Below are 57,671 nucleotides of genomic sequence, written 5' to 3' on the forward strand. Positions count from 1 at the left end.
TATCTTGCTGCTTTAGACGCAGGTACCGGGGTTGCCACTTCCTGGGCGCCTAATCCCAATAGCATTGTCAACAGCATTTCCAGACATAATAATACCGTATACGTTGGTGGACAATTCAGCATCATCAGTGGGCTCCAGCAATCAAACTTTGCCATGCTTGATGCAGGTACTGCCGAACTGGTTTCTCTGATCGGTGTGAATTCTACGGTTACAATCGTAGAGCAGGACAATGACAATATATACATTGGAGGTTCTTTCTCTGGTGCACAGGGTTTACAGGCGAGGTATGGCGCTCTCTTGGGAACCGTAAGCGATGTTCCTGAGTTGAACTTTCCGGTTTTTAACTCTACTGTACATGCCAGCATACCCGATGGTGCAGGAGGTTGGTATGTTGGTGGGTCTTTCACAGGTGTAGGTGGTAAGAATTACCTTATTCGCGTGCTTGCAAATAACACAGTTGATCCAACCTTCAGCCCTGCGCCAAATAGCACAGTTGTATCGCTCTTTCTGCATGGCTCAACTTTATACGTGGGTGGGTGGTTTACACAGATTGGTGGGCAGCCCAGAACCTATCTTGCTGCTTTAGACGCTGGTACCGGGGTTGCCACTTCCTGGGCGCCCAATCCTAATAGCATTGTCAACAGCATTACCATGCATAATAATACCGTTTATGTTGGTGGACAATACAGCATCATCAGCGGGAGCCAGCAATCAAACTTTGCCATGCTTGATGCAAGCACAGCACAACTCGTTTCGCTGATCGTTGTGAATTCTACGGTTACAACCGTAGAGCAGGACAATGACAATGTATATATTGGAGGTTCTTTCGCTGGCGCACAGGGCTTGCAGGCAAGGTATGGCGCATTGCTGGGAACCGTAAGCGATGTTCCTGAGTTGAGCTTTCCGGTTTTTAACTCTAATGTGAATGCCAGTATTCCCGATGGTTCCGGTGGCTGGTATATAGGTGGTTCTTTCTCAGGTGTAGGTGGTAAAAATTACCTGATTCGTGTGCTCGCCGATAACACCATTGACCCCACTTTCAGCCCGGCGCCAAATAGCATAATTCTTTCTCTTTACCTGCACGGTTCCACACTTTATGTAGGCGGTTACTTCACGCTAATTGGAGGTCAATCAAGAACTTATCTTGCTGCTTTAGACGCAGGTACCGGAGTTGCAACTTCCTGGGCGCCCAATCCCAATAGCCTTGTCAACAGCATAACCAGGCATAATAATACCGTTTATGTTGGAGGACAATTCAGCATTATCAGCGGGCGCCAGAAATCAAACTTTGCCATGCTTGATGAGAATACTGCTCAACTTGTTTCTCTGATGGGAGTAAATTCTACAATTCAGACAATTGAGCAGGACAACGATAATATTTACCTTGGCGGTTCATTTGCCGGCGCGCAAGGATTAGATGTTAGGTATGGCGCATTATTGGGTACCGGCGATGACAACCCGGCCCTCAACTTCCCCTCATTCAACAGCACAGTAAATGCGAGTATCCCTGACGGCGCGGGAGGCTGGTATGTGGCAGGTAGCTTTAGCGGTGTTGGCGGTAAAAATTACCTGGTACGTATTCTTGCCGACAATAGTATTGACCCAGCCTTTTCTCCTGCGCCCAATTCATATGTTTATGCGCTGCACCTCGATGGAGGAGTTTTATACGTAAGTGGAATTTTTAGTCAGATAGGCGGACAACCACGTCAAAACTTTGCAGCATTGAATTCCACAACCGGTGCTGCCTTAGCCTGGAATCCCGGCGGAAACAGCTATGCAAATACCATCATTACTGATAATGATTTCATTTATGTAGGCGGGAACTTTACAACCATCGCAAACCAAGCGCGCAATTACATTGCCTCTTTTGATAAGGCTACCGGCAGTATTACCACCTGGAACCCAAATTCAAACAGTTTGGTGTTTCGGCTTGCGCAAAGCGGCAGCATCGTATATGTTGTTGGTTCATTTTCAAACATAGGCGGCCAAAGCAGAAACCATATCGCTGCCCTGGATAAATCAAGCGGACTGGCAACTTCCTGGAACCCAAACGCTAACTCATGGGTGTATGATATTCTACTGGATGGGGCAAATGCCTGGATTGTTGGTAGTTTTGGCTCAGTTAATGGCCAGGCTAGAAACAGGATAGCAGAAATCAGCCTTAGCACCGGGGTTCCCACCTCATTTAACCCCGATGCGAATAACACTGTTTATAATATTCGTAAATCCGGTACTACTCTCTTTGTAGCCGGAGAGTTTACCATCGTTGGCGGTCAGAACCGCAGCTACCTTGCTACCATTGATGCTACAAGCGGAGCAGTCCAGAGTTGGAGTCCCATGGCCAATTCATCTGTTTACTCCATCTCATTGAGTGGTACCAAAATTTTTGCTGGTGGTAATTTTACTTATATGAAATTTGTGAACCGAAATTTTTTACTTGCCATTTCCAAGGCAACCGGACTCATCACATCCTGGAACCCGGCTCCCAACAGCATAGTTTATGGTATTTTACCTGATGGCAGCAATGCCTTTGTGGGAGGGAGTTTTGGGGTAATTGGCGGTCAGACACGCAACCGGATTGCACAGGTGAGCCTGACAACGGGTAATGCAACCTCATGGAATCCGGATGCCAACAGTACCGTTTACCGACTTGCAAAGTCTGGCTCAACCATCTATGCTGGGGGCGAGTTCACCAACATTGGCGGACAGCCACGAAACTACATGGCAGCCCTGGATGCAACCGGCGGTACTGCACTTTCCTGGAACCCTATGGCCAACTCATCGGTTTATGCCCTTTCGGTTCAAAGCAACAAGTTATTTGCCGGTGGTGCTTTTACTTTCCTGAAATTTGCAAACCGAAACTATGTATTAGCGATCTCCAAAACTACCGGGCTCATCACGTCCTGGAACCCTTCGCCCAACAGCACGGTTCACGGTATCTTTCCCGATGGCAGCAATGCCTATATTGGAGGAAGCTTTACAATGGTTGGCAGTGATTCGCGCAGCCGGATTGCACAGGTAAGTCTCAGTACTGGTGCAGCTACAGGCTGGAATCCGGGCGCCAATAGCACGGTTTACAAATTTGCTAAATCAGGCTCAACAGTGTTTGCTGTGGGCGATTTTACAACCATTGCCGGAGAACCCCGCAATTACATCGCAGCCCTGGATGCTACTGTCGGTAATGCGCTATCATGGAACCCTATGGCCAACTCATCGGTTTATGCCCTTTCGGTTCAAAGCAACAAGTTATTTGCCGGTGGGGCTTTTACTTTTCTGAAATTTGCAAACCGAAACTATATCTTAGTGATCTCCAAAACTACCGGGCTCATCACATCCTGGAACCCTTCACCCAACAGCACAGTTCACGGCATTTTTCCCGATGGCAGCAATGCCTATATTGGAGGAAGCTTTACAACGGTTGGCAGTGATTCGCGCAGCCGGATTGCACAGGTAAGTCTGAGTACCGGTGCAGCTACAACATGGAATCCGGGCGCCAATAGCACGGTCTATAAATTCGATAAATCAGGTTCAACAGTTTTTGCCGTGGGTGAATTTACCGCCATTGCCGGAGAACCCCGTAATTACATCGCAGCGCTGGATGTAGTCAGTGGCACTGCGCTTTCATGGAATCCACAACCCAATAGCTCTGTTTATACCGTTGTTGTTCAAGGCACAAAGGTGTTTGCGGGAGGAACATTTACATACTTGAAATTTGCGAACCGGAACTTTTTGTTGGCTCTATCAAAGACTACAGGATTGATTACTTCATGGAACCCCTCAGCCAACAGTACAGTACATTCTCTCTTAACGGATGGTAGTAATATGTACGTCGGTGGAAGTTTTTCTGTTATCGGAGGCCAATCCCGAAACCGCATTGCTGAACTCAGCCTTAGTACCGGTAATGCAAGTGCGTGGAACCCGGATGCAAACAGCACAGTATATTCTATAGCTAAAAATGGCAGTACCATCTATGCCGGCGGTGCCTTTACAACCATTGGTGGGCAGCCCCGCAACTATGTAGCTGCTATTGACAACAGCGGATCAATCCTGCCGTGGAATCCAAGACCAAACAGCGTTGTTTATCAGGTTAAAATGTCGGGTAGTGATGTTATTATTGGTGGTAATTTTAGTTTCCTCAATGCAGGTTCAAGGTCTAACCTGCTGGCTTTATCAAAGACCACAGGTGAAATCACTTCCTGGAATCCTGCTCCCAATTCAACGGTTCAAACCATTGAGCTCAATGGTGGAAATGTTTACGTTGGTGGCTGGTTTACCCAGATAGGAGGGCAACCACGTAACTACATTTCAGAAGTTAGCCTAAGTACCGGAAGCGTAACTTCATGGAATCCCAACTCAAATTCTGTGGTTCTCAGCATAGCTAAAAACGGTGGAAACGTTTATGCAAGTGGTTATTTCACCAGCATTGGCGGCCAGCCAAGGAACTACCTGGCATCACTGGATGCTGTTACCGGCCTGGCAACACTGTGGAGTCCAAATCCGAATAATTACCCCTGGAAGTTGCATATTTCTGATGGGGTTTTATACGCTGGAGGGGATTTCACTATTATTGGAGCAGAACCCAGAAACCGGCTCGCCTCGTTCACTCTTCCCGCTGAAACGCTTACCGCCTGGGATCCTAATGCTAACAGTACCGTTAGGGATATTCACAGCACACAAACCACTTTATACATTGCTGGTAGTTTTACCCAGGTTTCAGGCGAAGACCGCGGACGCGGGGCCAGGTTCGATAAAGCCAGCGGTGTACTTCAGGAATGGAATCCGCTCTCAAACAACACCATAAACTCCATAACCAGCAAAGGTAAACTGTTTTTCATGGGTGGAAACTTCAGCAATATTGGAGGTAACCCAGCTGGAGGCTTTGCTTCAGTCAATCTGAATACCATGGAATTTATTCCCTTTTTTCCGGTAGCCAATTCAGCTATTAATACGATTCTTCCCTCTGGCAAACAGGTTTACATTGGTGGCAGTTTCTCAATAATAGGTGGAATTCCACTGACCGGACTTGCCACTGTTTCCTATACCAACGATCTGCTCATGCCCGATGTGGAGGATTACAATCCTAAACTTGCTGCCAATAACGGTACAGTGGCAGTTACAATTTTAGGCAATGCATTCCTTGGTGCTGTTACCGTGAAACTCACCAAAACCGGCGAAGCCGACATCCCTATGCAAAGTATGGTGATTACCGACGGTATTAAGATTGAAGGAACTTTTAATATAAATGCTGCAGCGTTGGGATTGTGGGATATTGTAATAGAAGTGCCTGGTTTTGGTGTTGTTTCATCGTGTGCACATGGCTGTACTTTCAGGGTAATTGAAACCGGATTTCCTGTGAACTTATCCTTGCAAAACATTACTGTAAACAGTCCAAACAGCGAATGTTACGCTGCACTGGAAACCATTACCATTGCCGGTGATGGAACCACCTTCACTGTCAATTCTGGAGCCAGCGCTGAGTTTGCCGCTTATACCAGCGTTACTGCAAAACCCGGCGCTCATTTTAAGGCAGGGTCAAACGTTATCATGAGGATAGAAACAGTGCATTATTTCTGCTTTAACGATGAATCAATGCTTAAAACTGATCACCTGCTTATTGACGATTTTGCTTTAAGATCTGATATTGATGGTGATAAGAATAATTTATTCCAGGTTTATCCTAATCCAACAAGCGGAAGGTTTACGCTTGAATTATCGGAAATTGCTACTAACGTTACAGTTGAGATCTATGGCTTACTGGGCGAACAACTCCTGAGAAAGGATGTATCGGGCTTTATAACGTATGAGTTCGACCTTTCGAGCCAGCCGCGGGGTATTTACATCATCCGTGTGCTGAATGGCAATGAAATGGGGATTCAGCGGGTGATAAGGCAATAAACCCTCATAATTACAAACCAAAAACCTTACCTGCGACTTTTGTTTCGGGTAAGGTTTTTTTATTTTTTAAAATGCAAATACTATCTTTGCGTGAAGCAAGAAAGTAAGCCATGAACGAACACAAGAAAAAGAACTTTCTCGAACTTCCCCGCTACGGCGGAGGCAATGAAGAATTCAAGAAATTTATTGCTGCGAACCTTCGGTATCCAAAAGCTGCTCTTGAGGCACGGATTGAAGGCAAAGTACTGGTTGAATACGAAATTGACGATAATGGTATTGTGCACAATCCACGTGTGCTGAGAAGTCTTGGTTATGGCTGCGATGAAGAGGCGATGAGGGTTGTGAGCTTGCTCAGGTTCAAGAAAGTTAAAAACCGTGGTGTGAGGGTGAGGGTAAACACTAAGACCAACATCAATTTCAGCCTTCCGAAGACGAGCATTAGTTATACTGTAACTTCAAAGCCTGAGAATAAAAAACCAGACGAGGCTGATATTCAGAAAAAGAACAAACCAACTACCTACGAATATACCATCAGTTTTTGATTACCACGCATAGAACAATTCTCATGCATTATCCTTTACTTGAAACAAACCGGCTTATGCTGCGGCCATTTAGTGTAAGTGATGGCCCGCGTGTACAATTGCTCGCCAGCGATGAAAAAGTTGCAGCAACTACATTGAATATTCCTCATCCTTACCCTGATGGCCTCGCGGAAGAATGGATTTCAACGCATGAGAAGGAATTTGCTCAGCGTAAATCTGTGATCCTTGCAATTTGCCTAATAGAAGATGAAAAGCTCATCGGCGCTATTGGGTTGATGCTAAAATCTGAACACGACCTTGGCGAGCTGGGTTATTGGATCGGAGTACCCTATTGGAACAATGGTTATTGCACCGAAGCCTGCCAGGCGCTTATAAGTTATGGGTTCAGCACTTTGAAGCTGAATAAAATATTTGCCAACTATTTTGAAGGCAATGACGCTTCAGGAAAGGTGTTGCAAAAACTTGGCATGCAGCATGAAGCCCTTTTGCGTTCTCACGTCAAGCACTGGGGAAAATACAAAACCCTGATCAGCAATGGTTTGCTGAAGGATGAATACAGGCAGTTAATGCCGGTTTAGAATGGCCAGAACTGATTGTCGTACCAGATTTTTTCCTTCAGTTCTTCGTTGAGTTCGTGCAAGATTTTGTGATGGCCTTTTTCCCAATTAGCCAGAAAATTATAAAGATCTTTTTCAACCTGATCAGATGAGTCTTTTGCCCGCTTTGAATAAACCTCGATAGCCTTGGTTTCCATATCAATGGCTGCTGAAATTGCGGCTGCCTCAAATCCTGATGCCGAAAGGCGATTGGTGATTTCAGTGCTTAGCACCATATCAGCAATTGATTCATCAGCTTTTGGAGCAATGCTTACTACTTCGAATTTACCGGTTTTCTCGTAATTCTTATAATGTTGTGCAAGGAACTCAATATGAAGTTGCTCTTCCTTGGCCATGATAGAAAATATTTTTCTTACATCCTCATCACCAGTTTTTTCGGCAACGGTTTCATAGAATGCCTTTCCGCGTTTTTCGAGCAGGATGGCGGTTTTTAAAATGTCAAGTGCAGTGTTTGTTTCCATGTGACAGGTTTTATGGTTATTTGGTGTTTAACTGTTTTCAGTGGGTTTTTGTTCAACGGGTGTAAAGTTATAAAAAAAGCCGGCTGTTAAGCCGGCTAGGTTTCTTAAGGATCGGTTGGGAAAAAAAATTCCGTGTGGTACGGGATATTAGTATCTCCTGTTGTATCCTCCGCCTCGGTTGTCGTCTCTTCCTCTGTTGAAACTCTTGTTTTCTTCGCGAGGTCTGGCAACTGAAACTGACATTTCACGGTCATTAAGTGCATAACCATTAAGCGCTGCAACTGCAGCTTTGCCTTCAGCTTCGTTGGCCATTTCTACAAAAGCAAAACCTTTGCTTCTTCCGGAAAGTTTGTCTGTGATGATTTTCACTGAGGTGACTTCGCCATACTCAGCAAACAAATCTGAAAGTTGATCTTCGGTAGCTTTGAAGTCAACGTTTCCTACGTAAATGTTCATAACTGTAAATAAATTAAATTAAAATCCCTGCAAAGATAATCTTTTTCTTATCTTCCAAACAAAATCACGTTTTTTTTGAAAATGAGCAGATTATTTTAATCAATTGAAGTTTTTTTGATGATTGGCAATAGGAATTGAAAAATAAACGTAGGTTTGAATTGTTATTTGATCAGCTATGAATATTGATTTACAATCAAGTGTTATCGCATCGTTACAAAAGCTCTTCACGACTTACTTTGGAAAGCCTGCGGCTAATGTTGTGGCTTTGCCTGATTCTGGTTCCGACCGTAAGTACTTCCGGTTAAGCTCAGATGAAGTTTCGGTTATTGGTTCCTACAATCCAAATCAGACTGAGCACGCCACGTTCCTTTACCTTAGCGATCATTTCAAATCAAAAAAACTCCCGGTTCCTGAAGTTTTAGTTTCGGATCAGATAGAAGGATTTTATCTTTTGCAAGACCTCGGCGATGAAAGCCTGCTTGCATGGATTGAAAGGAACCGGTCAAAAACGGACTTTAATGCGAACCTGATCCGCAAGTACGAAAGAGTTTTGCGTGATCTATTCAACTTCCAGATCAGGGGCGATGCAGACCTGGATTACAGTCAGCTGCCTGTTCCGGTGTTTGATTCACGATCAATGCGTTGGGATCTGAACTATTTTAAATACTATTTCTTAAAACCTGCCGGGATTTTATTTGATGAGAAAGCCCTGGATGATGATTTTGAAGCCCTGGTAAATTTTCTGTCTGGCGAACCAATGCAGGGTTTTATGTACCGCGATTTCCAGGCAAGAAACATCATGCTGAAAGATGAAAAGTTCTGGTATATAGATTTTCAGGGAGGAAGGAAAGGGCCGCTGCAGTACGACCTTGTGTCTTTGCTGTTCCAGGTTAAAGCTGCGATTCCTGATGATATCAAAGAGCAACTCACAGATTATTACATGCTGGAACTGAGCGAAATTTCAGACTTTGATAGTGCTGGCTTCAGAAAAAGATACAATGGATTTGTGCTTTTACGTTTGCTACAGGTAATGGGAGCTTACGGCTTCAGGGGTTGGTTCGAACGAAAGCAACATTTTATTGACAGCATTTTTATGCTACGACCCAACCTAGATTGGGCGCTTGGCCATGATGCGTTGCCAGGGAAACTGCCTGAACTCAAAAGAATACTGAATGCAATTATTGAGAAAATGGATAATGATACACTGACACCACAAAACATTTTAACTGTGAGCATCAACAGCTTTTCGTACCGGCGGGGAATTCCTTACGATCCCAGCGGGCATGGGGGAGGTTTCGTGTTTGATTGCCGCATTTTGCCAAATCCCGGAAGACTTGATGAATACAAGCTGCTTAGCGGAAAAGATGAGGAGGTAATTTCTTATCTCGGCAATGAACCTGTAGTGCTTGCGTTTGTTGACAATGTACTGCAGTTGGTAAAGCAGGCAGTTTCAAGCTTTCAGAAAAATAACTACACGAATCTGCAAATCAATTTTGGTTGTACTGGTGGCAGGCACCGCTCAGTGTATTGTGCTGAAAAGCTGGCAGCGGCTTTAGGTTCCCAAAGTAATATTGCTGTCACCTTGCAGCACCGCGAATTACATTAATCAAACCAATAATGAGTAAAACAAGTTGCGAAAAGAAAATCGCAAAATCAGATAAAGAAGCGAGATACGAATGTAAAAATTGTGGCCTGGCTGCCGCAAAGGAGAAACTGCTTTGCAAACCCAGGAAAATAAAAAAGAAATAATGCCCGAACCTACCCGCCACGACCTCGAAAAATACCATGATAACCTCGAAATTGTTCATCTTACAGCCAAACAGATAAGCAAGGATTTTGCCATGTTTGGAATGGAAATTACATTTTCGGGTAATGTAGTATTCGCCTATCCGGAACTCATGATGCAACTTACCCAACATCTGCAGTTACTTCTGCAAACCGATCAGGAACGGCTCTTTGCTTTGATGTATCAGATTGATGTTGATCAGAAATCGGTTGGTAATTGCCTGCGTTCGCATAAAAATCCTGCCAGTGGTTTGGCCGATCTGATCATCCGCCGCGAAATGTTGAAGGTGCTTACAGTGCAATATTTCAAAAATTTAAAGAAAAATCCTGACCCGAATGTTTAAGGCCATGATCCTTGCTGCCGGACTTGGAACCCGGCTCCTGCCATTAACTTTAAATCAACCTAAAGCCCTGGTTGAAGTGGCTGGCAAACCATTGATCGAGCATGTATTGGATCGTTTCCGGCTTTTAGGCATCAGAGATATTGTTGTGAACCTTCATCATCATTCCGGGCAACTTCAGGCTTTCTTGGGTTCTGAAAAGTTTAAGGAATTTAATATAACTTTCTCTGACGAGAGCGGGCAATTGCTTGATACCGGTGGTGCAATCCGCAAAGCAAGCTGGTTTTTTGATAATGGGCAACCGTTCCTGGTTCATAATTGCGATGTAATTTCATTGGTACCGCTTAACGAACTGATGCAGGCACATAAACGCAACAGGGCAATAGCCACCCTTGCAGTGAGCGATCGCAAAACCTCCCGTCCATTGGCTTTTACACCGAATGGGAAGTTGATAGATCGCTGGAACGAAAAAACATCACATGCATCACGTCCATTGGCTTTCAGTGGAATTTATGTGCTTGATCCTGCAATTTTCTCCTTCATGCCAAATGTGGATGCTTTCTCCATTATTGATGTGTTAGTAACGGCTGCTGCAACAAGGCCGGTTTTTGCCTTTGAACACAGTCCGGAAATCTGGGTTGATGCCGGTAATGTCAATAACCTTGAAAAAGCTGAACAATTGCTTGAAAATTTCCATCTTTGAACATGGAAAATATTTCTAAATCCTTTCTTGAAAAAGTTGCCAGGAGATTGCTGCAGGATTATCCTGAAAACATGCAACAGGCCTGCGTAATTATGCCTAACCGCCGTGCGACTGTTTTCTTAAAAAGGCACCTCAGTGCGATCCTTACGAAACCGGCCTTTGGTCCGTCAATATTCTCAATTGAAGACTTTGTTTTTGATTCGGTTGGCTTCCATGAAGCCGATCAACTTGAGCTTTTATGGGAATTGTACGAGTGTTATTCCAAATCTGGAAACACCCACTTGTTTGAAGAATTTCTGAAATGGGGCAAAGTGCTGCTACAGGATTTTGAAGATGTGGATATGCACCTCGTTGATGCCAATTATCTATTCAATTATTTATCAGAAGCCAAAGCCATCGAGCTCTGGAACCCAGGGAAATCCACCCTGACTGAAGGCCAGCAGAGATACCTTTCCTTTTACCGCTCACTGGGAGAACTTTATACGCAATTCACTCAACGACTGCTTGAAAAGAGGATTGCATACAAAGGCCTGGCTTTCCGGTATTTTGTGGAGTTAGTAAACAAATCTGCGGACGAATGGAAATGGAAGCATTTTTATTTTGCTGGTTTCAATGCACTTACACCCGCAGAAAAAGGGATTATTGATTCCATTGAAGCCACAAATACCTTAACCCGCCTTTTCGATGCTGATACTTATTACGTTGACGATTCCAGACAGGAAGCAGGAAAGTACCTTAGAGAAATAGCCCGGGATATTAAACCAGGCAAATTTGAATGGGTTGGTAATAATCTGCTAGAAGGTTCTAAAAATATTAATGTTATCGGTGTGCCGCACAATACCGGGCAAGTGATTGTGGCTGCTTCACTGCTCGCTGAAATTAAGGATGCTGAAGCCGGAAACACTGCGGTGGTGCTGAATGATGAAAGTTTGCTCATTCCTTTGCTGAATGCGATGCCGGATAATATCAGCCATTTTAATGTGACTATGGGATATCCGTTTTCGCTAACTCCGGTTTATGGATTGATGGATATTCTGCTCAATCTGCACCTTCATGCGTTTGAAAGAAAAAGGAAAAATAGCACAGCTGTAGAAGGTAGTGGAAAATTACGATACTATTTCCGCAATGTAGCCAGCCTGTTAAAGCATCCTTACATTATTGGATTCCTTGCTGTAGATGGAGATGATAAGCATGAACCTGTAATTTCATTGTTGGGTTCGGGCAAAGTGTTTTTTGAGAAGGATGAGATATTGAATCATTTCAATAATCATCTGCGGGGAATGGAATTGTTGAAAATGGTATTTGGTGACTGGAGCAATGCGGCAAACGCCATTGAAAATCTGTTGTCAATTAACCGTTTGCTTGCCGAAGCCAAATCAGCGGATAAGGTAAAGGAAACCTCCAATATGGACGTTGAGTATCTGTATCAGTTTAATCTGATCCTGAACCGCTTAAAACTTTTAACTGACAGGGCAGGGGAGGAGCTTAGCCTGCGGGGTTTACACCAGCTTTTAAAAAATATTGCTGCTGGAACCCAGCTTCCTTTTGTAGGCGAACCCTTGAGAGGGGTTCAGATCATGGGTATGCTGGAAACACGAACCCTGGATTTTAAGAATATTATCATGCTCAGCGTGAATGAAGGTGTGTTGCCGGCAGGAAAACATGGGAATTCATTTGTGCCTTTCGATATCCGTAAAGAAACAGGGTTACCCGTTCACAGCGACCGTGATGCTGTATTTGCCTATCATTTTTATCGTTTGTTGCAGCGTTGCGATAATATGCACCTGATTTATAATTCAACGCCCGGCGAACTGGGTGGCGGTGAAAAGAGCCGCTTTATCCTGCAAATTGAACATGAATTATTGAAGCTGAACAGCAGAATTAACTACTTCGACCAGGCTTATTCTCCAACTGTCAGATTTGATCAGGCTGTAAAAGAAATTTCAATCGCCAAAACAAATGATGTGCAACTCCGCCTGGCTGAAATGGCTCAATACGGTTTATCGCCAACAGCGCTCAGCACTTTCGTAAGCTGTCCGTTGAAGTTCTACTTTTCTTATGTACTCAGGATCAGTGAGGAGGATACTACGGATGATACCATGGATGCATCCACCTTTGGTTCAGGAATTCATGATGCACTCAAAGATCTTTATGAACCTTACATGAAACAACCGCTAACGGTTGCTATTATTGATGCTATTGCTAAAGAAGCAAATAAGGCCCTTCACCAGAATTTCTTAAAGGCTTATAAAAATAATGATCTTAATTATGGCAAGAACCTGTTGATGGTTAAAGTAGCCGAATCATTTTTGCGCCGCTTTCTTCAAATGGAAAAGGAACAAATCCATGACCTAGAGAGAACCATGAATTTGTTAACGATAACGGCGATTGAACATGAGTTTTTTAAAGAACAGCCCTGGGTTCTCAGGATTGAAATTAACGGGAACCAGAATTTTCAGGTGCGGTTGCGTGGCAAGGCCGACCGTATTGATATAGCCGGGAATGTAGTCCGGGTCATAGATTATAAGACCGGATCAGTATTACCTAAGGAACTCAAATTTGATGATTGGGATCAGCTCAGCATTGACCCTGAAAAAGGAAAATCACTGCAACTGCTGATTTACTCATATTTAAATGCCAGAGAAAATAATACAGCATTTCCTGAAGCCGGTATAATTTCGTTCAGGCATTTGAATGAAGGATTTATGGGCGTAACAATGCCTGTAGGGCCCACGCCAGTGATAGAGGAAATTGAGAACCAAATACGCAAACTGCTTCAACGTATTTTTGACCCTGCATTGCCTTTTAATCAAACTACCGATTTAAAAAATTGCGAGTACTGTCCCTTTAAAGGGATTTGCAACCGGTAGCTGGGAATAGGAAAAGATACTCGGCAGTTGGCAGTCTGCAGTTGGCAAATCCCCATCCTGCATCACTGTATTACTCCATCACCGTATTACTGCATCACAATAAAGGCGACAACGATGTTGGTTAGTTTTGCAAATTAATCGCCAGGAGCACTATGAAATACTAAGTGTGTCTTAGTGAACATCGTGCCTCAGTGGTAAACAAACTAATCCGTTGCTTTGGTCCAATCCAAATGAAACCTGCCGTTGCTGAGAATAATTGTGTCAGTCTTCTTTTCCTGCTTTGTGTTGGGATGATAATGCGGATCGCCATGCACCGCCATGCCTGCTCCGGCCTGGGTCAGGATTTTGCGTTCAATATTGCTTTGAATACCTGATCCGCTCATCGCTGCCAGCGCCTTCTTCTTATAATAAACACCTTTCAATATTACATCAAATGTACCTGAAACAGAAGTTGGGCTTACCGATTCAATGGTAATTGTGCCCGACATAGACTCCCCGTCATGAAACCCATGGCCAAGTTTGGTTGTTTCTTCAGTGTAATCAATGAGTACCATGACCGGATCTACATCTTTCTTTTTCTTCGCCGATTTATTAAAATACTCTTCTGACACAACCTGGTAGGTTCCTGGCTGGAGCTGATCTTTAAAAGAAAATATCCTGATCCAAACTTGAACGTCAGGATTTACTTTAAAGGCGGCAATAGCAAGGTAATCCACATTTTTAAACGGAAGTTTCAATCGTTGTGCTTTTGCATGGTATTCCTTTCCGTCCACCTGGCATGAGATATAATTTTCATAATCCTGTGCTTGTAATTGTAAAGCAAAAACAGGAATTAAGGCTAAAAGGATAAATCGGGATTTTAAGAATTTCATGTTATTGGAGTTTATTGATAATTTAAATAATGTAATAGCCAAACACCCGGAGTGCAGGAATGTTGAATTTTTGACACTAATTTAATAAGCCAGCAGCAATATCACTTCAATCAAAATGCCTCTAATTTCTAATAATCCGCTTAACGTCTATTAGATTTCCTTTCAGCACTTTTACAAGATAAATACCTTGTGGGCTGGAAGTCAGATCAAAGTTGTATTGGCTCTGACCTGCCAGTTCTGCCTGCAGTAGCCTTTCGCCAATCATACTGTAAACTTCTACTACAACGGAAGCTAACTCTTCGGTTTCTGCAAGTTTCAAAGTGAATTTACCTTTCGTTGGGTTCGGATACAGACTGAAGAAACTGTCGGCATTGTCATGTTTGTCATTCAATAAATCAGAAGAACTCTCTTCTTCATCATCGGCTGCAATAAAAGCCTCGGGCTGCTGGCAATAGTACCCGGATTCGTCAATGAATGCGTGAAGATAAGCTCCGTTCTCTACAGCACTTGCAGGGTTGATAGTTATTCTTTTTCCGGCAATCAGTAAAACCTTACTTGATTCATTATTAAGAAACAAATTATCAACAATGATATCCTGAACTGCATCAAAACAAGTATCTGCAATCAAATTGTATCCATGAACAAATCTTCGTATGGGTACGCGGCTGGCTAGTTGCAAGTTAAAGGAGTAGCTGTATTTCGTCACGGTTACTGTGTCATAAAGAATAAAGAACCCATCTTTTAATGCCGTAACTGCATATTGTCCATAAAATACACCGGGTAGCAGTAAAAGACCAGTTGTATTTGTGGTTCGATTGAACTGCTGGCTGTAAACAGTGTCAAGTCCAATCATTTCAAAAGCAATACCATTGTAATTTGTTCTTCCTTCCAGACTAAGAAGCATGTTAACATTTACGAACCTCTCAAGAACTACTGGTGAGGCAAAAATGAGATCGCTGCTACCGTTTTCATAAACAGCCTGGATCGCATATTGATATGTGCCGTCAGGGAAATCTTTCAGGTCATCAACAAATTCAGTTTGGGTCACACCTGATTGAAGCAGCGATAATGCCCCCTGGTTTATTTTTCTAAAAATTTTATAGCTCTTGAATGCAGAGTTTTGTCCGCCGGGCAAAGGGCCACCCCAATTCAAGGCTATTTTGTAAACATCTTCAACACCTGCACTCAGATTTACAGGATTTAGCATGCAAGGCAATGCCGGGCTGTTACTTAATGCTCCCCGGTTTTGTGCTTCATCCTCTGCTTTGATTGAGAAGTATATATTTCCAAAGTATGCAATGCTGTCGAGGTTCATCAGGTTTATGATTAACGAATCCTGCAGTCCCGCCAATGATGGATAAGGATAGCTGAATATCCTGTGCGCTATTAAATAGGCGTCTTCCGAGTTTATTGGTGTGTAAGCATAGCGGATATCATACCGGTACGCTTTGCCAATTTCGACATCGTTTCCGGTAGCTGTCCATTTAAGTTTAACCATGTTCTCCGGCATTCGCTCTGTTGTCAGGTCAGCAATTGTTCCGGGTGCAATCTTATCAGTAGCCTGTGCTGTACTGTCGTAATAGGCATATGCATAAAACTCATCACCCAGGTAAATGTACTTTGCTTCAATGGTATCGCCATTTGCCACGGCTATTTCACTTTTTTTAATAAACGAAAGGCCAAACTGACCGATGTAATCAAAATCATTTACCCTGCGCGTTTCTATGTTTACCAGTTCCTGGGTGCGGGTATTTCGTAAAGTCACCTGCTGATAAAAATCCTCACAGAGGAAATTCCTGATTTTTACGAACATGTTATCATCTTCGTAAAGATTTACTGAGCTGAAAGAAAGGTCTACGTCCACCTGATGCTTCGGATGAACTGCAAGTTGTTGCCAGGTCGTATCAATATCGGAACCGTCTGTTACTGTAATCATCAGTTCGTAAATATCCCTGAGACCAAACCCTGGTGTCCAGATGAGCGTGTCATTTGAAAGAGTAATACCCAGGGTGTCGTTTGGAATATTAAATAATAAAGCATCTCCATCAGCATCTTTAGCGCTCAGTTTATATCTCCATTCCTGTTCTTCCACGAACACAAATATACTGTCGGGATTGAGCGTGAAATAGGGCGGGTTATTCCTGTCGCTGCTAGTGAAAATTACATTGGTGTCCTGGCTGGGTTGGCTGAAAGAGCCATATTCATCAATAAAACATGCCCATAGTTTATATTCCTGTCCGGGTTTTAGCCCTGTAATCTCAATTGAGTTTTCTCCAAATACAGATTCATCTTCAGTTCGGCCGCTTGAAATGTTCCTGTAATAAACTGTGGCAGCTATGATACTGCCCGAAACAGGCTCATCCCAGTTCACTTGCAAGATATCGTCTGCCTGAACCACTTTCAGATTTTGCGGTAATTCCATCCAGGCCTCATTTTCGACCCAGATCGAACCTGGCGCAAATTGCAACACAGGCTCATTGTAACCGTCGTCAATGCGGCTGTAAATGAAGTATTCTCCATTGGGTACATCATCGTTTTGCCAAGTAAAATCAAGGCTTCCGTTGTTGATAATTGTAAATTCATTAATCATTGTTCCGTTGAAGTACTTGTTGCTGTTAGAGTAATACACCTGCACGTTTAGCGTGTCGGAATAATCGTTAAAGCTCAGCGATATCTGGTTCGACCGGGTTCGCCTTTCTGAAGGATCAGAAACGAGCAATGTGGGTTCCTGATCGGTTGAGGCAATAAAAACCTCAATTTCGCCAGCATATTCTGTAAAAAATGTCCATTCGCCTTTCATTGGGCTCAGAACCGACATGATTGTTTGCTGTTCTATTGAGTCCACTTTATAGTGGTATGCATTATCCTGGTTGTAAACCACACCGGTGGAATCGTGTTGAAGGGTGAAGTGAAAAGTAGCCGGGTTGAGCGTATCCATTGCCACAACCAGGAGTTGTCTTGCGTTCTCAGCAACCAAAAAGGTAATGGCTTGTTTGCCATCTTTTTGACCCTTCCAGATTTTATGCAGGTGGCCCAGATTACGGCCAATATAGTAATTAAACCAGGGGAAACCAGTTTTGCCAAATTTGAGTTTTTGGGCAAGCTTAAGCCAACCAATCCTGATACTGCTTTGGAAATATTGGTTATTCAGATCTGCCGTTGCAGTTCCAATTTTCCTGTTGCGCGCCCATCTCAGAAACCAGGGCAGGTTGCCGGGCGTTTGTATTGATAATAATCCTGAACCATTTACATGTCCGCCTACCAGGCTCATATAGGTCCTGCCTTTCAGAAGCCCTCCGTATAAATTCAGATTGCATTCGGCGGACAAGGAGTTCAAAGGCCGGTTGTATTCGATGTATCCGTTTGACACTTCATAATTAAAGACTTTGAATGAACCGCCACCCCTGAAAGTTTGCCAGGGTTGGATCAGAACACCGAAATTTTCGAGTTTTACTGGTGAGCCAAGGACTGGAACTTCGTATCCAAGTTCAATGTCAACATTAGCGATGATTTTCCAATTTCCGGTGGCAAGGTCGTCAATTCCACCGGTAACCTTTGTCAGAAACAACCCGGTTGCACCAATGGGAACCTTAGTGCCAATAAAAAGGATGATTTTATTGATTGCCCCCTCTACAAATTCTACTTCGGCTCCGAAACTTAGGAGTGCAAATCCACCGGAACGGTAAACCTCAATGAATTCGTTGAACGTGAGACTGTCAACCAGATTGCCATTTTCATCGCGGATCTCTACAGGAAGTTGGCCAGTTTCAATGTCAAGCAAAGTTGAATCCGGCTCAATCCGCTTATCTGGCAAACCTCCGGGAATATTTAATGTAAATCCCCCACCAAACGTTTGTGTGTAAGTGTTGTAATAAAGACTAACATCTTCAAGAGATACAATGCCGATATTTACACTGAGTCCACTGATATCCATTGCAGTTTGAACACCATCAGTTTTTGATAAAATATGGCTCCCCGACATTTGTTCTACAAACATTGGCAGTTCTAGTTCATAAAGACCAAGGAGATAATCTTTCACCTTATTGATCGGAAAGGGCATCTCAACAATACTCTTTATCTCAACATAGTCCCCCTCTGGGTCAATAATAATTTCACCTATCGTAATATTAAATCCGCCGATAAAAAACGCCCCGCCAATGAGAAAATCTACTGATAACGGAACAAGCCGGTCATCTATGACCAGGTACTCAAACTGGTTGTTATTTTCCTTTACCCAGTAATCTGTATCAGCTATGCCATCTGCAAACAACTTGCAATTGCCTTTTAACACCGGGTGCACAAGGTTTGGCCGCTTATCAATCTTAATGTCACCATCAAAATGAAGGATATTATTGATATGCACATTGCCGGTCAGGGTAAAAAAGTTGGGCGGGTCTTCAACAATATCATCGGCGAAGGCAGTAAGCGAATTATTGATGATTAATGACTCATCTCCGTATGGGATCAGGCTTATATCAATAATTTGTGTTGTATCTCCGGTAATAAATACCTCCTGATTCAATAAATAGTAGCCTGTTCTAGTGGCTGAAAGCATATAGTTGCCCATAGGAACCGAGTCAATGCTATATGACCCGTCAATGCCGCTGGTTGTTTCATAGCTATTAAACGTGTTCATAAGTAAGATAACTGCACCTTCAATAGCTGTTCCCTCATTACTGACAGTTCCCTGCAAATGGGTAACCCTCGCATCGAAGTTGAAAGGAGGTGAATAGCCTGTAATTTCCTGTGCCTGTATATTCCATGCTGCAAAAACAAGGATGAGCAGCATTGCGTGTATGTTGATTTTTGATTTCATGATATTGGGGATTTTATTGTTTTTGTGTTTGGTTCGGTATGACAGTACTGATGTATTTCAGTAAGCTGACAGTATTAAGCCTAATCTTTAAGGCAGCGCACCGGCCTTCCAATTGTATAAGAGTCCCACAACCGGTAAGAACCATCCTGAGTAGTCAAGTATCTGGTCATTAGGCCAAACGAATACAAACTCGATGACCACCAGCCTCCACTGCCACCAAGACCATCATATGTCCCAGTTGTGTAGCGACGGCCTGTAGGCAAAGCACTGAATCCATAAAGGTCCGTTCCTACGCCACCGTACCATCCGGTTGTGGATTTAAGGTTTTTGCCAACATCAAAGCCCCTCAATCCATGACTGTTCCAGATAGTATCTCCAACGACATAATCGCTATCCGCAGTACCCTCCAATATTTTACATTCATCATCTGTAGGAATATGCCATCCTGCTGGACATAAGCTATTTGCGTTGCATACTGCATATCCATTATACAAGGCGCCATAGATGTCCTTATAAGTACTATCATTGTTATACCATGCATATGCGCCCGTCGTATTGTATTCCCATGCAGTGTTGCTGCTGCCGGGATATTCAATGGGGGTACCATTCTGGTATTGCGTGGTTTTGAGATTTTCTTTCATCCAGCACTGGTTGCCAATTTGCACGGTATTGTAAACATTGCCGTCGTTATCTATTACGAAGGAACCGGTAGTAAAATTGAGTTGGATTCCGTATGCTGTTCCAGTGGCGTTGCTGGCGTAAGCCCTCAAATAATAAGTGGTTGCAGGGTCAAGGCCGGTTAGGTTGCTAGTGAACTCACCTAAGCCGAAACCATCGGCAGTAATGCCCAGGTTGCTAGCCGTTGTTGGGTTTGCCTGTGTGCTCCAAACTACCCCACGGTCGGTAACAGGGGAACCACCGGCATGGATTACCTGCCCTCCTGATATTGCAGAAATTTCGGTTATAACGGTTGCCGGAGTGGTTGAAAGATAAGGCAGTGTGGAAATTTCGTTGTAGAGTGCCAAGACTTCAGTATCAGATAGGGCGCTTCCGTAAATGCGGATGTCATCCATCTTTCCGAAAACAACTGTTGGTCCTGTCCTGGAATCCCGTCCAATAAAGAATGGCCCGGCAGGGGCAATATTGGATCCTACATCGGGGAAGGTTTCTATTAGCTGGCCATTTAAATAAATATGGAATGAATCAGTAATGACATCTCTGATGAAGGTTACAAAATACCAGGAATGTGCCGAAACCACACCAGGAGGCGTATATAAATCTCTTTCGCCATTATTCCAGTAAATGCGAAGCCTGTAATCGGTATGTTTCTCGAAGTTAACATTATAGGCAGTATTGTAACTGCCAAATAAGATGCCACGGCTGTCGTCATTAAAATACATCCAGCATGAAAAGGTCAAACTTCCACTAAAAACAGGGGGGTATCCACTGTTTAACATCACACCAGAGTTGCTGCCGTTGAATGACAAGGCTTTGCCTGGGATTCCAAATCTGTCTGTTGTCCAGGTTGTACCCATGTTCACACCATGATAGTTGTTACCCGAGTAATCAAAGAAATTACCATCAAAAGGGAACCAGGCCTCATGTATTTCAATGTAGGGTAATACAGAAATATAGTCAGTCCTGGTTTTGGTATTGCTTACACCACCGCTTGAAGTGGTAAGTGTGACTGAATAAGTGCCAGGTGTATAATAAGTATGAGAAGGGTTCTGCGCTGATGAACTATTTCCATCGCCAAAATCCCATAGCCAACTACTTGGATTGTTAGTTGAAAGGTCATTGAAGTTTACGTTTAGTGGTGCTAAGCCGCTGGTTGGGCCTCCGGTAAAGTTGGCGTCATTCTTCACACAACGAACGCTATGGCCATTAGCTTTATTAATATTGTTACGGTAAACTGTACTTTTCATGTTACCTAAATCTCTGTACCATGCCAGGGTGGTGGATACCTCGGTGGATGACCAAAGGTAACCGTAGGTGCCAAAATTGTTGTATGAGCCGTTTGCACCGCGGGAGCCGGCGGGCAGGAATGAAAAACCCAATGCGTCAGTTCCGTAATGTGTAGCATGAGCTTCCCATCGCGGATGTATTGATGTGTTGCAATCCCCGCCCAATGGAGAATTTATCTGCCTGCAGGATTTTAAAATATTTCCAACATTGATGTCATTAATAAAATCAGTGAGCTGAGTTAATTCCTGATCTGATGGAGCGCGCCATCCTGCCGGGCAAAGTTCATTGACATTCGTTACTGCATATCCATTGTATAATGCTCCGTAATTGTCCTTCCACGACATATCATTGCCATGCCATGCATAGGCTCCGATAGTATTATTTTGCCAGGCAGTGTTATCAGAACCCGGGTAAACAATGGATTCGCCATTGCGGTACATTGTTGTCTTCAGGTTCTCTTTCATCCAGCACTGGTCGCCAATTTGTACGGTATTGTATGTGTTGCCATCAATATCATACAAAACTGAGGTTTCACATATAAATTCACCGCTGGTAAACTGTACCTGGTTTCCATATCCTGTACCGGCACTATTGGTGCCATAAGCCCTCACATAATAAGTCGTCTGGGCAATAAGTCCGGTTATTTCACTGCTGAATTCACCTGTGCCTTCTCCATCGGTGGTAAAGCCATCATTGCTTTCAAGGCTTGGGCTCACAGAAGTGCTCCAGACAACACCGCGGGCTGTGATTTCAGCACCGCCATCACCGGCAATATTTCCACCTGAAGTAGCTGTGGTGGCTGTTATATTGGTCACAGGGTTTGTTATCACAGTTGGCAAATCCACCATAGGTCCACTCCTGATGCATCGGACGGAAAAGCCCACTTCCTGATAATTGTCAGAATGCATTTCTGTACTGCCATAACTGAAGTACAGATAGAAGCCGATTCCGAGATCGTAATATTCAGTGGAGCTCCACCAGTAGCCCCCTTCACCAATGCTCTCATAAGGGCCAAAACTACGGTTGCCACCTGGCAACGCTGAGAAACCAAAAACATCAAAACCATGATGTGTGCTATGCGCATTCCAGCGCGGATGTTCGGTTGTATTACAATCTCCGCCCAAAGGTGAATTTACCTGCCGGCATGATTTCAGGGCATTGCCTGCACCGTTCGGATTGTCCCACTGGTCAGGATAGCCCTGGTCAACAAGATAATCAACCAATTGGATCCATTCATCAGAACTGGGAATATGCCATCCTGCAGGGCATAAACCCTTAGAATTTGAAGTTGCAGGCCAGTTATAAAGCGCGCCATAAGCGTCCTTCATTGCAATATCATTATCATACCAGGCATAAGCGCCGTTTATATTACTACTCCAGGCTTCGTTGTCGCTGCCCGGATATTCAATGGATGATCCATTGCGGTATTTTGTGGTTTTAAGGTTTTCTTTCATCCAGCACTGCTCGCCTATCTGAACCGTGTTGTATATGTTATCATCAACGTCTGTGATGGTTTCAGGGCAAGGTTCAGTTTCAACCGCAATCAATTTCAGTTTTGCATCAGGGCTGTAGGTTCCCGGGAAACTGCCCAGGCCATCCCAGACAAGGGATCTGCTTCCGGGAGTGATACCCATATAACTACCTGTTAGAAACTCTTCAGGAATTGGTATGTATGCACTATCGCTGTGAAAGCGCACCTCAAGGCTAAGGTCGTAGGCAGCTCCTGGACCACTCAGGGTAAAATAAACATCAACAAAGCCGCTGCCATCGGTTCGCTGGCTAACCGTAATGTTGCTGAATGAGCCGCTTTGTGCCATACAAAGCGTTGCTGTTAGGAGGCAAATCGTGGTAGAAATCAGTTTTCTCATGGGTAGGGGTTTTGGTCATAAATGGTTATGATGGTTTGGTGTTATTTTAAGAAGTCTTAAAGATACGACATTAAATACCCCAAAGTCAATTAATTAGGTTATGATAATGCGGCAACCACGGCTATAAATAATGATTCTAGATAGGGTGGATGAAAAGCTAGGTACTGGAATATGTAAAAAGCAATAGAGATGCAAACTAACTTGAGGCCTGCACTTAAAACATCATATAGGTTTTTTTCACTTCCTTGAATTGCCTTGTGTTAAAGCGAAACGAAACTGCAACTCAGTTAAGGAAAATGAATAGAATTGCTTATTAATATTTTACCAAACGGATGTTGGCTTATCTGATTCGAGCTTATTTTGATAATAAGGAGTGAAATCGGAAAAGAAATTGAGATTCGTTAATGCTTCAATTTCATCTATGCTGATGATGAGCGATTCATCTAATTTCTGGTTGCGGAGAACATTTTGCGGTATTAAAAAGGATAAATAATGATCTATTACCGGCGTTGTCCAGGGATTGCTATCGGGTCTTGATAAAATACAGAAGAAAGATTCAGGTACTGGTACCTTCAGTCCATTTTTTCGATGAAGTGTATCGGGTGTTTGTGAGAAAACCGGTCCGACGATCACCCAAACATGAGGAAAGCTATTGCTTCGGCTGCAATATCTTCCAGGAATCTCAGCTTCCAGTTTTTGCCAGACTCCCTGGTTGAGTTCTGCCTTCTGAGGAGAGATGTTGCTCATCAGGAAGGTTTCCATTTGGGAGGTTTTGCCATATTGTTTATTAATGGCAGAGTTGGGTACCAGATGACCCCTGTCATAACCACCACCAAAGGTCTCAGTTCCAATTTGATGAGCTAGCGGAAGCCTGACATCATCAGCAAAGAATGGAAATCGTTCATAATCCACTTCTTTTCTGGATTTGGATACCTGGTAGGCAGCCCAAAGAGGTTGGTTGTACTTTTTTGAGAACCCAAGGCAATAACCATTATTAACAAGAATGATTAATGTATCATCAAGATTCTGGTGTTGAGGCACTCCATTAATCGTAAACAATCTCAGTAAATGCTCATTGTGTTTACAGGATTCGTGTACATAAGACAGGTCGAACAAGGCATCTTGTGAGGAAAGAACGAATGCATTGAAAATGAAGAAGAGTGTGAATATTTGTTTCATTGCAGTTTAATTATTTCTTAACTAAATCACATTTATTTGAAAGTTTTCATTTTAGGCTTTTCTGAACACAACTGTAACTTGAAATAGCAGAACAAACTGACCATTTCAATAGTGAGTAGCTCAAATGAAAAGGCTGTTGCTAATGCAATGTAGTACGCCGATATCAGGAAGTTACAACATCGCAAAAATACGATAAATGAAAAATGAAGTCAACACATAACAGTAACCAATTGATGGTTCACATAAATAATAATCCTTAGCCGGGCTGACCAGATGTTAGGGAATTGTATTTATTATAGATGCTAGAGTGTTAGTTTGGAATAATTAGCATCTAAAACCTGGAGGATTTATGAGGCTGTTCCTTTAAGGAAGGTTGGATAGTTGCAAACGAGCTGATGTTCCTATAGGAATCGGTTGACCGGTATGCTGTTGTAATAGGGCAGGAACTGAGGCAAATAAAAAAACGCTAACTACTTGATAATTAGCGTTAATTGAAAGGATTGTAATTTTAGGAGCGGACCGGACGGGACTCGAACCCGCGACCCCGTGCGTGACAGGCACGTATTCTAACCAACTGAACTACCGATCCAACATTCCCTTAAAAAGGTGTGCAAATATACGATATTTTTTATTCGGGCAAAGAAAGTCATTGTTTTTTATCTCATAAATTCATTCTACTTTAGACGCTCCTAACTATTGAGCCTGCAATTTAAATAAACGATTAACTGCCATGATTTTACAAACGATTGACTGGATTATCATTTTGGGTTTCTTTCTGGTTCTGCTTTCTATTGGCTTCATTTCCTCAAGGAATGCTGGTAACAATACTACCAATTTCTTTCTTTCGGGTCGGAATATGCCGTGGTGGCTGCTGGGTGTTTCTATGGTAGCCACAACTTTTTCGGCCGATACACCCAACCTGGTTACTGATATGGTTCGAACCGGTGGTGTGGCCAGTAATTGGCTATGGTGGGCTTTTTTGCTCACCGGTATGCTTACTGTTTTTGTGTATGCAAAACTCTGGAACCGTTCACAAGTAATGACAGATCTTGAATTTTACGAATTGCGCTACAGCGGGAAAACGGCTGCTTTTTTGAGAGGCTTCAGGGCTGTTTACCTGGGATTCTTTTTCAATGTCATGGTAATTGCCAGTGTATCGTTGGCGTTCATTAAGATTGCGGCAGTAATGCTAGGTTTACAACCTGCACCAGCACTTATTATCGCTTCTGTAGTTGTGGTGATTTACAGCGGAATTGGCGGTTTGAAATCAATATTATGGACCGATTTGTTTCAGTTCAGTTTTGCCATGCTCGGTGCTGTAATTGCTGCGGTGTATGTGACCCGGTCGCCTGAGGTAGGCGGGCTTACTGCGTTGTTTTCCCATCCTGCTGTAAGTGATAAACTGAGCCTGTTGCCAAGCATCTCTCAGCCAGAGTTGTTTTTAAGTATTTTTCTGATCCCGATTGCCATCCAATGGTGGGCGGCCTGGTATCCGGGTGCTGAGCCAGGCGGCGGAGGCTATGTGGCCCAACGTATGCTTTCTGCTAAAAACGAAACCCATGCCGTGAGTGCCACATTGCTTTTCAACTTTTTCCATTACGCATTGCGTCCGTGGCCATGGATCATTGTCGGATTGGGATCGCTCATAATTTTCCCGGATATCCAGTCAATGATTGATGCTTTTCCGGAAGTTTCGACCCAATACATTAAAAATGATTTCGCTTACCCGGCCATGCTGCGCGAATTCCTTCCTGCCGGATTATTGGGACTTGTGGTTGCCTCACTCATCGCCGCTTTTATGTCAACAGTAGCTTCGCAACTAAACTGGGGCTCGTCATATCTTGTAAATGATTTCTATGGCAGATTCTATAACCCCAAAGCATCAGAACGGCAAAAGGTACGATTTGGACGGATCAGCACCGTTGTATTGATGTTTTTTTCAGTCTTGCTTGCGTTGGTATTACAAAACGCACTTCAGGCATTCCAGTACTTACTGATGATTGGCGCCGGTACTGGTTTGATTTATATCTTAAGGTGGTTCTGGTGGCGGATAAACGCATATTCTGAACTCTCGGCTATGGCAGCAGCCGGAGTTTTCTCCCTCGTTTTTATTCTTGTTGAAAATTTTGTGCTCCAATCAACAGGCGAGGGCAGGGTTGAAGTTTTTGGAATTGCTGCTTCTGAAACTTATTGGAATATCTTCAAATTTACAGGTGTAGTAACGCTTACAACTTTGTCGTGGATAATAGTTACTTTCCTCACGCATCCGGTAAACGATGACACATTGAGGAATTTTTACCGTAAAATCAGGCCGGGCGGGCCTGGCTGGAAGGCAGTTGTGGATAAAGCTAAAGCCGAAAATATCAACCTTATCAAGGAAAGCGATTTGCGCTGGGATGTTCCAACCGGTCTTTTGTGCATGATGCTCGGATGTGTGATGATATACAGCACATTATTTACCATTGGGAATTTATTGTATGCGAACCATACGGCGACGCTGGTATTCGCAGGACTTGCCATTTCTTCAGGCATATTGCTGACCCGGTTCTGGAAAAGATTACGCATGTCTTAACACTTTTCCAACTCCATTCTGTTCATTTAAGTAATCCCTTTCTTGAACTTTAATCGTTACACGGGGTTGAATGTTTATGAATGATTTAATCCCTGATCCATTGATGAACAACGATTTTTATACGAACCTCCATGCACGGCTGAAGACCAATACTTCATGGCCTTCGGTATACATGTTTAAGTTTATTTTGCCAAACGACAACCGTAAAATGGCCCTTTTGCGACAGATATTTGAACAGGACTCAAGGTTCTTTGAAAAAACAAGTAATAAAGGGAATTATATCAGCGTTACGGTGAAAATTGTAATGCTAAATCCCGATGAGGTTATTTCCCGCTACCGGCAGGTTGCTGAGATCGAAGGGGTGATGATGCTGTGAAGACATGAGAGGCAAGACCCAAATTCCAAGCCCCAAATCCCAAGAAAAGACACAAGAATCAAGATACAAGAGACAAGAATCAAGACAGAAGTATCAAGACACAAGAAACAAGAGACAAGAATCAAGAAACATGGAACTTGAAACCAGAAAAAAGCAACCCGGAGCTTTGAACCTTGAGTCCACTCCGAAAAGTCACAAGTTGCTGATTTTTGTCATTTTTAACCCCTGACCCCTAAAGGGGAAACGCTAAAAATCAGCAATTTGTCAAAGTCCCCTTTAGGGGATTTAGGGGCAAATTGACTTTTCAGAGTGGACTCAACCTTGAACCTTGAACCCGCAACTTTGAACTCCATATGCCGAATGCTGAAACCGAGAAGGTGAGAAAATGAGAATACGAGCGCATGGAAATCCCAGTTTCTCAGTTTCTCAGTTTCTCATCTTACCATATTTAAGAGACTACTTCGCGTAATTGATTGCCCTGGTTTCCCTGATCACGGTAATCTTGATCTGGCCGGGATAACTCATTTCGTCCTGTATCTTTCGTGAAAGATCATACGAGAGCTGCGCAGCTTCGGTATCATTCACCTTTTCGGCTCCAACGATTACGCGTAGTTCACGGCCTGCCTGAATCGCATACGTTTTAACAACTCCAGGGTAGGAGAGGGCAAGGTCTTCGAGGTTCTTTAACCGCTGGATATAGGCTTCCACCACTTCCCGTCTGGCACCTGGTCTCGCTCCTGAAATAGCATCACACACCTGCACGATTGGAGCAATAAGGGTTTCCATTTCCACTTCGTCGTGGTGGGCGCCAATAGCATTGCAGATGTCTTCCTTTTCCTTGAACTTTTCGGCAAGTTTCATCCCGAGGACAGCATGTGGAAGATCGGACTCGTTATCCGGAACTTTTCCGATGTCATGCAGCAACCCGGCACGTTTGGCTTTTTTGGGGCTCAGACCAAGTTCAGCAGCCATTGTTGCCGATAGCAAAGCTACTTCTTTGCTATGCTCCAATAGGTTCTGACCATACGATGAACGGTATTTCATCTTTCCGATAAGCCTGATAAGCTCATGGTGCATATTATGGATGCCAAGATCAATGGTAGTGCGTTTGCCTATTTCGATGATTTCCTGTTCGATTTGCTTTTTTGTCTTGGCAACCACCTCCTCAATTCTGGCTGGATGAATCCGGCCATCGGTTACAAGTTTATGTAGCGAAAGTCTTGCAATTTCCCTGCGAACCGGATCAAAAGCAGAAAGAAGAATGGCATCCGGAGAATCGTCAATGATAATCTCAACGCCGGTAAGGGCTTCAAGTGCACGGATATTACGTCCTTCGCGACCAATTATGCGGCCTTTGATTTCGTCACTTTCAATGTTAAAAACCGACACAGTGTTTTCAATGGTGTGTTCTGCAGCTGTGCGTTGAATGGTTTCGATAATGATTTTTTTGGCTTCAGAATTTGCAGAAAGCTTGGCTTCATCCATGATCTCCTTGATTTGGATCATGGCTTCTGATTTGGCTTCTTCTTTCAGTGATTCAATAAGTTGTTCTTTTGCTTCTGCTGCCGACATGCCTGAGAGGGACTCAAGTAGTTCAGTTTGTCTGCTATGCTCTTTTTCGAGGTCTGTTTGTTTCTTGTTGATAATTTCAAGTTGCGACGAAAGATTGGCTTTGATGGTTGCTACTTCTTTTTGTTTACGCTGAGTTTCTTCCATCTTTTGTGAGAGAGCCGTTTCTTTTTGTTTGTATCGGTTTTCTGCTCTTTGTAATTCCAGGTTCCTTTCTTGTACTTCTTTGTCGTGTTCTGCTTTAAGTTGTAAAAACTTTTCTTTGGCCTGCAGGATTTTATCTCTTTTTAAAATCTCTGCTTTTTCTTCGGCTTCTTTTAAAAGATGCCTGCTCTTCCTGTTGATGGCTTTCTTGCCCACTGTGCTTGCAATAAGCAAGCCCAGGCCAAGTCCGGCAACAACCCCAAGCGCTATTAACAATACTGTTTCCATATGAGTAAAATGTTAGTAAAGGGTGAATAAATTGGTGTGGAAAAGCTGGAGTTGCAATTCTTTAAACCTGTGCTTTTTACAAGCGAACAGGAAAAAAGAAAAAGCCCGCAATTAATTCATCGTTTAGGAAACCCCAAACGAAATGGATAGAGCTGCCAAGTCTGTCGAACGTCCACTGTCTCAGAATCTGAGAATCCCACCGGGGTGGGATTGAGGCCTGTTCTTGAAACTATAGAGCTATGCTCTAAAGTAAATAATGTTGAGTTTCCAAACAGTATGAATTAATGCGGGCCTGTCTTAAATGTTTTTCAAAGAACGCTGTATATCAATCTCTTTTTTAATTCAATGCTTCAGTAATCAGATTGTCAATCTCTATAAGTCTGTTCTTAAGCTGATGATCCCTGAAATCAGAGTCTTCTTCAAAGTTTCGTGTTGAGGTAGCAAACTGCAACGATACCATAGCCAACAAATCCTGCTGATCCTTAAATGCATAATTATTAGCATAATCCTTCATCTTTGATTCTATCAGTGTTGCTGCGCTTCGTACCAATTCTTCATCCTTTTTATTTATGGTCAACCTGTATGGCCTCCCTGCTATTACCACTGTGATGGCCAGTTTATCCATTATTGTTGTTCCTTAACTGAATCTATTTATTTAAAAGATCAATACACTTATCAATTTCCCGCACCATGTCTCCAATTTTTCTTTTGGCATCAGATATTTCAGAACGCGATGCCAGCGTTTTTGCTATGCTTACAGTCTTGATTTTTTCCTGTAGTTCGTTTATAAGTTGTTTTTGATGGTTTATAATTTGTTCCTGTAATTCTGTCTTTTCAATCAACGTTGCGTATTCCTGCCGAATCAGCTTGTGTTCCTTTGCCAGCTTCCTGAGCTTAAAGTCAATACCCGAGATTAAAACACTCACATCTTCCATTTCTCTTCAACTCGTTTTGCAGGCTAAATGTTGCGCAAAAATAGCAAATATTTCGCTTTGCTACAATTGCTTCACCATTTAATGCTACATGGGCACAAGCTGCAAAATAGTTTCCCAAATATAGGCATATATTGCGCACATCCGGTAAAATTTATTTATTTTCACAAAAAAAATCAGATGAAGGAAGAATTCCTGCATTTCCTTTGGAAATATCGTTTGTTCATCTCTCCGCTAACTACCACGCTTAACGAACCCATTGAAGTGATCAAACCAGGGGTTCAAAACACGGATGCCGGCCCTGATTTTGTTGATGCCCGGTTACGTATTAGTGATACACTTTGGGCTGGAAATGTGGAAGCCCATATTCAAGCTTCATCGTGGTACGATCACAACCATGATAAGGACAGCAGTTATGACAATGTTATCCTTCATTTGGTTCTGAACAACGATAAGCCGGCTAAACGCACAAACGGACAGGTAATTCCCTGCCTGGAATGTGATAAGATCATTCCCCTTGCAATTTACGAGACTTACAAAGATTTGATGAGCTCAAAGCTTTGGATCCCATGTGCCCGGATTATCAAATCATGCCCTGAAATTGTCATCGGTTCATGGATCGAGACCCAATTAGTGGAAAGATTGGCTGCCAAAACTGCCGCAATTGAAATGATACTAAAGGCAAACGGAAATGACTGGGAAGAAACATTTTACCGTTTGCTGGCCCGTTCATTCGGATTGAAGATCAATACCCTCCCATTTGAAATGCTGGCAGCATCGCTACCTTATAAGATATTGGCCCGACATTACGATCAGCCGGTACAAATTGATGCTTTAATTTTTGGCCAGGCCGGATTTTTGGCTCACGATAACATTGATGGATATCCTGCATTGCTTAAAAAGGAATATGAATTCTTGAAGAATAAATATTCTTTGCAACCAATGGATGTATCGGTTTGGAAGTTTCTCCGGCTTCGCCCGGTAGCTTTTCCAACAATCAGGCTGGCCCAGTTTTCTGCGCTTATGCAAAGCACTGACTCACTTTTTTCGCGTGTGCTCGAAACCAAAGAAATAGATCAGCTTAGATCATTGTTCAAATTAAAAGCTTCGGAATACTGGGATACGCATTATCGATTCGATAAGCCGTCCAATGATCAGGCTCCCAAGTTACTCGGCGAACAGGGAATAGATCTTTTATTGATCAATGCTGTGGTTCCCATGTTGTTTTGTTATGGAAGACTCCATCAGTCAGATGAATTCAAGAACAGGGCATTTGACTTTCTGGAAGCATTGCCTGCTGAACAAAATGCTACCATAAATAAATGGAAATCTTTAGGCATTCCGGTCAAAGATGCATTTGCATCACAGGCATTGCTGAACCTGAAAATGTCATATTGCGATCACAAAAAGTGTTTGTATTGCCGGATTGGTAATGAGTTGCTTAGATAAAGAAAAGAACAATTTTTGCTTGTGGTTGAGAAAAATCTCAAATAATCCACAATTTGCTTTCAGGTTCCCATCATTTTGTTGATTTTTGTTTCTTGAAAAACTGTTCATTTCTCAACTTCTCACTAACCCGTTGCTTATGAAACGTATTTTGCCTTTGCTCATCTGCCTGGTTCTAAGTTTTCCTGCAATTTTACAATCACAAACCACTATTCAGTCATCAGATACCACTGAGCAGAGGGATCAACCTGCTGCAACCGATATTAACACTGAGGATCTTACACTTAGTGAGCGTGTAAATTCATTCTTCGAACCCATTGTAGAAGGAATTGGCAGTGTGCTTTTTTACGATCCATTTGCAGCCCTGGGGCTTTACGACCCGGTTGTTTATGATGAAGCAGGCGTGCCAATTCTTGATGAAAATGGCGATCCTGTGCGAAAGCCCATAGCCCTTGTGGTAGTCTGGCTTATACTTGGCGCTGTTTTCTTCACAGTATATCTCAAGTTTGTTAATATTACCGGTTTCATTCATTCAATCCAGGTAGTCAGGGGCAAATACGATAATCCTGACGATTCAGGTGAAGTCAGCCATTTTCAGGCGCTGGCAACAGCGCTGTCAGCTACCGTTGGATTAGGTAACATTGCCGGCGTTGCCATTGCCATTATTATCGGTGGGCCAGGGGCAACCTTTTGGATGATCGTTGCCGGCTTGCTGGGTATGACTTCCAAGTTTGTTGAATGTACTTTAGGGGTGAAATATCGTAACATTAATCCTGACGGCTCAGTATCTGGCGGGCCAATGTACTACCTGAGCAAGGGACTTAAAAAGCGAAACCTCGGAACTCTGGGAAAGGTTTTGGCAGTCATTTTTTCAATCCTCGTAATCGGCGGTTCATTTGGTGGCGGAAATATGTTTCAGGCCAACCAATCATTTTCGCAGTTCACTTATGTAATCCCTTCTATTTCAGGGTATGGATTCTGGTATGGGGTCATACTTGCCATACTTGTTGGCGCTGTAATAATTGGCGGGATTAAAAGTATAGCCAGTGTTACAAGCAAGATTGTGCCTTTCATGGCCATTCTTTATGTTGCTACAGCGCTTGTAATTATACTTATCAATTATAAGGATGCACCTTCGGCTTTCTATTTGATCTGGGAAGGAGCATTTAATCCTGAAGCTATAAAAGGTGGGATTATAGGCGTGCTGATTGTTGGTTTTCAACGTGCAGCATTTTCGAATGAAGCCGGGGTCGGTTCCGCGCCGATTGCTCATTCGGCTGTTAAAACCGAAGAACCTGTCTCAGAGGGTTTTGTAGCTCTCCTTGAGCCGTTTATTGATACTGTGGTTATTTGCACCATGACTGCGTTGGTAATCATCTTCACCGAGATGCATAACAACCCACTTGGCCTTGAAGGTTCGGCGCTAACTTCCGAAGCATTTAGCACTGTGTTCTCATGGTTCCCTTATGTACTTATGCTGGCTGTTTTCCTTTTTGCAATTTCAACAATGATTTCATGGTCGTATTATGGCATCAAGGGTTTCGACTTTCTTTTTGGGAGATACTCAGAGAAATTATTTGGCAGCCGTAAAGTATCTGATACCGTTTACAGGGTGCTGTTCCTGGCATGCATCATCGTTGGCTCATCCTCGGGTTTAAGCGCTGTTGTTGATTTTTCTGATATGATGATCCTATCAATGGCTTTTCCAAATATTCTCGGTCTTCTTATCATGGCACCGGAAGTAAGGCGTGATGTCAAGTCTTATCTTAGTCGCATTAAATCGGGTGAGATTAAAAAGTACCGATAATTTTTTGACCTGGCAACCTGGCTAGTATTGATGGCTTAAAGTTAATTTCATATTTTTACGACGCATTAATCCCATCATAGCGTTAAGAATGTGGCAAGCACTGAAAGATTTCTTTTCATTTTCCCGCAAGGACCTGAGGGGCATTTATGTCTTGCTGGTTATTCTTTCCTTATTGTTGCTTTTCAGGATATTTTCCCCGTTTTATTTTACGAACCCTGAGCCGGATTTTACAGAATTTGACCGAATGGTGCTGGCGCTTGAAAAAGCAGAACGCGCAGTTAGGGAAAAAGAAATGGCCGAAGCAAAGGCTGCTGTTCCTGCATTTAACCGTCCCGATAGGGAAATTGCAGAGATCAAGCTCAATCCTTTTCCGTTTGATCCCAATCAGATGACCGAAGAATCATGGTTGAAACTGGGATTGAATATGCGGCAAATCAGGAATATTCAAAACTTTACCGGAAGTGGTGGGAGCTTCAGAAAGCCAGAGGATTTTAAACGCATGTACTCAATCAGCGATGAAGAGTATTCAATTTTAGAACCCTTTATTGTTATAGCGGAAAGTGAAAAATATTCTGAAAAAAAAGAGTATAAGAAAAGTGCTTACAAACCCTATGATTCACTGGCGCCTCCTGCTAAATCGAATATCATTGTTAACATAAACACTGCTGATTCTGTTGAGCTGATAAAAGTCAGGGGCATAGGCCCGGTGTTCGCAAGGCGTATACTAAAGTATCGGGAGTTATTGGGAGGGTTTCATAGCCCGGGCCAGTTGCTTGAGGTGTATGGCCTCGACAGCGCCAGGTACGAAATGATTGTGAATAGCTTCATTTTTGATCAATCATCATTACGTACGATTGATGTGAATACGGCTGAAGTCAAAGACCTGACCGCCCACCCGTATATTGATTTTTACCTTGCAAAATCAATCGTTGACCAGCGGGTGAAAAAAGGTGTTTATCAATCAGATGCTGAACTGTATGCCATTCCCTTGATGCATGATGCTTTGTACCAGAAAGTTGTCCCGTATTTCAAATTTAATTGAAGTTGAAATGGATAAACCGGGCCATAAATATTATTATTCATTCATCCTGATGGCTTTCATTTTGCTGTCGTGTTGCAGAGCATCAATTGCGCAGGATATACTTATTGCTCATGATTACTGTGAAACTGCAAAGCAACTAAATCTGGAATCTGAGAACATCAGGAATTCCGACCGGCAGCTTGCCCTTGAAAAAGCTGAACAGGCGCTTGTTTTAGCGCAAAAACATGCGTGTGGCAGTATGGAAGCCCTTGCGCACAGAAATATTGGGATCATTTACTTCTTTAAAGGTTCTTATCCTGAAGCTGAAGATTCCTTCTCAAAAGCTTTGCAAATTTATAGTTCAATTGCTGATAGTTTGGGTGTTTCCAACGTTTTGAACAATATGGCGTTTGTATTTATTAAAACGGGACAATATAAAAAAGCTCATGATTTTCTTTCGCGGGCGCAGCACATGTTCATAATCTTAGGTGATAGCATAGGTGAGGCTAAAACCTGGCTCAACCTGATGCAGGTATATTTCTACCAGGGAATGTTCGCGGAGGCACTTGCCAGTATTCGCAAAGCTTTGGCAATTCACGAAGAGCGTGGCGATGTCTCGAATATTCTTTTATGCCAGAACAACCTTGCTGCTATTTATGAAACTCAGGGTCTTTACGATGAGGCGTTGGATATTTTTGAACAGGCGCTTCAAACTTCAATAGACCTTGAGGATGATGCTTCAAGATCAATGATCCTGAATAATATGGGAATGATCCATTATGAGCTGGAAGAATATCAGAATGCCATTGATCTTTATACGAACTCGTTGCTGCTAAAGGTTGAGCTGGATGATAAAGCCGGTATTTCACTCTGTCTTTCAAACCTTGGTTCGACACTACGAATGCTTGGGCGCATTGATGAATCAAATGCACATTTTACACAGGCCTTAAAAATTGACCAGGACCTGGGCAACCAGTTGGGTATTGCGATCCAACTTGCGCAAATTGCCGGAAATTTGCTTCATAAGAATGAACCCTTAAATGCAATCAGTTATTACCAGCAAAGTAATGAAATTGCCTACGACATAAATGCCAGGCATTTGCTAAAGGAAAACTTCATGTACCTTGTAAAAGCGTACATTGCCGCAAATAATTATGATCAGGCTTATGACTATATGGTGAAATACATCACCTTCAGGGATGATATGATCATTCCTCCTGAAGAGCTTGAAGGTTATGGGTATGAAAGAAAAGAGCCGGGCAAGGTTTCACGGTTTTTCCGAACGCCAGGCTGTTTTGGTTTTTTTGATCTGGTTTTGGTGCTGAGTATCTTATTGAACCTGTTTTTGCTCTTTAGGATAATGAGAAAGCATTGACAAAGATTACAGTCGCATTTCTGAAACGTTAATACAGGTTTTTATTTGAACCTATTGCTTACCGGGTAAATGATTCTATGTCTTTATTTGTGAAACCTCTACGAGGTTTTTGTTTTATTTGGGTAACATTTTGCTACAATAATATATCGCCTACAGCGATCAAGCCTTACAACGATACGATTTCCGCACAGCTAATTAAGCTTAGAGGATATGTATTGTTGAATAAGATGTGTAACTTCTACAAATAATTAATTTTCTTGGTTGTCATTTTGCTACAATGCTATTTAGCCTAAAGCGATTTCCTGCAAAAATAATACGAATTCCACAAAGCGAATTCCGCGTAGCGGATACACTATTGTAGCATATGCATGTGATCTTGTATTCTAATTCCACATAGTGGATTCACAAATGAAGTTGGACCAAAGTATTTGAATCCATGTTCTATTAGGGTAATATTTTGCTTCAATACTGTTTATAGCAAATTTTGCCTAGCAGATACAGTATTGTAGAACAAGATTTACTTCGGATATACCTCTATCTGTCTGAAATCCTGAATCCTGTAGATGGAAAGCCCTTTGTTTTCAAATCCATTTCGGCCCAATGGTTCGAACGAGAAAGGAATCTGCATGCCCCGGTAACGGTAGGAGGGAAGGCATTCTTCAAAAGCCGCCCCATATTTCATCATGGCGCTCACAAAATACCAGGTAATATCAAAAGCTTCAAATGCAAAGCGGTTTGGCAATGGCTCAGTATTATATGTATTTCTGAATAAGCGTATATAGTTTTTTACTGGTTCGGCATTATAATCAATATAACTATGAGAGGGAAGGTGCAGGCGCAGGTTGACAATGTGTTCGGTATCAATCTCAAACTCTTCCCACTCTTGCATCCCGAAACAGGTGATATCATAATCAGCCCTGATGTCATTGAGTTTCCTGATAAAGTCCATGATGAAGACTTTATCTGTTGAAAGCCCGACAATGATGTTTTCGCGAGTTTTACTGAGGCTTCTTCTTACCCCATCCAGGCTGTCGCGGATATAAATGACTTCGTTTAATCCTGCTTCTCCGAATTCCTTGCGGAAGATTTCTGAGGTTTCGTTTTCGCTGAAGGAAAACTGCCTGACCACAATGATATTTTTTCCTGCAAAGTTGTTCTTGATAAATGATGCCAGCACATGCACCTGATCTTTTGAGGATGACTGGGCTTTAATGCTGTATGGATTGTTCAGCAGGAATTCGGTTCGTGTAGAAAGCGGATTAACGATATTGATTTTGTTGCTGGCGGCAAAACGTGCCATCTTGTCGAAATTACCTGAAAACAGTGGCCCTATAATAAGATCCATGTTGCTCAATTCTGATCTTGCAAGTACCTTGTCCACACTTTCAGGTGTGTTATCAACATCATATACATGCACTGTTGCATTGAGACCAAGTTTACCAAGGCTGTCAATGGCAAGCATAGCGCCATAATAGAATTGCATGAACTCATACGATTTATTTAGACTTTGCTCTTCACCTGTGAGAGAATCGGATGTCGGAAATTCTACCTTAGCATCCAGGAAAAATGGAAGCATAAGGGCAATATTGTAGGTTTTTCCATGCTCAACGAGAGGGTGGCAATCTTCCGGTATGCCAGGTCCAGGGATTTCCGGAACCTCTTCTTCAACTGGAGGTTTGATTTCTTGTAAAACCTTTTTGGTCGTGATATTATACACCGGAATTTGCAATACCTGTTTCGGTTGAAGGCCTTCAGCAGCGTGAGGATTATGTTTTATCAATTCATCCGCGCTCACTCCATATCGTTTTCCGATCCTGAACAGGGTTTCGCCCCGTCGCACCCGGTGATAGGTGTAGGTTACAGTGGTGTCCTGAATAGTCTTGTATTGCGGTTCCTGAGTGCCGTGAAAATTTTTTAACCGGATGGTTTGTCCAGCTTTCAAACCGTCTGTTAGTCCGGGGTTCAGGTTGTTGATTTCTTCCACTGTCATGTTAAACCTGCGCGAAATGGAGAAGAGTGTTTCTCCGGCCTGCACGGTATAGGTTTCAGGGATCGAACCTGGTTTTGGCTGTTCAGCTTGTTTTTCTTCCGGTTTAGATTGAACAATAACCTCTGAACCTTTTTCTGGTATTACGAGAACCTGCCCGGGCTGCAGCTCAGTGATGCCGGGATTGGCAGCCCTTAACTCAGGAACAGTAATGCTGTATTGCCTGGCAATGCCGAAAAAGGTTTCCTGAGCAGTAACGGTGTGAGAGTTTGCTTTTGGAGTGGCTGGAGTTTTTGACGGAACCGGAATGGTCTGCGGTTTCTGATCAGAAGTAGCTTCTGCCTTTGGTGAGTTTTCAGCAGAACCGATTGCGCCCATGTCTTTGGGTATCTTCATCACATCGCCGGTGGTAATAATTCCTTTAAGTCTCGGATTTTCCCGGTTTATATCAGCAACACTTAGCTGATAGGCAGCGGCGATGCTTTCCATGGTTTGACCCTGGCGCACCAGGTGAATATAATATTCCTTGCCATCCATCATTTCAATGACTTCTGAGCGTTGTACCGCACCTGGTTGCTGAGCACATACTACTGCTGAAGCATAAAACAGAAGAAACACGATAAGAAATCTTTTCACTTTATTATATCTTTAATTATTATCAACGCTGTTTTTTGTAAAACATTCTGTTGAGCAATCCTTCAAGGTTCAAATCCTATCTTTACAAAAATCAATTTCATTTTGTCTTTGTCGTCGGGTTGTGCCTTACAGGAAAATTGACAGAGTTCGCATTAAAGCACAGCTTATTTGCTTTTTTATGTAATTCATTTGCTTTATCAATCATGGAATTCTCTTTCACAACTACTATGGGATTAAGTGTTACTTCGGTGAATTGCCCCCCGCCGTTAGAAGTTTCAACCATAATTCCTGTTGCATTGTCGGTGTAATCCAAAACAATTACGCCTTTTTCTGAACACAAATGCAAGAACCAAAGCATGTGGCAAGAGGACAATGAGGCTACTAATAAATCTTCTGGATTATGTCTTGACTTATCGCCACGAAATGCCGGGTCAGACGATCCAAGGATATCGGGCTTGTTTTCTATGCTTATTCGATGACTTCTTTCGTAATTCCTGAAATTATCCGTTCCTGTGCCTAGGTTCCCCGTCCACTTTATTGTTGCATTGTAGCGATGTTGTCCATGCATAATTATTCATCTATTATTTTCATTCTTTCTGTCTGAACCCGTTTCTGTGAACTGGCTAAAACAATCCAGACCCATTACTCCATCACTCCATCCCGATAGCCATCGGGACTCCATCGCTCCATCTCCCCAACTCTCCGTCTCTAAAACTACTCCCATTCAATCGTTGCCGGAGGTTTTGAGCTGATATCGTAAACCACGCGGTTCACACCTTTCACTTTGTTGATGATGCGGTTCGAAACCTCGGCAAGAAATTCATAAGGCAGGTGAATCCAGTCGGCGGTCATGCCATCGGTTGAACCAACGGCACGCAATGCCACCACAAAATCGTAGGTGCGTTCGTCACCCATAACGCCCACCGAGCGCACAGGCAACAACATAACGCCGGCTTGCCAAACTTTATCGTACCAGTCGTATTCTTTCAAGGCTTCAATAAAAATAAAATCAGCTTCCTGTGCGATCCTTATCTTTTCAGCGCTGATACTGCCCAGGATTCTGATTCCTAAACCCGGCCCGGGAAAAGGATGTCGGTTCACAAGCAAAGGACTGATGCCTAATTCCCTGCCTACCTTGCGCACTTCATCTTTAAAGAGCGATTTTAAAGGCTCAATGATTTTAAGTTTCATATAGTCGGGAAGGCCGCCAACATTATGATGCGATTTGATAGTTGCCGATGGCCCATTCACCGAAATGGATTCAATGACATCGGGGTAAATGGTGCCTTGTGCGAGCCATGTTGCATTAGGGATGGCATGGGCGGCATCGTCGAAAACCTCGATAAAGGTTTTTCCGATGGCTTTGCGTTTCAGTTCCGGATCAGTAACGTCCTGCAAGGCATCAAGAAATCTTGGGCCCGCGTCAATGCCCCGGATGTTGAGGCCCATGTCCTGGTAGGTATGCAATACAGTTTCGAATTCGTTTTTACGCAGCAGTCCGTTGTCAACAAAAATGCAATGCAACTGCTTGCCAATTGCCTGATGCATCAGCACCGCAGCCACAGAAGAATCAACGCCACCCGAAAGTCCAAGAACAACATTGTCAGAACCAACAGTTTGCCTGATTTCTTTGATGGTCATATCAATAAAAGAAGCCGGCGTCCAGGTGGGTTCACAGCCACAAATGTCATAAACGAAATTTTTCAACAGGGTCATTCCTTCGGTGGTGTGATACACTTCGGGGTGAAACTGAATGCCATAAACCTGGTTGTTCAGGATTTGGAATCCTGCCACTTCCACATCTTTGGTGCTGGTAATGATTTCAAAAACTTCGGGGTTTGACTTGATTGTATCACCATGCGACATCCACACCTGGCATCCGGTATTCATGCCTTTCATCAAAGCATTTTCTTCGTGTATAAACGAAAGGTTCGCACGACCATACTCCCTTATTTTTGCTGGCAGAATCTTGGTTCCCCTTAAATTTGCAAGGTATTGCGCCCCGTAACAAACACCCAATACAGGAATTTTATCACCCAATGGGCTTAAATCAGGAAATGGTGCATTTGGATCATGCGTGGATGCCGGGCTTCCTGAAAGGATCACACCTTTAAAACCTTCATGCAATTCCGGGATATGTGTGCAGGGGTGTATTTCGCAGTAAACATTGAGTTCACGTATCCTGCGGGCTATCAGTTGGGTATATTGCGACCCAAAGTCAATGATAAGTATAGCTTGTTCCATTTCGCAAAGATAGGAAGTTCGGGAATTTGTTTGTTGATAAATTTGTTTGATGATGGTAGGGTAGGAGTTATGAATTATGAATGTTGAGCCTCCTCCGAAAAGTCAATATGCCCCTAAATTACTCACTTCGTTCGTGAGATCGCTTCGCTAAGTTCCCTAAAGGGGACTTCCACAAACTGCTGATTTTTATCGGTTCTGCGCTGTGGAAGATCTGGGACTAAAAAGCAGATTATGACCTTTCGTAGCAAACTCAAAATTAAATGTTGTATTTTGAATCTTGAACCCGTCACTTCGACCCCAAACGCTACTTCGACAAACTCAGTGACCGGCATTTTGAATATTGAATTTTGAATCTGGAATCTTAAACGTCGAACGTCGAACAGCGAACATGAAACTTTGAACTTCGAACCCGAAACGCCCAAACGCCAAACTTACCTCACGAGCGTAGCTTCGTAAACCGCCTGGTTTCCGACCTGGTCTTCAACAACAAGTTTGAATTTATTGCTGCCTTTCTGGGTTCTGTCGTCCATTTCATACACGAGCAGATCATTTTTGGCGTCGTAGTCCATGAGAATCCATTTGCCGTTCATGGTGCCACGGTAGGATTTAATTCCTGAAAGATCATCGCTGATTTTAATCCGGATATCCTGCTGTTGCGAAATGTTTTTATTGATTACGACATTTAAAGGCTTTATTTGCGGGGCAAGTGTGTCAGCCATTAGGCTATACACTCCGAAACTGCGAACCGAAGCGGTTACAAAACCGTCTTTGAAAGATCCTCCGGCCGCACTCCATTTTCCGTTATCGTCCTTTCTTACAATTACTACCTTGTTTTTAAGTTTTTGATCAAACATAACAGGTTTCATAGCGATAGTGAAATTGCTATGCACAGGCGTATATTTATTATGAACATGAAATTGTTTGGCAAGTGTTCCTTTGACCATTGCTTCTTCATCAAATTCAAACCAAACATCTTCATACAGCGCATTGGCGGGCATTTCCAGTACAAAATCATTGTTTTGAAAGCGGTTGATCCGATCGTACCGGAAAAATGTTTTATTGTCAGTGTTAGTTGCCAACAATGGCGCCGCCGAAGGTTGCGTTCCGGCAACCCTGAATTGCAACTTTGCAGTATTTCCAGCAGCATCCTTCACCTCAATTTTTACAACATGGTTTTTCTGCTCAGCAAATAAAAAAGTGCCTCCGTTATTGTTGATGGGATAAATCCTTAGAGGATTATTTGGCAGCAACCTGGTTTGGATGAACCTGCGCTTACTGCGCATTAATTCCTCATAATCAATAACCGCGTTCACATAGCGGGTTTCAGAAAAAGCAAATTCGTTAACACGATAGGCGAAAACCAGTTTATCATCAATGGAAATGTCTATAATTGAAATTCCATTCTTCAGGTTGCTGTGGTTATGCACATCGTATGCCTGTATGCCGAAGGCTACCTCGCCGGCAATGCGGATAGGCTGGTCCTGATTGAGCCAGTAATTGCCATTGGCTCCTTTAAGCTCGAATGTGAGTGCTTCTTCCTTTCCATTTATGGTGGAATATTCACCGGTAGGATAAATCTTCAATGCCTGTATAACAGGATGAATATTATCAAGGATATTTAGCCCGAAAAGTTTTGGATTTATAGGTTGCTGATTATGCGTATGCCTGATTTCAAAATGCAGGTGAGGCCCGCCTGAACTCCCGCTGTTGCCACTCCAGGCAATCACTTCCCCTTTTTTAACCTGTATGCTTTTTGGTTCGGGATAAAGATCAACATCAAAGGATTCCTGCTTGTATTGTTCACTGCGAATGTATTGTGTGATGCCGGGAGCGAAGTTTCTTACATGTGCATAAACCGTGCTGAAACCGTTAGGATGCTCAAGATAAATGGCTTTTCCAAAACCACCCGGAGAAATCCGTATTCTGGAAACAAAGCCATCAGCAGCGGCATATAAGGGCTTCCCTTCCACTCCGCCGGTTCTGTAATCAAGGCCTGAATGAAAATGATTGGATCGAATTTCAGCAAAAGTGCCGGATAAAGAAGGCGTAAAATCTATTGGAAAGCGAAAATAACCCTGAGGATAATCTTCCTGGCTCCAAAGCGGGGAAACAGAAAACGAAAAAATCAGTAAAAATGAAACAGCAAGCAGCATATTGCCAGGGATCGTGTTAAAATGGAATCGTAAATATTCAAACGGCAAAAGTAGGGTAATAATATTTCCCGGGTTTTCGGTTCGGAAAACCTTATTAATACCATTTTGTACATTTTGTTGAAAAATCTGGATGTTCACATGATTTATGTATTTGATAATCCTCTATTTTTGTTCGTCAATACATTCACCACAAAATAATACCATGCAGAAGAATAATTATTCATTTATGAGCCGCCTGTCAGTCCTGTTGATTTCAGTTATAATTGCTTTGCCGCAAGCAGGAGCGCAGAAAGGCAAAAAGACGCAGCCCGAATTGGATACGATCAAATCAGAGTTATTCAAAGGTTTAAAATGGCGTAGCATCGGACCGGCGTTCACCTCAGGCCGTATTTCTGACCTTGCTATCAATCCTTGCAACCCGAGCGAATATTATGTGGGTTCTGCTTCTGGCCACGTTTGGAAAACCGTAAACAATGGTACAACGTTCTCACCCATATTTGAGAATTATGGCACTTATGCCGTCGGCTCAATTATGATTGACCCGAACAATCCCCATGTTGTTTGGTTGGGAACCGGTGAAAATACACACCAGCGTGCCCTAGGCTATGGCAATGGCGTTTATAAATCGGAGGACGGCGGTAAAAGCTGGAAAAATATGGGGCTGAAAGAATCCCGCCAAATCGGGAAGATATTGATTGACCCAAGTAATTCCAATGTAGTTTATGTAGCAGCCGAAGGATCCGTTTGGGGTCCGGGTGGCGAACGCGGGCTTTATAAAACCACTGATGGTGGAAAGACCTGGGAAAAGGTTCTTGATATCAGCGAGAACACCGGCATCAACCACATCACCATGGATCCGCGCGATCCGGATGTGATCTATGCCATGTCGGAACAGCGTCGCCGGCATTTTTTCACCAAAATTGGTGGTGGGCCTGAAACCGGTATACATAAAACCACCGATGGCGGCAAAACCTGGCAAAAACTCAGCAGTGGTTTGCCTTCCGGCCATGTTGGTGGCGGCTGTATTGAAGTTTCTCCTGTGAACCCTGACTATGTTTATCTGATTATCGAAGCTGGCGAAGGCAAGGGCGGGTTTTTTCGATCCACTGACCGTGGTGCATCCTGGAACAAAATGAGCGACTATCATAGCAGCGGGCAGTATTTCAATATGATTGTCTGCGACCCGGTGGATGCAAACAAAGTGTATTCATTGGAGGTGGTATCAAAAGTTACCACCGATGGCGGCAAAACCTGGAACAATATCGGCCTTACAAAACGACATGTTGATGACCATTGTATGTGGATCAACCCCAAAAATACCGACCATTGGATGATTGGCGGTGATGGTGGATTATATGAAACCTATGATGCGGGCGATCATTACATACACAAAACAAATCTGCCGGTAACGCAATTTTATCGTGTGAATGTTGATGATACTGAACCCTTTTACTGGGTTTATGGCGGCACACAGGACAACAACAGCCTGGGCGGTCCATCGCGCAATATCAACCGCGATGGTGTGAGCAGCGGTGAGTGGATCACTACCCTCGGAGGCGATGGATTCTGGCAAGCCATAGAGCCGGGTAATCCGAATATTGTTTACTCCGCCTATCAGTATGGCAATATATTCCGCTATGACAAAAGCTCCGGCGAAAGGATCAAAATAAGGCCTGAACCGCGAGCCGACGAATTGCATTACCGGTGGAACTGGGATTCACCGTTCATTCTCAGCCCGCATTCAAAAACAAGACTTTACATGGGTGCCAACAAACTTTTCAAGAGCGATGACCGCGGCAATACTTGGGAAGTGATCAGCGATGATCTGACCCGCGATGAAGACCGCAACCAGTTCAAAGTGATGGGGAAATACTGGCCTTCCGATGCGGTTTCAAAGGACGTTTCCACTTCACAATGGGGAACCATAGTGGCATTGGCCGAATCAAAGCTCAAAGAAGGATTGATTTATGTGGGAACCGATGACGGACTTATCCAGGTGACTGAGGACGATGGCAAAACATGGCGAAAAATAAGCAGTTTCCCTGACGTTCCAGATTATACCTGGGTAAGGGATATTTTGCCTTCCAGATTTGATGAAAATATTGTGTTCGCAACTTTTAACAACCTTAAAAATGACGATTTCAAACCTTATGTGCTGAAAAGCACCGACAAAGGCCGAACATGGATTTCCATAGCTGCTAACTTACCAAATGAAACAGTACATTCCATTGCACAGGATTTTGTCAATCCCGATTTGCTTTTCGTGGGAACTGAGTTCAGCTTTTACGTAAGTTTTGATGGTGGAAGATACTGGGTGAAGTTCAATGCAGGTTTGCCGGATATTCAGATACCACAGATTGCCATACAAGAGCGGGAGCATGACCTTGTGATCGCGACTTTTGGCCGTGGATTTTATATTCTGGATGATTACAGTCCTTTGCGCCTCGTTAATGCAGAAAAGCTGAAGAGCGAACAAGCCTTGCTTTTCCCGATGAAGGATGCCTTGATGTATATCGAAGAGGGCGGCCGTTACGGAACAGGCTCAACGTATTATCTTGCACCGAATCCTCCTTTTGGCGCCACTTTCACGTACTTTCTCAAAGAGGTTCCCGAAACGCTTAAACAGCAGCGCTTGAAAAAGGAAAAAGATCTTTTTGAAAAGAGTGAGCCTATTCCGCAACCAACAAGGGAAATACTCGTTGCCGAAGAAAATGAGATAGCGCCTTATCTTATCTTTACGATCCGTGATGCTGAGGGTGCTGTGGTTCGCAGGTTATACGAAACGCCGAAAAAGGGAATTAATCGCGTGAACTGGCGATTGCGCTATGATAACATCTCAGCCCAGGCCAATGCAAAAGCCGAATTCAAGCCCGACAAAAATAACGCTGATGGCATGATGATTTTGCCCGGAACCTACACTGTAAGCCTTGAAATGGATCATAACGGTGAAATTACACCCTTATCCGATGCCTTAAAATTTGAAGCAAAGGTTCTTGAGAATACAAGCTTGCCAGCTACGAACCGTAAGGAATTGGTAGATTTCCATAAATTGGTGGCCGAGCTAAGGCGGGTTTCTGATGGTGCGCAACGGTTCGCAGGAGAGTTGAACACTAAAAATGAAAACATCCGGCAGGCATTGCACTACATACCTGAAGTTCCGCAGGATTTGGCTGAGAAGCTAAGGTCAATCAACCAACAGCTTAAAGATATAGAATTTCGGTTTGAAGGGACCAAGCCAAAGGCAAGCTCTGAAGAAGTGCCACCTGAAGCTGTATCAATCAATCATCGCATGGGCGCAATCCTGGCTGCCACCTGGTCAAGTACAGGAAGTCCTACACAGACCATGCGCAGCAACTACGAAATTGTTAGGGGAGTATTGCCTGAAATACTTGAACAACTCAGAAACATCGAAGGCGAGATCAAAACGGTTGAAACCCGCCTCGATGCAATGAAGGCTCCTTATACGCCAGGTAGATTGCCAGAACTGAGGTAGAGCGAGAGGCGCGTTGCCAATAATGCTGTCATGCGAAATATTTGCAAACTTATTTGCAACTGAATCGTTATAACCTCAAAATATCCCGATCATGAATTTTCCACAGCAAGGCCTCGGCTGGTTATTTGCAAAACGGTTTCTTGGTAAACTATTCATCGGCGCTTTAATTACTGGATTATTGGTTTACATCATCACATCGCCCCGGTTCATCAAACCTTTGTATCAATCGGAAGCGCTCATTTATGTGCCGCTAACAGTGCTTAGCAAGCAACTTGAGCAACAAGGAATTGGTTTTGCCAATGATGTTGAAATTGATGGGCATATTCAGATCCTACAGTCGGCACGCATTCGTGACAGCCTGCTTGCCCGCTTCAACTTTGACGAGGAAGACAGGATTGATAAAAATGCTCTTGGCGGTAGAAGCAAACTCTATGAATTGATTAGCAAGCGCGTTGAATTTCAGAAAACACGTTACAATTCTGTATCCATAAAGGCGCGTGATCATGATCCAGAGCGGGCGGCAGCTATTGCCAACGCCCTTGTTGAGCTTGGTGATATCATCAAAGGGGATATTCTTCATGCCAATCGCAAGGAAGTATTTATTCATGCCCGAACCCACTTTGAGAACAAAGAAAAAAGCGTTTTTGAACTCGAGAATAAACTCGACTCGCTTGAAAACGCTTTGCTCACAGCCCAGAACAAGCAACGCATCAACAACGAGCTCTTCAAATTAAGAACGCTCTATTCCATTGAACTGCAAGAACTGGCCGGACGAAAAAACCACCTCGAAACTATTCAGCGGGGCTTTGAAACTGCACTTCCCAGCGCGTATGTCATTTCAAAAGCCTTGCCTGAAGTAAACCCGGTTTGGCCAAAACGTCTGCTATGGACGATCCTGGCTGTGTTTGCTTATGTTTTGATTGCGTTGGTTGTTGAGGTAATCAAACGGGATGTCAGGTAGGATCGCAATATGGTTCGAAAGCTTTTGGCTTTTGTTATTATTGCCACTGATGACCGGTGCAGCATTGCTGTCTTTCATTTATAAACCCATTCTCTTTTTACCTTTTGCATTATCGCTTGCTTTGACCACAGCCTGGCTGATTTCACGCTTTAAACTGCAAGTTCCGCTCATGACGTCTATTGCTTTTTTTCTGCCTTTTTCTTTTGAAACTGCAGTTGCCGGCGATTTTATAGTTTTTATTCCTACCGAGCCTTTGATCGGAATAGCTTTACTGTCAGTGATGATGGATGTTTTGCGCTATCCCGGATTTTTGAAAGACTTTATAAGCCGCGAACTGAGATGGAGTCTGCCTTTGCTGGGAATTTTTCTAATAACAATACCTTTTTCAGTAATGCCAATGGTATCAGTGAAATTCGCCATTGTTAACATCACCTATTTACTGGTATTTCTTTTTCTGTTGAATTATTTGTTCCGTCAGCATCCTGGCTTATTTCCAAGACTCATGGTTGTTTACAGCACCGGATTGTTGATTGTTCTGGTTTTTGCCTTATTTCGCTATTCCGGTTTTGATTGGAATATTACAGTTGTGAAAGGAATTTTCCTTCCCTTTTATAAGGATCACACCATCATGGGAGCGACAGCCACCATCGTTGCTTCCTTTTGGCTCATGTATACAGGTACGCAAAAAAAAACATCATTTAAAATCCTGGCATTCTTAACTGGTTTCTTGTTTGTTTTTGCCGTGATCCTGAGTGGGAGCAGGGCTGCTATACTCAGCCTGGGATTCTTTCTGTCTGTTGTGTTGCTTCTATCCCTTAGAGCAAGGATCAGTCATCTGATTGTTTTATCGCTTGTAACAGCAACGTTCATGTTCATTTTCCGTCACCAGATTGTGGATACGATTTATCGCAACCCTTACGTTTCACGTTCGCACTATACTGAATGGACAGGCAAACTGAAATCGGCCGGGAACATTACAACCGATGTTTCAAATATTGAGCGCATGAACCGCTGGTATTCCGGAGTGAAAATGTTTGCCGAAAAACCGCTCACAGGTTTTGGTCCAGGCACTTACCAGTTTGTTTATATTCCTTATCAGAAAAAGGAATTAATGAACCGGCTTACAGTTAAAAATCACTGGAATATTCCTGAGAACTCCGGTGGGACAGCGCATTCGGAATACATACTTGCATTAAGTGAAATGGGGATATTCGGTTTCCTGGCTTTGATTTTAGTTCTTTTTCGATTGTTCTGGATCACCTTTGTGAAAGCGCGCTTTCATCCGCATCGCGGATTGATTGTTGTGGCTTTTGCAGCGCTTTCTACTTATCTCTTTCATGCGTTATTCAATAATTTCCTGAACTCCGATAAATTTGCGTTTTTATTCTGGGGTATGGCTGCATGGCTCATGGCTACTTACGAAAACAATAAGGATGAAAGAGTATTATACAGCGGTTGAATCATATTACGACTTCGATGCAGGTGATTTCGACAAGCGTTATTGGGAAAATCTTGTGCTTCAGAAAATGCGTCAGTCTTTTCGTGAGGAAGTAAAAAGACATCCTTTTACCACCATCCTTGAGATAGGCTACGGAACCGGGCTTGATATGCTTCATTTTGCTGTGACCCATCCCGATGCCAGGGTTTTCGGAATTGACATATCCGCCGAAATGTGCAAGCTGGCGCAAGACCGGGTCAAAGCCAAAGGCTTGCTAAATGTGATACCGGAAAAAGGAAGCGTCGAAGATATTGAGTCGCTTTTCCCAGGCCAGCAATTTGATATGATCTATGTTTTTTTCGGCGCCCTGAATACCGTTGAGGATCTCAGAAAAGCATCCCTGATACTTCAGCGCTTGCTGCTTCCGGGCGGAATTATGGTGCTCACGTTTGTAAACAAATATTATCTCGCGGGGATGATACTTGAGATGATGAAACTGCGATTTTCAAATGCTTTTGCCCGTTTGAGGAAATTCTGGGGAGGCTATTCCCCGGTTAAAAAGCTTCCAAGTCGTTGTTATACACCGGGTCAGATCACAGCCGCTTTCAGTGAAATGAAATTGCTGAGGAAGCGCGGATACTGCATCAAACATCCGGCATGGTTCTATCATGGCCTGAACCAAAAGTTAAGGCGTTTCAGCCCAATGCTGTGGAAATTTGATTCATGGCTCAATCACACACCTTTCTGGAAATTTGGTGAATACACCTTATTTGTCTTTCAGAAGGTTTAGTGCTTTGTCAATCATGGCATCAGCATCTGGATAAAGGATTCCTGACTGCTTGTGATGATCAGGATATAAAGTGGCGAGCGGAATAGAAGAAAGCAGTGCCGAAGCTACCGTCGGTCCGAACCTTCGTTGTAATTCTACTTTTGAAATTTGATGGATGCTGGTATTTAGTTTTCTTGCTATGGCATTGCTGAAGCCTGATTGTGTTATCGGATCACCACTAAAAATATTCAGGTTCTGGCTTTTACTGCCTGTCAGACTAAGCTGGTTTATCATCCTGGAACAATCCTCAAGCTGCACAAGCGACATCAGTTGCGTTCCCTCGCCGAAGCAAGGGATTTTTCCGGTTTGTTTGTAATAGTTCCAGTAAAACTCCCTGAACCACGAAGCAGGGCCGAGAATCCAGGCAGGGCGTGCAAAACGAATATCCAGACTGCCTTCCTTTTGTGTATTGATCCAGGGCATTTCTCCAACAATATAATGCTTTGCATAGGAAGTTGGATTAATTGCCGTGTTTTCAAAAGCAAGATTATCAGGTTCCTGTGGCCCGTACATCAGCGAACCGGAAACATAAATCACCACGGGTTTATGTGGAAGGTTATCAATAATATTGATCAGCCTTTCGTTGGCTTTGGCTGCTTTTCTTGCTGCCAATGTCCTGATGATATAGAATGAACCTGCAGGCCTTGCAAGGTGGAAAATCACATCAGGCGGATATTTGTTAAACCATTGCGGGTCAAAATCTGAAATACTACCGGAGAAAATATTCAGGTCTTCCAGCATGCGGTAAGGCACTCTTTTATGAACCAGCAAATGAAGCCTGTTGGTTGGATCGGAGCGAAGGTGGGCAAGCAATGCCTGCCCTATGAATCCCGTGCCACCAAAAATCCATACGTTTCTTTTTGAAGTCATTGCACTTAGTTGGATTCAGCGCCGGATTCCTTGTTGATAAGTAAGCCTGTGGCAGTTTCAAATTCCCGGATTTTGCGGTAATATACATCGAGTATCCGAAATTGTTGCCGTTGTGGATGATATCTTGAGATGCCCCGGGCCGACTTCAGATTCCGTTCAAAAAGAGTTTTGTCCATTTCTTTGTGCTTTTTTTTCCAGAACCTGACAGAGAGCTTGTAGAAATAATTTTCGAGCTTATCACCCAAGGCGTTGTCCAGCATTTTTTCTGCCAACCTTTTTAAAAGTGGAATTCGTGGTTCAGTGCGTTGTTGGGGTAGAGAATAATTTGGGTAATATTCGCGGAACCACAGATTGGCTTCAAGAAAATCATTGAAAAGCTTATGATTGTACATTGGCAGCAGCAAAACAGTTTCAGTAGCTGCATAAACATTCCGTTCGGGGATCGCAAGATTATCGGTGTCAATAACATAATTGATGCAGAAGTTTCTGTTTGAATTAAACAGGAAAAGCCTTTTGAAAAGCACCAGCAAGGTTCGGTTCAGCCATAAACGACCTGGCTTCGTGATAATAAAATAGTCAATATCACTTTCTTTATCCATGTAATTCTTTGACAATGAACCGGAAATATATACGCCTCGTGTGAACGGGAACATTGCAATGATCCTGGAATAAAACCTGGCATCGCGCATTCGCTTTGCTGCAAGCTTATTGCCTTCAACACGTCGTTTGATCTTAGAATTATCGTTGCCGAGGTAATAAAATCCTGAATCAAGATTCAGGTAATTGGTGGTTGTAAGCCGGTGCAAAATCTTCCGGGCAAGATTGATATCCGTTATTTTGTGATCGCAATACGCGAAAATTTCCTTTTCATTTAGTGGGTAGTCGAAAACATCAAAATAGATTACTGTCCTTAAGAACGATAACGCGAGAGGATGATTTTTAATTGGCAGGAAATTGCTGGCAGCTTCGGTAGTAGTAGCTTTTTGAACCGTGGCAATTTCAAAAGCAAGTTGGTTTTGAACCGCTTGTATTTTGATAGCTGGCGAAGCCATGAAATGTTAATGCGTGAAGGGATTATACATGCTAATTTTCGAACCGGAAAAACCGGTTTAAGAGAAACAACAGCCAAAGCCTGCTATTGTTTGGCCTTAGGGCAATGTTAGACGCCAGATTACGATTCTAAGAGAATATTTTGAAAGGAAATATTTTATTTTGCCGGAAGGGTTACACAGAATGTGCTTCCTTTACCAACTTCGCTGAATATGGAAATTCTACCCCCAATGAGCTGCATGAATTCATGAACCATGATGAGGCCAAGTCCGGTACCCGGTTCCTGGTTAGTGCCAGGTTGTTTGAAATTAGAGTCAAGTCGGAACAGATCTTTTATTCTGTTTTCGGGGATACCAATGCCGTTATCAATCACGCAGATTTTCACATCATTCTCTGTAGGTAAAACCGATATCCTTATGATGTTATCGGGCATTGAATATTTAATTGCATTGTTGATCAGGTTGATGAGAATGCTTTGCAATAGATGTGGATCGGCAAAAGCATAGAGAAAGTCAGGAATTTCGATGATGAGGTTAAGTTTTTTCTGTCTGGCCCTGCTTTCAAGCAAATCAATCACTTTCTGAGTTGCTGCGTGCAATTCAATCCTCACTGGTTTATTTTCAATCATACCGGTTTGGGTTCGCGACCAATCAAGAAGATTTATGAGGAGGTTAAAAGTATTGGTACTGCTCTCGTGAAGCAGATGGATGACTTGCCTTTTTTCATCATCATTCATCTGGTCGTACTCCTCTTCCAGGATTTGCAGCAGGCTTACCAAAGCAGAAAACGGCCCACGCAGATCGTGCGAAACAATTGAAAAGAATTTATCCTTGGTACTGTTTAATTCCAGCAGTTTGAAATTTTGATTGTTGATTTCATCTTTTTGCTTTACGATCTCTGCGTTTTTAATTAAAATTTTCTTTTTGATCCAGCGTTCGCGAAATAGAATAATTATGGTTAGAACCAAAATAGAAATACTCAATATTATAAGGAGTTTTTGGTTTCTGATCACCTTTTGGTTTAGCTTGTTCTGCTCATCCAATAACTGGTTAGCGTTTTCCCTCTGATCAGTTTCATAAATGATTTCCAATTCAGAAATGCGATTTCTATTTTCGACATTCCACATACTATCTCTCAATGCACCGGCTTTTTGAAAATAGTCGAGAGATGATCTGTAATTGCCTGCTGTGCTGTCAGCTAAATGCAATATATTTAAAGCCTCGCTTTGCCGTTTAATTGCCTTGCTTGCTTCTGAAATTCCAAGCGATTTATTGCCGTAAAATTTCGCTGAGTCAATGTTCCCGAGCATCAGGTGCGTTTTGGCCAAAGTAAGGTATAAACCATCAAGTTCTTTTGGCGACTTTTCTTTTAAGCTATAAGAAAGGGCAGTCTTTAGCTCATCAAGGCTTTTTTCAGGCTGATCAACAGAAAGATATGCTGCTGCAATATTACAATGGAGAATACTAATTAGGGTATTGTCATTCTTCCCGATGGCTTCTTTTAAGCCTCTAGAAGCATACATGATGGCATTTTCAAACTCTTCGGGCTTGTCACAAAGATTAGCAGCGATATTGTTATAGAATTGAGCCGCCATAGAAGTGGGTTCGTAAAGGCTATCAAGTTCAATGGCTTTAAGATATTTTTCCAGCGCCTTGTCATCCTTTTTTAACGAAGAGTAAATATTACCAAGCACATTGTAGCCATGGATCAGGCGTAGAGTGTCATTTTGTTCCTCATTAACTTTTATTGATTCGAGTTGGTACCTTAATGACAACTCAAATTTTCCAAGGCGGTAATACATGATACTCAGATCATGCTGGGTTTTTGCAACCCCTGGTTTATTGCCTCTTTCGCTATCAATACGAAGCGCTTCTGTAAGATATTTTCTGGCGCTGTCGGGCTGTTGTAGGCGGTTATACATGGCTCCAATATTGTTATTGGCGCGCGCCAGCCGCATGAGCAATTGTGGTGATTCAGTTAAACAGATGATTGGCTTAAAAGCCTGAATTGCACTATCAAATTCACCTTTATACCAATAATAAACTCCCAATGTGTTGTAGTAATCGGCTTTTTCTATTTCTGAATCCGCATGTTTTAGTTCTGAAGCAGCCGCTATAAGGTTATATGCCGAGTCCATCTCCTTTGGGATCAACTCTGCTGCGAGCAGGACCCTGGCATGTAAGCGTTGTGTTTCTTCATTAGCGGTATGAATTGCTTTCCGGAGGCTATCGCGCATTGTTTGCTGACTTAAGGCTGATTGCGTGCTAACAAATGATAGGATCGCTGTTAAAAGCAATATGCAAAGTTGCAACCTTACTGAATGTTGATGTTGCTGCATTGAATCCAGGTATATCTTTGTAATCTCCAGAGAGGGTCAAAGATATCAAAATATTGAACACGGCCAAGAGTCAAGAAAAAAACGACATTTCTGCAAATACAATTATATACCTGGATTTACGGAAGTGTTAGTGAACTATAACTTACAAAATGTCATCAACTCCGGCACTGCTTGAGTTGATTTGCCGAAGATATATACTTGATTACTTCAGCCTTTTTACATTACCGGCGCCTGAAACCTTTGAATGAACCCTGGGATCACCAATGTAACGGATATTTCCAGCTCCTGATATATTTGCAACCAGTTCATCCTCTACTCTTACATTGGCTGACCCGGCTCCACTAATATTAATATCCATTTTTTCAACGTACAAAGATTCAGCGTTTAACTTGGATGCGCCAGACAAGCGTATTATTGTTTTTTCAACCTCACCATCAATATGAGTTTTACCGGCCCCACTTACCTTAAGTTCCAGCCTTTCTCCATATAATTCCAGGTCAATATCAGAAGCCCCGCTTGTAGAAATCAGCAAACGCCCGAATTCTAATGATGTTTCACCTGTAATTTTAACAGCGCCGCTAGCCCTGATCTCATCAAGATCACGGAATGTAATATATGCCTTTAAAGTCGGGTTTCGAAAACTGAAAGCTCGCGGTTCGATATAAAGCCTGCCACCCCTAACACCTGATTCAATGTACTGCAAAAGGTTGTCATCGGCTTCGATCACCAGGCTTTCATTATTTCCCTGAATAAGGTAAACATGAAATGCACCTGAGATTTCAATGGCATCAAACGATGATACTTCACGGGTTTCGCTGCTTATCCGACCGCTCCCGGATATCATTTCATCACAGCCGGTTAAAAATACTGAAACGCAAATTAGTAAAGTTGTTGCAATCGCAATGGTTGATTTGGTTTTCATACGTTTTTTGTTTGTTTGCGAATGTAGGACGCTGTCTGCAAAGATAAGGTTACATGTTCAAAATAATTGCATGCAAAAATAGAAGCAGACTGTCTCAAATTTTGTAGGGTTATGGTAAGTTGTTATTCTGAGCGAAGCGAAGAATCTAACTTACAGGCAGGTAAAGATCCTTCACTTCGTTCAGGATGACAAGATTCGACCTATGAGATAACCACCCTTGTACATCACAAACTATGCAGTGAATCAGCTACCCAGTGTAGCCACCATCACAGCTTTGATTGTGTGCAAACGATTTTCTGCCTGATCGAAAACTACTGATGATGGCGATTCAAAAACCTCGTCGGTTACTTCCATACCGTTAAGAGCAAATTTTTGAAAGATATCTTCTCCAATGGTGGTTTCCCTGTTATGGAAAGCTGGCAGACAATGAAGGAATTTTACTTTCGGATTGCCAGTTAATTCTACCAACTCCTTATTTACCTGGTAAGGTTTAAGCAGTTCAATACGTTCTTTCCATACATGTTCAGGTTCACCCATTGATACCCATACATCGGTGTAAAGGAAATCAACGCCTTTTACAGCTTCGGCAACATCTTCGGTAAGAGTGATCCTTGCACCTGTTTCTTTTGCGATCTCACGGCATTGTTTAACAAGATCTTCGTTTGGCAGCAATGATTTTGGAGCCGCTGAGCGGAAATCCATACCCATTTTGGCTGCCCCAACCATCAGGGAATTTCCCATATTGTTGCGTGCATCACCGAGGTAACAGAACGAAACCTGGTGCAGGGGCTTGTCGCTGTGTTCCATCATTGTTAGAAAATCAGCGAGTACCTGTGTAGGGTGGAACTCATTGGTAAGCCCGTTCCAAACCGGAACACCGGCATATGCGCCCAGCTCTTCAACGATTTTTTGGCCATATCCACGATATTCAATGCCATCATACATACGTCCAAGCACGCGTGCAGTATCCTTCATGGATTCTTTTTTTCCAATTTGCGAACCGGAAGGCCCGAGGTATGTTACCCTTGCTCCCTGGTCAAAAGCTGCAACTTCAAAGGCGCAACGTGTGCGGGTAGAGTCTTTTTCGAAAATTAGCGCGATGTTCTTGTTTTGTAGTTTTTGCTGCTCTGTGCCTGCATACTTTGCCTTTTTAAGGTCCTGTGATAGGCTGAGCAAGAAATTGATTTCCTGTGGTGTGAAATCCAGCAGTTTTAAAAAGTTGCGGTTTCTTAGATTAAAAGCCATGTTATTAGTATTTAAGTGTTTATGTGTTATGCTAAGTTAAAGCTGAAAGCACATTTCAATGCTTCTATTTGTTCTATAACTGAATCAGGAATATTAAACAACCGAAACCCGTGTTCCACCATTATCAACGCCAAGCATTTCTGTGCTTGTGATAATGGCATCTTTACCGGTGTGCGTTGCGAAATGAACGGCAGCCTTTACTTTTGGCCCCATACTGCCTTCAGCAAAATGTCCTTCTTCAATATATTGGCGGGCTTCTTTCACACTCATCTGGTCAATTGTTTTTTGCTGAGGTGTATTATAATGAAGGCATACTTTGGGCACATCAGTGAGGATGAAAAATTTGTCGGCATTGATGCCAACTGCCAGCAAAGCCGATGCAAGGTCTTTATCAATCACTGCATCTATTCCCTGAACCTTGTTCTCAGCAGCAAAGAAAACGGGGATTCCTCCGCCGCCTACTGCGATCACAATCTCATGTGCGCGTGCAAGTTTAGCAATTGACTTTTGGTTCAGAATTGCCAATGGCTGTGGAGAAGCAACTACCTTACGGAAACCTCTTCCTCGTGGATCGGCTTTGAAAATAGCGCCGGTTTCCGTTGCGATCCTATCAGATTCTTCTTTGGAATAGTAAGGTCCTACGGGCTTGGTGGGGTTTTTGAAAGCCTGATCTTCCTTGTCAACCAGAACTTGTGTGATGATGGTGATAATATCACGTTCAAGGTCATTTGCCTTCAGCACGTTTCTCAATTGTTGCTCAATAATATAACCGATAAAACCCTGAGAATATGCAACGCTCACATCCATAGGCATATCAGGAAGTCCGTGCAATGTTGCACCGGCAGTATTTGCAAGCAGAATGTTACCAACCTGGGGACCGTTGCCGTGAGTAATGACAAGATCATAGTCTTTTTTGATAAGTGTCAGCAGGCGCTGACTTGTTGAAAGGGCGTTGGCTTCCTGTTCATCAATGGTTCCTCTTTGATCGCCGCGAAGCAATGCATTTCCACCAAAAGCCACAACAGCTAGTTTGCTCATAAAAATTAGAATTAATTAGGGTTTCTATAAAAATCAACCGGCTGTTGGCCGGCGGTTCAATATCTGTTATTTATATTCTGATCTCATCTGCAACAAACAAATGCTGTTTTCAATGATGGTTCGAAATTTATTGAAAATTATACAGTTGACTCAATCACTGTGCAAAGATAGGAAAGATTCCTGAATTGCCAAATGGCTTATTATGGGATACTGACAGGGCATAAAACAAGAATGGGAAGCTGTTCTGGCCGAGCAACCTCCCATTCAATCTGGTAAGAACCGTAGTTTTTTACCGGATTCCAAGTTACTGTTATTATGACAGGATCATAGATTGGGTGCCTGTCTCCAGGCGTTTCTGGAATTATTCTAATTCGGTGCATTGGAATTACCCGTTGCTTACCGTGTTTCGCACATTCCAAAACCCATTGTTCTGAACATACATGCTATGGTTTCACGCCTTGCGTTGTGTTGCCGCTGCTAGTATCTACCTGATTGTTTCCGTTGGCGCTTTCCGAAGAATTTGCCGCTGGTTTCGAGGTTCCCTTGCTTTCACTCTCGATCGGGCCG

General features: G+C 43.0%; 36 protein-coding genes and 1 tRNA gene. 17 read left to right on the top strand and 20 right to left on the bottom strand.

From position 1 onward, the window contains the following. The 3 genes from IH597_05770 to IH597_05780 all read left to right on the top strand — a co-directional run. The coding region (locus tag IH597_05770) for a PQQ-binding-like beta-propeller repeat protein (GenBank protein MBE0661958.1) at positions 1-5,895 on the top strand (5,895 nt) is incomplete at its 5' end. 110 nt (positions 5,896-6,005) lie between these two features. Beyond that, positions 6,006-6,437, top strand: a complete 432-nt coding sequence (locus tag IH597_05775) for an energy transducer TonB (protein ID MBE0661959.1) — start codon at positions 6,006-6,008, stop codon at positions 6,435-6,437. Positions 6,438-6,460: 23 nt separating this feature from the next. Beyond that, positions 6,461-7,015 carry a GNAT family N-acetyltransferase gene (locus tag IH597_05780; GenBank protein ID MBE0661960.1) on the top strand — a complete coding sequence of 185 codons (555 nt, stop codon included), beginning with the start codon at positions 6,461-6,463 and terminating at the stop codon, positions 7,013-7,015. Here IH597_05780 and IH597_05785 read toward each other — a convergent pair. Both IH597_05785 and IH597_05790 read right to left on the bottom strand, forming a co-directional pair. Continuing rightward, on the bottom strand, positions 7,012-7,515 hold the full coding sequence (locus IH597_05785) for a ferritin family protein (protein ID MBE0661961.1): 504 nt from the start codon (positions 7,513-7,515) through the stop codon (positions 7,012-7,014). The two genes, IH597_05780 and IH597_05785, sit on opposite strands and share 4 nt — an antisense overlap. Positions 7,516-7,662: 147 nt before the next feature. After that, entirely contained in the window at positions 7,663-7,971 is a 309-nt protein-coding gene (locus tag IH597_05790; protein ID MBE0661962.1) for an RNA-binding protein, read from the bottom strand. 175 nt (positions 7,972-8,146) lie between these two features. Between IH597_05790 and IH597_05795 the strand changes: the two genes are divergently transcribed. The 4 genes from IH597_05795 to IH597_05810 all read left to right on the top strand — a co-directional run bounded on the left by IH597_05795 (position 8,147) and on the right by IH597_05810 (position 13,670). Next, complete coding sequence (locus IH597_05795; GenBank protein ID MBE0661963.1) at positions 8,147-9,577, top strand: phosphotransferase; 1,431 nt, start codon at positions 8,147-8,149, stop codon at positions 9,575-9,577. Positions 9,578-9,719: 142 nt separating this feature from the next. Continuing rightward, on the top strand, positions 9,720-10,100 hold the full coding sequence (locus IH597_05800) for a hypothetical protein (GenBank protein MBE0661964.1): 381 nt from the start codon (positions 9,720-9,722) through the stop codon (positions 10,098-10,100). Next, positions 10,093-10,800 (top strand): nucleotidyltransferase family protein, encoded by a 708-nt coding sequence (locus IH597_05805; protein MBE0661965.1) that lies wholly within the window; start codon positions 10,093-10,095, stop codon positions 10,798-10,800. Before IH597_05800 ends, IH597_05805 begins: the two co-directional genes overlap by 8 nt. 2 nt (positions 10,801-10,802) lie before the next feature. Then, complete coding sequence (locus tag IH597_05810; protein ID MBE0661966.1) at positions 10,803-13,670, top strand: PD-(D/E)XK nuclease family protein; 2,868 nt, start codon at positions 10,803-10,805, stop codon at positions 13,668-13,670. A 203-nt stretch (positions 13,671-13,873) separates the two neighbouring features. On the opposite strand, the gene IH597_05815 is transcribed toward IH597_05810, so the two are convergent. The 5 genes from IH597_05815 to IH597_05835 all read right to left on the bottom strand — a co-directional run bounded on the left by IH597_05815 (position 13,874) and on the right by IH597_05835 (position 24,959). Continuing rightward, positions 13,874-14,542: a hypothetical protein gene (locus IH597_05815; GenBank protein MBE0661967.1), complete on the bottom strand. Its 669-nt coding sequence runs from the start codon at positions 14,540-14,542 to the stop codon at positions 13,874-13,876. A gap of 121 nt (positions 14,543-14,663) precedes the next feature. Then, positions 14,664-19,358 (bottom strand): carboxypeptidase regulatory-like domain-containing protein, encoded by a 4,695-nt coding sequence (locus IH597_05820; protein ID MBE0661968.1) that lies wholly within the window; start codon positions 19,356-19,358, stop codon positions 14,664-14,666. A gap of 80 nt (positions 19,359-19,438) precedes the next feature. Then, positions 19,439-23,191, bottom strand: a complete 3,753-nt coding sequence (locus IH597_05825; protein ID MBE0661969.1) for a PKD domain-containing protein — start codon at positions 23,189-23,191, stop codon at positions 19,439-19,441. Between the two features lie 321 nt (positions 23,192-23,512). Continuing rightward, entirely contained in the window at positions 23,513-24,370 is an 858-nt protein-coding gene (locus IH597_05830) for a DNA/RNA non-specific endonuclease (protein MBE0661970.1), read from the bottom strand. A gap of 515 nt (positions 24,371-24,885) precedes the next feature. Then, positions 24,886-24,959, bottom strand: a tRNA-Asp gene (locus IH597_05835). A gap of 141 nt (positions 24,960-25,100) precedes the next feature. On the opposite strand from IH597_05835, the gene IH597_05840 reads away from it, so the two are divergent. Continuing rightward, the gene (locus IH597_05840) at positions 25,101-26,942 is read left to right on the top strand and encodes a Na+:solute symporter (GenBank protein MBE0661971.1); all 1,842 of its coding nucleotides are present in this window, start codon (positions 25,101-25,103) and stop codon (positions 26,940-26,942) included. A 76-nt stretch (positions 26,943-27,018) separates the two neighbouring features. Next, a complete protein-coding gene (locus IH597_05845; GenBank protein ID MBE0661972.1) occupies positions 27,019-27,318 on the top strand; it encodes a DUF493 domain-containing protein in 300 nt (99 codons plus the stop codon). A gap of 456 nt (positions 27,319-27,774) precedes the next feature. Here IH597_05845 and rny read toward each other — a convergent pair whose 3' ends face one another. From rny to IH597_05860, 3 genes are all read right to left on the bottom strand, one after another. After that, a complete protein-coding gene (gene rny / locus IH597_05850; GenBank protein MBE0661973.1) occupies positions 27,775-29,319 on the bottom strand; it encodes a ribonuclease Y in 1,545 nt (514 codons plus the stop codon). Between the two features lie 337 nt (positions 29,320-29,656). Beyond that, positions 29,657-29,944, bottom strand: a complete 288-nt coding sequence (locus IH597_05855; GenBank protein ID MBE0661974.1) for a cell division protein ZapA — start codon at positions 29,942-29,944, stop codon at positions 29,657-29,659. Between the two features lie 22 nt (positions 29,945-29,966). Then, positions 29,967-30,254 carry a hypothetical protein gene (locus IH597_05860; GenBank protein MBE0661975.1) on the bottom strand — a complete coding sequence of 96 codons (288 nt, stop codon included), beginning with the start codon at positions 30,252-30,254 and terminating at the stop codon, positions 29,967-29,969. A 177-nt stretch (positions 30,255-30,431) separates the two neighbouring features. On the opposite strand from IH597_05860, the gene IH597_05865 reads away from it, so the two are divergent. The 4 genes from IH597_05865 (at position 30,432) to IH597_05880 (ending at position 35,900) form a co-directional block, all read left to right on the top strand. Then, positions 30,432-31,700 carry a DUF2851 family protein gene (locus tag IH597_05865; protein MBE0661976.1) on the top strand — a complete coding sequence of 423 codons (1,269 nt, stop codon included), beginning with the start codon at positions 30,432-30,434 and terminating at the stop codon, positions 31,698-31,700. Between the two features lie 136 nt (positions 31,701-31,836). Beyond that, positions 31,837-33,504 (top strand): alanine:cation symporter family protein, encoded by a 1,668-nt coding sequence (locus tag IH597_05870; protein MBE0661977.1) that lies wholly within the window; start codon positions 31,837-31,839, stop codon positions 33,502-33,504. An 88-nt stretch (positions 33,505-33,592) separates the two neighbouring features. Then, entirely contained in the window at positions 33,593-34,546 is a 954-nt protein-coding gene (locus IH597_05875; protein ID MBE0661978.1) for a helix-hairpin-helix domain-containing protein, read from the top strand. A gap of 7 nt (positions 34,547-34,553) precedes the next feature. Beyond that, positions 34,554-35,900, top strand: a complete 1,347-nt coding sequence (locus IH597_05880) for a tetratricopeptide repeat protein (GenBank protein MBE0661979.1) — start codon at positions 34,554-34,556, stop codon at positions 35,898-35,900. 517 nt (positions 35,901-36,417) lie between these two features. Here the strand turns inward: IH597_05880 and IH597_05885 are convergent. From IH597_05885 to IH597_05900, 4 genes are all read right to left on the bottom strand, one after another. After that, positions 36,418-38,523 (bottom strand): LysM peptidoglycan-binding domain-containing protein, encoded by a 2,106-nt coding sequence (locus IH597_05885; GenBank protein ID MBE0661980.1) that lies wholly within the window; start codon positions 38,521-38,523, stop codon positions 36,418-36,420. A gap of 97 nt (positions 38,524-38,620) precedes the next feature. Beyond that, positions 38,621-39,091 (bottom strand): OsmC family protein, encoded by a 471-nt coding sequence (locus IH597_05890; protein MBE0661981.1) that lies wholly within the window; start codon positions 39,089-39,091, stop codon positions 38,621-38,623. A gap of 146 nt (positions 39,092-39,237) precedes the next feature. After that, complete coding sequence (gene guaA, locus IH597_05895) at positions 39,238-40,767, bottom strand: glutamine-hydrolyzing GMP synthase (protein MBE0661982.1); 1,530 nt, start codon at positions 40,765-40,767, stop codon at positions 39,238-39,240. 431 nt (positions 40,768-41,198) lie between these two features. Next, positions 41,199-43,058, bottom strand: a complete 1,860-nt coding sequence (locus IH597_05900) for a M23 family metallopeptidase (GenBank protein MBE0661983.1) — start codon at positions 43,056-43,058, stop codon at positions 41,199-41,201. Between the two features lie 88 nt (positions 43,059-43,146). On the opposite strand from IH597_05900, the gene IH597_05905 reads away from it, so the two are divergent. From IH597_05905 to IH597_05920, 4 genes are all read left to right on the top strand, one after another. Next, positions 43,147-46,413 carry a glycosyl hydrolase gene (locus tag IH597_05905; protein MBE0661984.1) on the top strand — a complete coding sequence of 1,089 codons (3,267 nt, stop codon included), beginning with the start codon at positions 43,147-43,149 and terminating at the stop codon, positions 46,411-46,413. A gap of 91 nt (positions 46,414-46,504) precedes the next feature. Beyond that, complete coding sequence (locus tag IH597_05910; protein ID MBE0661985.1) at positions 46,505-47,374, top strand: hypothetical protein; 870 nt, start codon at positions 46,505-46,507, stop codon at positions 47,372-47,374. Then, complete coding sequence (locus IH597_05915; GenBank protein ID MBE0661986.1) at positions 47,364-48,833, top strand: O-antigen ligase family protein; 1,470 nt, start codon at positions 47,364-47,366, stop codon at positions 48,831-48,833. The genes IH597_05910 and IH597_05915 overlap by 11 nt, the downstream gene beginning before the upstream one ends. After that, the gene (locus tag IH597_05920; protein MBE0661987.1) at positions 48,808-49,602 is read left to right on the top strand and encodes a class I SAM-dependent methyltransferase; all 795 of its coding nucleotides are present in this window, start codon (positions 48,808-48,810) and stop codon (positions 49,600-49,602) included. The genes IH597_05915 and IH597_05920 overlap by 26 nt, the downstream gene beginning before the upstream one ends. Here the strand turns inward: IH597_05920 and IH597_05925 are convergent. The 6 genes from IH597_05925 to arcC all read right to left on the bottom strand — a co-directional run bounded on the left by IH597_05925 (position 49,579) and on the right by arcC (position 57,104). Beyond that, positions 49,579-50,511, bottom strand: coding sequence for an NAD(P)-dependent oxidoreductase (locus IH597_05925; GenBank protein MBE0661988.1), 933 nt, complete (start codon positions 50,509-50,511; stop codon positions 49,579-49,581). The two genes, IH597_05920 and IH597_05925, sit on opposite strands and share 24 nt — an antisense overlap. A gap of 5 nt (positions 50,512-50,516) precedes the next feature. After that, on the bottom strand, positions 50,517-51,563 hold the full coding sequence (locus tag IH597_05930) for a nucleotidyltransferase domain-containing protein (GenBank protein ID MBE0661989.1): 1,047 nt from the start codon (positions 51,561-51,563) through the stop codon (positions 50,517-50,519). Positions 51,564-51,718: 155 nt separating this feature from the next. Continuing rightward, the gene (locus IH597_05935; GenBank protein MBE0661990.1) at positions 51,719-53,797 is read right to left on the bottom strand and encodes a tetratricopeptide repeat protein; all 2,079 of its coding nucleotides are present in this window, start codon (positions 53,795-53,797) and stop codon (positions 51,719-51,721) included. 304 nt (positions 53,798-54,101) lie between these two features. Further along, positions 54,102-54,821, bottom strand: a complete 720-nt coding sequence (locus tag IH597_05940) for a DUF2807 domain-containing protein (GenBank protein MBE0661991.1) — start codon at positions 54,819-54,821, stop codon at positions 54,102-54,104. Positions 54,822-55,064: 243 nt separating this feature from the next. Then, positions 55,065-56,066, bottom strand: a complete 1,002-nt coding sequence (locus IH597_05945; protein MBE0661992.1) for an ornithine carbamoyltransferase — start codon at positions 56,064-56,066, stop codon at positions 55,065-55,067. A 93-nt stretch (positions 56,067-56,159) separates the two neighbouring features. Continuing rightward, positions 56,160-57,104, bottom strand: a complete 945-nt coding sequence (arcC, locus tag IH597_05950; protein ID MBE0661993.1) for a carbamate kinase — start codon at positions 57,102-57,104, stop codon at positions 56,160-56,162. Between the last annotated feature and the right edge of the window lie 567 nt (positions 57,105-57,671).

Source organism: Bacteroidales bacterium, from assembly GCA_014860575.1.
In the GTDB taxonomy this organism is placed as follows: Bacteria; Bacteroidota; Bacteroidia; order Bacteroidales; family JAAYJT01; genus JAAYJT01.

What these genes read in the sequence shown, in the direction of transcription:
- IH597_05830 (MBE0661970.1), bottom strand. Translation starts at nt 24,370, where the DNA reads ATGAAACAAATATTCACACTCTTCTTCATTTTCAATGCATTCGTTCTT.
- IH597_05865 (MBE0661976.1), top strand. Translation starts at nt 30,432, where the DNA reads ATGAAGGAAGAATTCCTGCATTTCCTTTGGAAATATCGTTTGTTCATC.
- IH597_05930 (MBE0661989.1), bottom strand. Translation starts at nt 51,563, where the DNA reads ATGGCTTCGCCAGCTATCAAAATACAAGCGGTTCAAAACCAACTTGCT.
- IH597_05870 (MBE0661977.1), top strand. Translation starts at nt 31,837, where the DNA reads ATGAAACGTATTTTGCCTTTGCTCATCTGCCTGGTTCTAAGTTTTCCT.
- arcC (MBE0661993.1), bottom strand. Translation starts at nt 57,104, where the DNA reads ATGAGCAAACTAGCTGTTGTGGCTTTTGGTGGAAATGCATTGCTTCGC.
- IH597_05920 (MBE0661987.1), top strand. Translation starts at nt 48,808, where the DNA reads ATGAAAGAGTATTATACAGCGGTTGAATCATATTACGACTTCGATGCA.
- IH597_05810 (MBE0661966.1), top strand. Translation starts at nt 10,803, where the DNA reads ATGGAAAATATTTCTAAATCCTTTCTTGAAAAAGTTGCCAGGAGATTG.
- IH597_05795 (MBE0661963.1), top strand. Translation starts at nt 8,147, where the DNA reads ATGAATATTGATTTACAATCAAGTGTTATCGCATCGTTACAAAAGCTC.
- IH597_05780 (MBE0661960.1), top strand. Translation starts at nt 6,461, where the DNA reads ATGCATTATCCTTTACTTGAAACAAACCGGCTTATGCTGCGGCCATTT.
- IH597_05880 (MBE0661979.1), top strand. Translation starts at nt 34,554, where the DNA reads ATGGATAAACCGGGCCATAAATATTATTATTCATTCATCCTGATGGCT.
- IH597_05785 (MBE0661961.1), bottom strand. Translation starts at nt 7,515, where the DNA reads ATGGAAACAAACACTGCACTTGACATTTTAAAAACCGCCATCCTGCTC.
- IH597_05945 (MBE0661992.1), bottom strand. Translation starts at nt 56,066, where the DNA reads ATGGCTTTTAATCTAAGAAACCGCAACTTTTTAAAACTGCTGGATTTC.
- IH597_05840 (MBE0661971.1), top strand. Translation starts at nt 25,101, where the DNA reads ATGATTTTACAAACGATTGACTGGATTATCATTTTGGGTTTCTTTCTG.
- IH597_05845 (MBE0661972.1), top strand. Translation starts at nt 27,019, where the DNA reads ATGAATGATTTAATCCCTGATCCATTGATGAACAACGATTTTTATACG.
- IH597_05925 (MBE0661988.1), bottom strand. Translation starts at nt 50,511, where the DNA reads ATGACTTCAAAAAGAAACGTATGGATTTTTGGTGGCACGGGATTCATA.
- IH597_05775 (MBE0661959.1), top strand. Translation starts at nt 6,006, where the DNA reads ATGAACGAACACAAGAAAAAGAACTTTCTCGAACTTCCCCGCTACGGC.
- IH597_05805 (MBE0661965.1), top strand. Translation starts at nt 10,093, where the DNA reads ATGTTTAAGGCCATGATCCTTGCTGCCGGACTTGGAACCCGGCTCCTG.
- IH597_05905 (MBE0661984.1), top strand. Translation starts at nt 43,147, where the DNA reads ATGAGCCGCCTGTCAGTCCTGTTGATTTCAGTTATAATTGCTTTGCCG.
- IH597_05910 (MBE0661985.1), top strand. Translation starts at nt 46,505, where the DNA reads ATGAATTTTCCACAGCAAGGCCTCGGCTGGTTATTTGCAAAACGGTTT.
- IH597_05935 (MBE0661990.1), bottom strand. Translation starts at nt 53,797, where the DNA reads ATGCGCGATAGCCTCCGGAAAGCAATTCATACCGCTAATGAAGAAACA.
- IH597_05860 (MBE0661975.1), bottom strand. Translation starts at nt 30,254, where the DNA reads ATGGAAGATGTGAGTGTTTTAATCTCGGGTATTGACTTTAAGCTCAGG.
- IH597_05815 (MBE0661967.1), bottom strand. Translation starts at nt 14,542, where the DNA reads ATGAAATTCTTAAAATCCCGATTTATCCTTTTAGCCTTAATTCCTGTT.
- guaA (MBE0661982.1), bottom strand. Translation starts at nt 40,767, where the DNA reads ATGGAACAAGCTATACTTATCATTGACTTTGGGTCGCAATATACCCAA.
- rny (MBE0661973.1), bottom strand. Translation starts at nt 29,319, where the DNA reads ATGGAAACAGTATTGTTAATAGCGCTTGGGGTTGTTGCCGGACTTGGC.
- IH597_05790 (MBE0661962.1), bottom strand. Translation starts at nt 7,971, where the DNA reads ATGAACATTTACGTAGGAAACGTTGACTTCAAAGCTACCGAAGATCAA.
- IH597_05820 (MBE0661968.1), bottom strand. Translation starts at nt 19,358, where the DNA reads ATGAAATCAAAAATCAACATACACGCAATGCTGCTCATCCTTGTTTTT.
- IH597_05855 (MBE0661974.1), bottom strand. Translation starts at nt 29,944, where the DNA reads ATGGATAAACTGGCCATCACAGTGGTAATAGCAGGGAGGCCATACAGG.
- IH597_05800 (MBE0661964.1), top strand. Translation starts at nt 9,720, where the DNA reads ATGCCCGAACCTACCCGCCACGACCTCGAAAAATACCATGATAACCTC.
- IH597_05825 (MBE0661969.1), bottom strand. Translation starts at nt 23,191, where the DNA reads ATGAGAAAACTGATTTCTACCACGATTTGCCTCCTAACAGCAACGCTT.
- IH597_05915 (MBE0661986.1), top strand. Translation starts at nt 47,364, where the DNA reads ATGTCAGGTAGGATCGCAATATGGTTCGAAAGCTTTTGGCTTTTGTTA.
- IH597_05940 (MBE0661991.1), bottom strand. Translation starts at nt 54,821, where the DNA reads ATGAAAACCAAATCAACCATTGCGATTGCAACAACTTTACTAATTTGC.
- IH597_05875 (MBE0661978.1), top strand. Translation starts at nt 33,593, where the DNA reads ATGTGGCAAGCACTGAAAGATTTCTTTTCATTTTCCCGCAAGGACCTG.
- IH597_05890 (MBE0661981.1), bottom strand. Translation starts at nt 39,091, where the DNA reads ATGCATGGACAACATCGCTACAATGCAACAATAAAGTGGACGGGGAAC.